This window comes from Streptomyces sp. NRRL F-2580 (genome assembly GCF_000720115.1).
Classification (GTDB): domain Bacteria; phylum Actinomycetota; class Actinomycetes; order Streptomycetales; family Streptomycetaceae; genus Streptomyces.
Genome location: NZ_JOIR01000014.1, coordinates 115,343 through 172,133, shown reverse-complemented (window position 1 = coordinate 172,133; position 56,791 = coordinate 115,343). Strand labels below are relative to the sequence as shown.

Below are 56,791 nucleotides of genomic sequence, written 5' to 3'. Positions count from 1 at the left end.
CGCCTTCGAGGCAGACCTGCGTCGCGTGTTCGGCGGCACGGACGGCCCCCCGCGGCACCCGCTGCTGCTCGCCCTCCAGCCCGTGGTCCGTGCCCACGGCCTCACCCCCGAGCCCTTCCTCGGGCTCATCGAGGCCAACCGCCAGGACCAGCGGGTCACCCGCTACGAGACCTACGGGGACCTGGTCGGCTACTGCGAGCTCTCCGCCAACCCGGTGGGGCGCCTCGTGCTCTCCCTTACCGGCACCAGCACCCCCGAGCGCGTCCGCCGCTCCGACGCCGTCTGCACCGCCCTGCAGATCGTCGAGCACATCCAGGACGTCGCCGAGGACCTCGGCAACGACCGCGTCTACCTGCCCGCCGAGGACATGCGGCGCTTCCACGTGAGCGAGGCCGACCTGGCGGCTCCGTCCGCCGGCGCGTCCGTACGCTCCCTGGTCGCATTCGAAACTGAGCGCGCCCGCGAGCTGCTGAATGAAGGCACCCCGCTCGTGGGTAGCGTGCACGGCAGACTCCGGCTGCTGCTCGCGGGTTTCGTGGGAGGAGGGCGCGCAGCCCTGCGAGCCGTCACGGCCGCCGGCTTCGACGTACTCCCCGGCCCGCCCAAGCCCACCAAGAGCGGCCTGCTCCGCGAGGTTGCCGCCGTCCTGCGCACAGCGCCGAGAAAGGGGTGAGCCCGACCGTGGAGGGCCCCACACACGCGTCCGCACCGGCTGCGATGTCCGCACCGATTTCGGCGGCCTACAGCTACTGCGAGGCCGTCACCGGTTCACAGGCGCGCAATTTCGCGTACGGCATCCGGCTGCTGCCCACCGACAAACGGCAGGCGATGTCGGCGCTGTACGCCTTCTCCCGGCGCGTCGACGACATCGGCGACGGGACGCTGGCGCCCGAGGCCAAGCTGGTCCGGCTGGAGGAGACCCGCGCCCTGCTCGGGCGGATCCTGGCCGAGGAGATCGACGAGGACGACACCGACCCGGTCGCCGTCGCCCTCGCCCACGCCGCCCGCCGCTTCCCGATCCCGCTCGGCGGCCTCGACGAACTCATCGACGGCGTCCTGATGGACGTCCGTGGCGAGACCTACGAGACCTGGGACGACCTCAAGGCCTACTGCCGCTGCGTGGCCGGGGCCATCGGCCGGCTCTCGCTCGGCGTCTTCGGCACCACGGCGGGCGCGGCCGACTCCGGGCGCGCCGCCGAGTACGCCGACACCCTCGGCCTCGCCCTGCAACTCACCAACATCCTCCGCGACGTTCGCGAGGACGCGGGCAACGGACGCACCTACCTGCCCGCCGAGGACCTCGCCAAGTTCGGCTGCTCGGACGGCTTCCACGGCGACCGGGCGCCCGCCGGCTCCGACTTCGCCGGGCTGGTCCACCACGAAGTCCGGCGCGCCCGCGCCCTGTTCGTCGAGGGCTACCGGCTGCTTCCGATGCTCGACCGGCGCAGCGGCGCCTGCGTGGCCGCCATGGCCGGCATCTACCGCCGCCTCCTCGACCGCATCGAGCGGGAGCCGGAGGCGGTGCTGCGGGGCCGCGTCTCGCTGCCGCCCCACGAGAAGGCGTACGTCGCCGTGCGCGGCCTGTCCGGCCTCGACGCACGGACCATCTCCCGCCAGAGCACGCGGAGGCGGCCCTGATGGCTCCCACCACCCGGACCCCGGCGACGGCCCCGGGCGCACTCCCGGCATGCGCGGCCGAGCCGCACGGGGCCGTACGGGCCGACCGCACGCGGGCCTCCGTCACCGCGCGCCGCGCGGGCGCGACCGCGGGCACGTCCGGCGCGCCGGCGACGCTCCCGAGCGCGCACCCGGCAGGCGCCGCCGCGCCGCGCCCGCGCCCGGCGGGCCGTCCCGGCCGAGCCGTCGCCCGGGCAACCACCGCGCCGGCTGGCGCGTCTCTTCCCGCGGGCTCCGGCCGTGCCGGGCGGGCCGCCGCACGCGGGGCGGCCCCGTCCGCTCAGGACCGACCGGCCGGCCCGGAGGGCCGCCGCACCACGGGGGAGGGCGCATGACCGGCACCGAGCACCACGCCGTCGTCGTCGGCGGCGGCCTCGCCGGGGTCACCACCGCCCTCGAACTCGCCGACGCCGGGCTCCGCGTCACCCTGCTCGAAGGCCGCCCCCGGCTCGGCGGGCTCGCCTTCTCCTTCAAGCGCGGCGACCTCAACGTCGACAACGGCCAGCACGTCTACCTGCGGTGCTGCACCGCCTACCGGTGGTTCCTCGACCGCGTCGAAGGCGCCGCCCTCGCCCCCCTCCAGGACCGGCTCGACGTACCCGTCCTCGACGTGGCCCACCCCGGCGGCCCGCGCCTGGGACGGCTGCGGCGCAGCGCCCTGCCCGTGCCCCTGCACCTGGCCGGGTCGCTGGCCCGCTACCCGCACCTGTCCCTCGCCGAGCGTGCGAGCGTCGGCCGCGCCGCCCTCGCGCTGCGCCGCCTCGACCCCGCCGACCCGGCCCTGGACGGCCTGGACTTCGCCACCTGGCTCGGCCGCTACGGCCAGAGCCCGCGCGCCATCGAGGCCCTGTGGGACCTCGTCGGCATCGCCACCCTCAACGCCACCGCCGACCAGTCCTCGCTGGGCCTGGCCGCCATGGTCTTCAAGACCGGCCTGCTCTCCGAGAACGGCGCCGCCGACATCGGCTGGGCCCACGTACCGCTGGGCGACCTGCACGACGGGCTCGCCCGCAAGGCCCTCGACGCGGCCGGCGTCCGCACCGAGCTGCGCACCCGGGTCACCGGCATCTCCCGCACCGCCGAAGGAAACTGGCGGATCGACACCGAGGGCGAGTCCCTCGACGCCGCCGTCGTCGTCCTGGCCGTCCCGCAGCGCGAGGCGCACGGACTGCTGCCGGCCGGCGCCCTCGCCGACCCCGACAAGCTCCTCGACATCGGCACCGCGCCCATCCTCAACGTCCACGTCGTCTACGAGCGGAAGGTGCTCAAGCAGCCCTTCTTCGCCGCACTCGGCTCCCCGGTGCAGTGGGTCTTCGACCGCACCGAGTCCTCCGGACTCCCCGACGGCGGGCAGTACCTGGCGCTCTCCCAGTCCGCGGCCCAGGACGACATCGACGAGCCCGTCTCGGTCCTGCGCGCCAAGTACCTGCCCGAGCTGGAGCGGCTGCTCCCCGCCGCGCGGGGCGCCAAGGTACGGGACTTCTTCGTCACCCGGGAGCGGACGGCCACCTTCGCCCCCGCCCCCGGGGTCGGCCGGCTGCGCCCCGGGGCGCGCACCGACACGCCGGGGCTCTACCTGGCCGGTGCGTGGACTGCCACCGGTTGGCCCGCGACCATGGAGGGCGCCGTCCGGAGCGGAATGAGCGCGGCGCACGCCGCACTCGCCGCGCTAGGCCGCCACCGCGACCACCCTCTGCAGGAGGCGGCATGACGAGCACCACGAGCACGACGAGCACCACCAGCAACACCGGCACAGCAGGTACAGGAACAAGAGGAGAGCCAGTGAACCCGGGGAATCCGGCCGTCGAGAACACGGATGCCAGTGTGGGCACGGCCGGAAGGGGCGCGGAGAAGGCGGACACGATCGCCCTCCTGGAGCGCGGCCGCACACTGTCGACCCCCGTGCTCCGCGCCGCCGTGGACCGGCTCGCCGCGCCCATGGACACCGTCGCCGCCTACCACTTCGGCTGGATCGACGCCCAGGGCAACGCGGCGGACGGCGACGGCGGCAAGGCCGTGCGCCCCGCCCTCGCGCTGCTCTCCGCCGAGGCGGCGGGCGCCGCGGCCGAAGTCGGCATCCCGGGCGCCGTCGCCGTCGAGCTCGTGCACAACTTCTCGCTGCTGCACGACGACCTGATGGACGGCGACGAGCAGCGCCGCCACCGCGACACGGTGTGGAAGGTGCACGGACCCGCCCTCGCGATCCTCGTCGGCGACGCCCTCTTCGCCCTCGCCAACGAGGTGCTGCTGGAGCTCGGCACCGTCGAGGCCGGCCGGGCGACCCGCCGGCTGACCACCGCCAGCCGCAAGCTCATCGACGGCCAGGCACAGGACATCTCCTACGAGCACCGCGAGCGCGTCAGCGTCGAGGAGTGCCTGGAGATGGAGGGCAACAAGACCGGCGCGCTGCTCGCCTGCGCCGTCTCCATCGGCGCGGTGCTCGGCGGCGCGGACGACCGTACGGCCGACAAGCTGGAGGAGTACGGCTACCACCTGGGCCTCGCCTTCCAGGCCGTCGACGACCTGCTCGGCATCTGGGGCGACCCGGAGGCCACCGGCAAGCAGACCTGGAGCGACCTGCGCCAGCGCAAGAAGTCCCTGCCGGTGGTCGCCGCCCTCGCCGCCGGCGGCCCGGCCTCCGAGCAGCTCGCCGAACTGCTCGCCGCGGACGCCAAGGCCAGCGACTTCGAGAACTTCTCGGAGGAGGAGTTCGCGGCCCGGGCGGCGCTCATCGAGGAGGCCGGCGGCCGCCAGTGGACCGCCGACGAGGCACGCCGCCAGCACGCCATCGCGATCCGGGCCCTCGACGACGTCGACATGCCGCAGCGCGTGCGCGAACAGCTCGTGGACCTCGCCGACTTCGTCGTCGTGCGCAAGAGGTGATCGCCACCCGACAGCGGATATGAATCGCGAGTCGCCGGCCGGCGCCGCCACCTGAGCGTGGCGCACCGGCCGACGGCAGACCCCAGCACAGCAGAGGACACTGTTCTAAGGGGAAGCCATGACAGCGACGACCGACGGCAGCGCCCAGGGCGCTGCTGCTGGCAGCGAATCGACCCCGGGCCTTCCGGCGGGCCCCTCCGTGGGGCACGCCCGCGGCCCGGCCGCCGAAGCGGGGCCCCCCGCGCCGCCCCGCGCGGCGGGGCCCGGCCCGCGGGCCGAGTACGGCGCCGCGCCCGGCGCCGCCGGCCCGCGCGCCGACTACGGCCCACCGGGCATGCCCGGAGCGGGCGGCGGCCGGGTCCGCGTGGGCACGGTCGGGGACCGGCCGGGCCCGGCGCGGGCACCGGGCGACGCGGCGCCCGGCTTCCGCCCGGAGGCCGGCCCACCGGACGGCCCCGGGGGCCGCGTGAGCGTGCTCGCGGATGCGCCCGCCGGCCCGGCACCGGACCGCGCGGGCACGGCCCGGACCGCCGCGGACCTGCCCGAGCCGCCGGACGGCGCCCCGCCCGGGGTGTACGAGGCCACCGCGCGGGCGACCCGGCACCTGCTGGACCGCCAGGACCCCGAGGGCTGGTGGAAGGGCGACCTGGAGACCAACGTCACCATGGACGCCGAGGACCTGCTGCTGCGGCAGTTCCTCGGCATCCGGGACGAGGCCACCACCCGGGCCGCCGCCCTCTTCATCCGCGGCGAGCAGCGGGAGGACGGCACCTGGGCCACCTTCCACGACGGCCCGCCCGAACTGTCCGCCACCATCGAGGCCTACGTCGCGCTGCGCCTCGCCGGGGACGCCCCGGACGCCCCGCACATGGCCCGCGCCTCGGCCTGGATCCGCGCCCACGGCGGGATCGCCGCCGCCCGCGTCTTCACCCGGATCTGGCTGGCCCTCTTCGGCTGGTGGAACTGGGACCACCTGCCCGAACTCCCGCCCGAGCTGGTGTTCCTGCCCTCCTGGGTGCCCCTGAACATCTACGACTTCGGCTGCTGGGCGCGCCAGACCATCGTCCCGCTCACCGTGGTCTCCGCGCTGCGCCCCGTCCGCCCGGCCCCCTTCGCCCTCGACGAGCTGCACGCCGACGCACGGGTGCCGAACCCCGCCAAGCGCCCCGCCCCGCTCACCACTTGGGAGGGCGCCTTCCAGCGGATGGACAAGGCCCTGCACGTCTACCGGCGGTTCGCCCCGCGCCGGCTGCGCAAGGCCGCGATGGCCTCCGCCGGCCGCTGGATCGTCGAGCGGCAGGAGAACGACGGCTGCTGGGGCGGGATCCAGCCGCCCGCCGTGTACTCCGTCATCGCCCTGCACCTGCTCGGATACGACCTCCGGCACCCGGTGATGCGCGCCGGACTGGAGTCCCTGGACCGCTTCGCGGTGTGGCGCGAGGACGGCGCCCGGATGATCGAGGCCTGTCAGTCCCCCGTGTGGGACACCTGCCTGGCCGCGATCGCCCTCGCCGACGCGGGCCTGCACCCCGGCCACCCGGCGTTGGTCAAGGCCGCCGACTGGATGCTCGGCGAGGAGATCACCCGCACCGGGGACTGGGCCGTGCGGCGGCCCGGGCTGGCCCCCGGCGGCTGGGCGTTCGAGTTCCACAACGACACCTATCCCGACATCGACGACACGGCCGAGGTCGTCCTCGCCCTGCGCCGGATCCAGCACCCGGACCCGGCCCGCGTCGAGGGGGCCATCGCCCGCGGGGTGTCCTGGAACCTCGGCATGCAGTCGAAGGACGGCGGCTGGGGCGCCTTCGACGCCGACAACACCAGCCCCTTCCCGAACCGGCTGCCCTTCTGCGACTTCGGCGAGGTCATCGACCCGCCCTCGGCCGACGTCACCGCCCACGTCGTGGAGATGCTCGCCTTCGAGGGCCGGTCCGGCGACGCCAGGACCCGGCGCGGCATCGCCTGGCTGCTCGCCGAACAGGAGGCGAACGGCGCCTGGTTCGGCCGCTGGGGCACCAACTACGTCTACGGCACCGGCTCGGTGGTCCCGGCGCTCGTCGCGGCCGGCATCTCGCCGGGGCATCCCGCCGTCCGCAGGGCCGTGCGCTGGCTGGAGACCGTACAGAACGAGGACGGCGGGTGGGGTGAGGACCAGCGCTCCTACAAGGACCCGTCCTGGGCCGGGAAGGGGGCCTCCACCGCCTCGCAGACCGCGTGGGCGCTGATGGCCCTGCTGTCGGCCGGCGAGCGGGACGGCAAGGCCGTCGAACGGGGCATCGGCTACCTGGTGGAGACGCAGCGGGAGGACGGATCCTGGGACGAGCCGCACTTCACCGGCACCGGCTTCCCCTGGGACTTCTCCATCAACTACCACCTGTACCGGCAGGTGTTCCCGCTCACCGCGCTCGGCCGCTACCTGTACGGGGAACCGTTCGCCCCCGGCGGGGCCGTTTGATGTCCGCCGCACCCCAGCGGAGCGGGGGGGAAGGGGCCGGGAACCCCGACCCGCTGCTGGTCGCCTGCGCGCTGCGCATCGAGCAGGCGGCGCTGCGCAGCGCCGGGCCCGGGGCGGCCCGCGCCCCCGCCGGGAGCTACTCCCTGCTGCGCACCGGAATGGGCCCGCGCGCGGCCGAGCGGGCCGTCGCCCGGGCCCTGGACCGGCCCGGGATGGACCGGGCCGCCGTCCTCGCCACCGGGTTCTGCGCCGGGCTGGTCCCCGGCATGCACCCCGGCGACCTGGTCGTCGCCGAGGAGACCCGGGACCGGCAGGGGGCCGTCACCTGCACCGGCACCGCCCTGCTCGCCGAGGCACTGGCCCGGGCCGCACCCGGCCGGACCGTGCACGTCGGCGCACTGACCGGATCCGACCACGTCGTCCGCGGCCAGGAGCGCGCGCAGCTGCGCGCCACCGGCGTCATCGCGGTCGACATGGAGTCCGCGGCCACCCTGTGGACCGCCACCCGCGCCGGGCCTTCCCCGGGCCGCGGCCGCCCGGTTGCGGCCGTCCGGGTGATCGTGGACGCTCCGGAGCATGAGCTCGTCCGTATCGGCACGGTTCGCGGGGGAATATCGGCCTTCCGTGTTCTGCGTGCCGTACTGCCCGCGTTTTACGAATGGCACCGTTCTTTGCTGCTCCCCAGGAGGTGAGCCAGATGGCCATGCCGCTGCGCCAGTCCATCAGGGTCGGGACCTATCTTCTCGAACAGAAGCTCCGCAAGCGTGAGAAGTTCCCGCTGATCGTCGAGCTGGAACCGCTCTACGCCTGCAACCTGGCCTGTGAAGGGTGCGGGAAGATCCAGCATCCGGCCGGGGTGCTCAAGCAGCGCATGCCGGTCGCCCAGGCGGTCGGTGCCGTACTGGAGTCCGGCGCGCCGATGGTGTCCATCGCGGGTGGCGAGCCCTTGATGCACCCGCAGATCCACGAGATCGTCCGGCAGTTGGTGGCGAGGCGGAAGTACGTATTCCTCTGCACCAACGCGATGCTCCTGCGCAAGAAGATCGAGAAGTTCACCCCTTCCCCCTATTTCGCCTTCGCCGTGCACATCGACGGCCTGCGCGAGCGCCACGACGAGTCCGTGGCCAAGGAAGGAGTCTTCGACGAGGCGGTCGCGGCCATCAAGGAGGCGAAGAGGCGCGGGTTCCGGGTGACCACCAACTCCACCTTCTTCAACACGGACACCCCGCAGACGATCATCGAGGTACTCAACTACCTCAATGACGACCTCAAGGTCGACGAGATGATGATCTCCCCTGCCTACGCCTACGAAAAGGCCCCCGACCAGGAACACTTCCTCGGCGTCGAACAGACGAGGGAACTCTTCAGGAAGGCCTTCGCGGGCGGCAACCGGCGGCGCTGGCGGCTCAATCACTCGCCGCTCTTCCTGGACTTCCTGGAAGGGAAAGTCGATTTCCCCTGCACGGCCTGGGCCATTCCCAATTACTCCCTCTTCGGCTGGCAGCGCCCCTGCTATCTGATGAGCGACGGCTACGTGCCGACGTACCGGGAGCTGATCAACGACACCGACTGGAGCAAGTACGGCCGCGGAAAGGACCCGCGCTGCGCGAACTGCATGGCGCACTGCGGCTACGAGCCCACCGCCGTCCTCGCCACCATGGGCTCCCTCAAGGAATCCCTGCGGGCGGCCCGGGAGACGATCGGCGGCAACCGGGACGCGTCGGCGTGAGCCCGGCGGAGGAAGGAGCGGGCGCCGGGGGCAAGGGCTTCGACCTCGGCGCCCTGCTGGCCGCGCGCGGAGGGGAGCGGTACGAGCTGCACGCCCGCCACCTCAACCACCAACTGCCCCGGATGCTCCACACCATCGGCTTCGACAAGGTCTACGAGCGGGCCGAGGGCGCCCACTTCTGGGACGCCGAGGGCAACGACTACCTCGACATGCTGGCCGGCTTCGGGGTGATGGGCCTGGGCCGCCACCACCCGGTGGTTCGCCGGGCCCTGCACGACGTACTGGACGCGCAGCTCGCCGACCTCACCCGCTTCGACTGCCAGCCGCTGCCCGGGCTGCTGGCCGAGAAGCTGCTCTCGTACAGCCCGCACCTGGACCGGGTCTTCTTCGGCAACAGCGGCACCGAGGCGGTGGAGACGGCCCTGAAGTTCGCCCGGTTCGCCACCGGGCGGCCCAGGATCCTCTACTGCGACCACGCCTTCCACGGGCTGACCACCGGCTCCTTGTCGGTGAACGGGGAGGGCGGGTTCCGCGACGGCTTCGCCCCCCTCCTCCCCGACACCAAGATCGCCCTGGGGGACCTGGGCGCCCTGGAGCGGGAGCTCCGCAAGGGCGACGTCGCCGCCTTCGTCGTCGAGCCCATCCAGGGCAAGGGGGTCCTGGAGGCCCCGCCCGGCTTCCTGCTCGGCGCGCAGGAACTGCTGCACCGGCACAAGGCGCTCCTGATCGCGGACGAGGTGCAGACCGGCCTCGGACGTACCGGTGACTTCTACGCGTACCAGCACGAGCCGGGCGTGGAACCGGACCTGGTGTGCGTGGCCAAGGCGCTGTCGGGCGGCTACGTGCCGGTCGGCGCCACCCTGGGCAAGGACTGGATCTTCAAGAAGGTCTACTCGTCCATGGACCGGGTGCTCGTGCACTCCGCGAGCTTCGGGTCCAACGCGCAGGCGATGGCGGCCGGCCTGGCGGTGCTGTCGGTCATGGAGGACGAGGAGCTCGTCGCGCACGCCCGGGCGACGGGGGACCTGCTGCGCGGGCGGCTCGCGGCCATGGTGGACGAGTACGAGCTGCTGCACGAGGTGCGCGGGCGCGGGCTGATGATCGGCATCGAGTTCGGCCGGCCGTCCTCGCTGGGGCTGCGCAGCCGGTGGACGATGCTGCAGGCGGCCCGCAAGGGGCTCTTCGCCCAGATGGTCGTGGTGCCGCTGCTCCAGAAGCACCGGATCCTCACCCAGGTCTCCGGGGACCACCTGGAGGTCATCAAGCTCATTCCGCCGCTGGTCGTGGACGAGCGGGACGTCGACCGGTTCGTCGGCGCCTTCCGCGCGGTCATGGACGAGGCGCACGGCGGGTCCGGGCTGATGTGGGACTTCGGCAGGACGCTGGTGAAGCAGGCCGTCGCCCAGCGCTGACGGCCCGCTCCGGGCGATCTATTCCAGCAGTCGCTCACGCAGCCGGCCGAGGGTCTCGGGCTTCAGCCCGAGGCCCTCCGCCAGGTACGGGTCCACCCCGCCCCAGGTCTCGTCGATGGTCTCGAAGGCGGCGACCAGGTACTCGGCGCGGGCGTCGAAGAGCGGTGCGAGCAGCTCCATCACCTCGGGGGAGCGGGCCTCGTCGGACGCGCTGCTGCGGTGCACCCGGTAGCGGCGGTGCGGGGCGTTCGACTCCAGGTAGTCCGCCACGATCGCCTCGCGCTCGACGCCGAGCGCGAGCAGGGTGACGGCGATCGACAGACCCGCCCGGTCCTTGCCGGCCGCGCAGTGCAGGAGGGCCGGGACGCTGTCCTCGGCGAGCGCGTGCACGACCCGGCTGTGCTCGGCGGTGCGCTGCTCGATGATCCTGCGGTACGAGTTCGTCATCCGGGCCGCGGCCTTGCCGTCGCCCAGGATCGTGCGCAGCTGGTCGAGGTCGCCCTCGCGCACCAGCCGCCAGAACTCCCGGCCGTCGGCCGGATCCGAGAGCGGGATGTTCACGTTCCGTACCCCGGGCAGTTCCACGTCCGGCCCCTCCAGCGCGTGGTCGGCGCCGTTGCGGAAGTCGAAGACGGTGTGGAGGCCGAGCGAGGCGAGGAACTCTGCATCGGTTTCAGTGGCATGTGCGAGATGTCCGCTTCGGAACAGTTGTCCTGTCCTGACCCTTCGACCATCAGAAGTCGGCAATCCGCCTACATCGCGGAAATTGCGTACTCCGGTCAGCTCCGGCTCCTGTATCTGCTGGGTCACGGGAACTCCTCCGCTTCGTGGTGAGAATTCTGTCCGAATTGAGCTGTTTGGCGCCAACTTGCCATATCCGGAGGCGAGATCGGGCGCGTCTCCGTGAGCCAGATCATACGGTGACCGTGAGTGCCTGATCGTGAATGCCGAATGGCCCCGTCGGAGCGGTTGTTGACGGCGGGTAATGGACGCAGGGTGACCAGAATTCCGCCGGTTCCTCATTCCTGTGATTCCGTCAGGAAATTCATGGCTTGTTCCCCGCCGTCGCAAGGGTTTACCTTCGCGATCGATCCGGGTGGATCGCCGAATCCTGCCGCCGCCCGGAAACCGCACCCGACTATTCGCGCGGCAGGAGCGGGGGAACCAGGTAAGCCGCTGTCCCGGAGATCTTTTCGGAGATCCTTTCGCACGGGACGGCTCGGGGTGAAGACGTACATGCCCAGTACATGTACGGCCGGACATCTCCAGTCCGAACCCGACAGCTCACCTCGCAGGCGCCGGAGAGGAATTCGCCATGCCTGCAAAGGGTAAGCACCGCCGTCCCAAGTCCCTCTCGATATCGCGCGGTTTCGCCGTCGCAGGCACCGGTGGCGCGGCCCTCGCGCTGCCGCTGATGGGCGCCGCGGGCGCCCAGGCGGCCGTCGCCCCGGCCGCGGCGACCGCGGCGGCCCCCGCCGTGGCCCCGCAGGTCCCCGCCGCGCTGCAGGCCGCGCCCGTCGCCGCCGTGCAGGCCGCCCCGAGCGCCTACACGGTCGTGCCGGGCGACTGCCTCTCCAAGATCGCCGCCGAGCGCCACCTCTCCGGCGGCTGGGAGCGGCTGTACGCCGACAACCGCGAGGCGGTCGGCAGCAACCCGTCGCTGATCCACCCCGGCCTGAGGCTGCACCTCGGCGGCCCGGGTGAGGCGGACCCGGTGGACGCCGCCCCCGCCCCCGAGGCCGCCCCCGAGGCCGCCCCCGAGGCGGAGGCCGAGGCCGCTCCGGAGTCCGCCCCCGAGGCGGCGCCGAAGGCAGCACCGAAGCCGGCCGCCAAGGCCGCCCCCGCGCAGCAGGACTCCGAGGCCGGGGCGCCCGCCGCGCAGAAGTCGGCCTCCGGCTTCGTCGCCCCGCTCGGCAGCACCGGCGTCTCCACCCAGTACAAGGTCGCGGGCAGCATGTGGTCCTCCGGCTACCACACCGGCGTGGACTTCATCGCGAGCTCCGGCACCACCGTCAGGGCCGTCGGCGCGGGCACCGTCGTCTCCGCGGGCTGGGGCGGCTCGTACGGCAACGAGGTCGTCATCCGGCACGCGGACGGCAAGTACTCCCAGTACGCCCACCTGTCCCAGCTGTCCGTCTCCTCCGGCCAGAGCGTCACCGCCGGGCAGACCCTCGGCCTCTCCGGCTCCACGGGCAACTCCACCGGCCCGCACCTCCACTTCGAGATCCGCACGGGCCCCTCGTACGGCTCCGACATCGACCCGCTGGCCTACCTCCGCTCGAAGGGCGTGAGTATCTGACGGCACCCGCCGTCGGCGCAGGGACACACGTGAGGCCGGGGCCCGAGGGGGGTCCCGGCCTCACGTGTACTTATTCCTTATCCTCCACGTGGTACAGATCACGGTCCGTCAACCCCTCATTACGTTGGCGTAGGTTGGTTACGGGAGTGAAGGATGGGTTCTCGTGGCAGCGACGACGACGAAACTCAAGACCATCGGCTCGTACGCGGCGATCGGGGACAGCTTCACCGAAGGCGTGGGGGACCCGGGACCCGGGGATTCGCATCTCGGCTGGGCGGACCGGCTCGCCGTGCTCCTGGCCGATCAGCGCGACGAGCACGACTTCCGTTATGCGAATCTGGCGGTGCGCGGAAAGCTCCTCGACCAGATCGTGGCCGACCAGCTTCCGAGGGCCAAGGCCCTCGCGCCCGACCTGGTCAGCTTCTGCGCGGGCGGCAACGACATCATCCGGCCCGGCAGCGACCCGGACGACGTGGCGGAGCGGTTCGAGGCGGCCGTGGCCGACCTCGCCGGCGCGGTCGGCCAGGTCATGATCACGACAGGCTTCGACACCCGGGGCGTGCCGGTCCTCAAGCACCTCCGGGGCAAGGTGGCGACGTACAGCGCGCACGTGCGCGCCATCGCGGACCGCTACGACTGCCCGGTGCTCGACCTGTGGTCGCTGAAGTCCGTACAGGACCGGCGGGCGTGGGACACGGACCGGCTGCACCTCTCGCCCGAGGGGCACACACGGGTCGCGCTGCGCGCGGCGCAGGTGCTCGGGCTGGACGTGCCGACCGACCCCGACCAGCCGTGGCCGCCGCAGCGGCCGCGCGGCTCGGTGGACGTGACCCGCGACAACATCCAGTGGGCGCGCGACCACCTCGTGCCGTGGATCGGCCGGCGGCTGCGTGGGGAGTCCTCGGGGGACCATGTGGAGGCGAAGCGGCCCGACCTGCTGCCGCTGTAGCCGTTCGAACGCGGGCGGGACGCGGACGGGGACGGGGGGACAGAAGGGACGGCAGGGGGGCAGGGACGGGACAGGGACGGGACAGGGACGGGACAGGGACGGGACAGGGACGGGGGCGGTCAGCGGAATCCTTCGGGGCCGGTGTGCGTTGGGATGGTCGTAGAGAGACGACCACCCCTTACTCCATCCTCCCTGGAGGCGCTTTGACCGGCTCCCGTCCCCTGCGTCCCCGGCTGCGTGCCCTGCGGCCCGAAGCCTTCGGCGCGGACCCGTCCGGTGCCCGGCTGGAGCGCATCCGTCGCTCGCCGAACTTCGCCGACGGCGTCTTCCAGAATCCGGTCGGTGCCCGGAACAGGCCCGCGGGCTCGATGGCGGAGTTCGCCAAGATCTACTTCCACCGGGAGCAGCGGGTTCGGCGCGGTCCCGCCGCGCCCATCCCCGTGTACCCGACCACCCTCGCGGAGCTGGCGAAGCCGCCGGCGAGCGGTCTGCGGCTGACCTGGATGGGCCACTCCAGCGTGCTCGCGGAGATCGACGGCCGCCGGGTGCTGTTCGACCCGGTGTGGGGCGAGCGGTGTTCCCCCTTCCCCTTCGCCGGTCCCAAGCGGCTGCACCCCGTGCCCGTTCCGCTGGCCTCGCTGGGCGACGTCGACGTCGTGGTCATCTCGCACGACCACTACGACCACCTCGACCTGCCCACCATCAAGGCCCTGGCCGGTACGGACACGGTCTTCGCCGTCCCGCTCGGCGTCGGCGCGCACCTGGAGCGCTGGGGCGTGTCCCCCGACCGGCTGCGTGAGCTGGACTGGAACGAGACCACCAAGATCGCCGGTCTCTCCCTCACGGCCACCCCCGCCCGGCACTTCTGCGGCCGCGGCCTGCGCAACCAGCAGCACACCCTCTGGGCCTCCTGGGTCGTCGCGGGCGACGAGCACCGGATCTACCACAGCGGGGACACCGGCTACTTCTCCGGCTTCGAGGAGATCGGCGCCGAGCACGGGCCCTTCGACGCCACGATGATCCAGATCGGCGCGTATTCGGAGTACTGGCCCGACATCCACATGACCCCCGAGGAGGGCATGCGCGCCCACCTCGACCTCCAGGGCGGCGCCCCGCACGGAACGATGCTGCCGATCCACTGGGGCACCTTCAACCTGGCCCTGCACTCGTGGGACGAGCCAGGCGAGGGCACGCTGGCCGCGGCCGAGGGGGCCGGAGCGGCCATCGCTCTGCCGATCCCGGGCCAGCCGTTCGAGCCGGGCGCCGACGAGGCTCCGGCGCAGCCGTGGTGGCGGCCGTTCGTCGCGGGCGGCGCGGTCACCGCCCCGGCCGCGGTCCCCAGCCCGGTCACCGTGGAGGAGCGGCCGCGGGCCGTGACCCGCGAGGAGACCGAGGCCGTCGGGTCCTGACGTCACCGCCGCCCGTCCCGGCGGCGGCGGGGCGGGCGGCGCATTCGGGCGGTTGTACGAGCGCTCCACCGGGAGCGGGAAGCACCCCCTCGAAGTCCCCAACTGGCGTTCCGGGGCGGGACGGCGGGGTCTAGCGTGGGTATCCGGTGATCAACACCGGGCCCCGGAACGCTGGGGGCCGGGCCCCACGTACCGAACGTACCGAGGACGCCGATGTCCGGACTCCGCGCCGCCCGCCACGCCCCGTCGAGACACGCCGTCACCGGTCCCGGCCGGCAGATACGGCCCCAGCTGGTGCGCGCCGCCGTCCTGCCCACGCTGGCCGCCGGGCTCAGCGGGGCCGCCGCGGTGATCTTCACCCTCCAGCTCGGCGGGGGTGCGGGCGACCGCGACGCCCGGCTCTGGCCGGTGCTCACGGGCTGTGCCCTGCTGGTGGTCGGGGCCCTCGCCGCGGCCCTGCTCGGAGCCCAGCGCGGGGCCAAGGCCGTACGGGACCGCTGCGAGGCGCTGCGCCGCTCCAGCGTGCGCGGCCGCCAGGAGCTGCGTACCGCCGCCGACCTGCTGGAACGGGGCGAGACCCCGCCCCGCCCGGTGCGGGGCGGGCCGACCGGGCCGCTCGTCGGGGGCGATCCGGCCGGCGTGGACGAGTTCTGGCTGCTCTCGCAGGAGCTGCGGGGCGCCCGGGAACAGGCGCACGCGACCCTCGTACGGCTGGCCGGACCGGCCACGCCGTCCGACAGCGAGCGCACGGTCGAGGTCTTCGTCAACCTCGCGCGTCGCCTGCAATCCCTCGTGCACCGGGAGATCGCGCTCCTCGACGAGCTGGAGGACACGGTCGAGGACCCGGACCTGCTCAAGGAGCTCTTCCACGTCGACCACCTCGCCACCCGGATCCGCCGGCACGCCGAGAACCTCGCCGTGCTGGGCGGGGCCGCCTCCCGCCGCCAGTGGACACGGCCGATCGACCTGAGCGAGGTGCTCCGCTCCTCGGTCGCGGAGGTCGAGCAGTACACCCGGGTCAAGGTCGTGCCCCCGGCCGGTGGCAGCGTCCGCGGACACGCCGTCGCGGACGTGGTGCACCTGCTGGCCGAACTGGTCGAGAACGCCACGGTGTTCTCCGCGCCCGACACCGATGTCGTGCTGCGCGCCGAGCGGGTCACCGCGGGGATCGCGGTCGAGGTGGAGGACCGGGGGCTGGGCATGCCGGTGGAGGAACAGCACCGGATGAACGCCCTGCTCGGGGACCCCGACCAGATCAGCGTCCGGCACCTGCTCGCGGACGGGCGGATCGGGCTGTTCGTCGTGTCGGCGCTGGCCCGCCGGCACGGGATCGCCGTCGAGCTCAAGTCCAACATCTACGGCGGCGTGCTCGCCGTGCTGGTGCTGCCGCAGGAGCTGCTGGGCGCGGAGGCGCCGAGCGCCGCCGACGCGGCGGGCGGCTCCCGGCCGACCTCGTGGGGCACGGGCGAGCCCCGGTCGGCCCCCCGCCTGGAACGGGTTCCCGCGCCGCAGCCCTGGCCCGCGACCCCACAACGCGCCCCGGCCGCCCCGGACATCGCACCGGGCCCGCCGCCCCTGGCGGTTCCCGCACCGCGCTCGGGCCCACCCACCCGGGCCGTCCCACCCCCACGCGACCCCGAGCCCGACGCTGCGGCGCCCCCCCGGCCCAAGCCCGCGCCGGCCCCCGAGGCCTGGTCCGAGCCCGCGCCGGATGCCGGGGACCCGGCTCCGGCCGGGGCCGATCCCTGGCCCGAGGCCGCGCCGCTCCCGGCGCGGGGTACGGGGGATCCGGCTTCGGCCACGGCCGTGACCGGCCCGGGTGCCAAGGCCTGGGCCGAGCCCGCGTCGATGCCCGCGCCGGGTGCGGGGGATCAGGCTTCGTCCGAGGCCGTGCCCGACCCGGGTGCCGAGCCTTGGCCCGAGGCCGCGCGGGGTGCGGGGGACCCGGCTTCGGCCGGGGCCGAGGCCGCGTCGATGCCCGCGCCGGAGGCCGGTTCCTGGCCCCGGGCCGTGCCCGGGGACGGGCACTCAGCGTGGCCCGAGGCCGTCGCGGCAACAGGCACGGCGGGCTCCGCCGAGGACTGGGCCGCACCCGCGCCGTTCCCGACTCGGGGAGCGTGGGACCCGGTTTCGGCCGGGGCCGGGACGGGCGCCGAGCCGGTGCCGGAGACCGGCCACTGGTCTGTTGCCAGGGACGAGCCCACGGCCTGGTCCGAGGCCGCTGACGGCTCGGCCGGTGACGGGGCTGGGGCCTCGGCCCCTGCGGCACCTGCTCGGCTCCCCGTTCGGGGAGCGGGGGACCCGGCTTCGGCCACGGCCGTGACCGGACCGGGGTCTCCGGCTTCTGCCGGACCCGGGACAGGGGCCGTGCCCCCCTTGGCGTCTGCGCCGACGTCCGCTGCTGCCGAGTCCTGGGCGGGCGCCTCGGCGATGGCCGTGCCCGCGCCGGGTGCGGAGGACCCGGCTTCCTCCACGGCCGTGACCGGCTCGGTGGCCGAGCCTTGGGCTGACACCCCGGGCGGGCTCCGGCCGGGGCTCGTGCCCTGGGGCGGAGCAGGTCCGGGAGATGCGGATGCGGCTTCAGCCGAGCCTTGGGCCCGGTCCGGGCCCGGGGCCCCGGCCGCGGCCCCGCCCCCGCCCCGGGACGGAGCCGCTCCGGGCGGTGTGGATTCGGCCTCGGCCGAGCCTTGGGGCGGACCCGTGGCCCCCGCCCCCTCGGGGCCGGACGACGGGACCGGGGCTGGCGCCTCGGCGATGGCGGAGGATCCGGCTTCGGCCGGGGCCGTGACGGGCCCGGGGGCCGAAGCCCCGGACGGGCCCGTGCCCCGAGACGGAGCGGCTCCGGGCGCCGGGGGTGAGACCTGGGCCGGGGGTGCTGTGCGGGCGCGGGGTGGGCCGCGCGGCGGGGAGGCGGCCGGGTTGCTGCCCCTGCAGCGGGGCGGCGAGCCCGAGGTCGGGGAGGAGCGGCCCGCTTTGCCCCGGCGGCGGGCGCAGCAGCACCTGGCACCGCAGCTGCGCGAGGCCCCCGTACCGCGGCCGCCTGCGGACGCCGAGCAGCCACTGCACGATCCGGGCCTGATGGCCGCCTTCCAACGGGGCTTCGGCCTCGCCCAGTCGGAGAACCAGCTATGACCCCGACACCTCACCTCAGCAAGGAGCACACCCCCATGGGCGGCGAAGTGGCGACGAAGACCGGCACCCGGCTCTCGGACCTCGACTGGCTGCTCAGCGGCCTGGTGCAGCGCGTGCCGTACACGCGCAGCGCCGTACTCCTCACCGCTGACGGCCTCGTCACCTGCGTGCACGGCCTGGACGCCGACAGCGCCGACCACCTGGCGGCCCTCGCCTCCGGCCTGTACTCGCTGGGCCGCAGCGCGGGCTCCCGGTTCGGCGCCGGCGCGGAGGTACGGCAGGTCGTCGTCGAGCTCGACACCGCGCTCGTCTTCGTCTCCGCGGCCGGATCCGGGACCTGTCTGGCCGTACTCGCCGACCGCGAGGCCGATGCCGGGGTGCTCGGCTACGAGATGGCGATGCTGGTCAAGAGCGTCCGTCCGTACCTGGCGGCCCCGCCGCGGCGGCCCACCGCCGACCCGGAGCGATGAGGGTCCGCGCCACGGGGGCGTACGCGAAGGGGCGGGACACACCGTGGCTCGACGACTCGGCGGGCCGGGTCATGCGCCCGTACACCGCCAGCGGCGGGCGGACCCGGCCCGGCGTCGCGCTCGACCTGCTCTCGCTGGTGACCGCGACCGGCGTGCGCCCGCGCATCCCGCTCGGGGCCGAGCACACCCTCGTGCTACGGCTCTGCGCCGGCGCGGCCGCGGTCACCGTCGCCGAGGTGGCCGGGCAGCTGAGGTTGCCGGCCGCGGTGGTGAAGGTGCTGCTGTCCGATCTGATGGAACACGGGGCCGTCATGGCGCAGGCACCGCGATTCCCCGGCATCGGCGGCGACGGGTTCGCCGCCACCGACCAGTCACTCCTGAGGGCGGTCCTCGATGGCCTGCGAAAACGCCTGTGAAGCCCCCGCTGCGGCCCCCGCGACCCTGAAGATCCTGGTCGCGGGGGGTTTCGGCGCGGGCAAGACCACCTTCGTGGGCGCGGTCAGCGAGATCGAACCGCTGAGCACCGAGGAACTGCTCAGTGACCTCAGCTCGGCCGCCGACCCGACGCACCGCGTCGAGGCGAAGACCACCACGACCGTCGCCCTCGACTTCGGCCGGATCACCCTCGACGAGCGCCACGTGCTCTACCTCTTCGGCACACCGGGCCAGCACCGCTTCTGGTTCCTGTGGGAGGAGCTGTGTGCGGGCGCGCTCGGGGCGGTGGTGCTCGCCGACACGCGCCGCCTCGAGGACTGCTTCCCCGCCGTGGACTTCTTCGAGCGGCGCGGGATCGGCTTCATCGTGGCCGTCAACGAGTTCGACGACGGCCACCGCTACGCGCCCGAGGAGGTCCGCGAAGCGGTGGGGCTCGGGCCGGAGGTGCCCGTCGTACGGTGCGACGCGCGCCTGACCAGTTCGGGTACGGGCGCACTGGCGGCCCTGGTCCGCCACCTCCTCTGCATGTCCACAGCCACAGCCACAGCCACAGCCAGGGCCACAGCCACGGCCACAGTCAGCTCTTCGTCTTCGGAGTCGGGGGAACCGCCATGACGTACTACGAATCGACCGGACACCTGCTGCTCACGCCGGTGGACCGGGAGGCACCCGCGCGCGCCGTCCGGCTGCGCGAGCTGGGTCTGGGGGAGCGGACGGACGCCGAACTGGACGCCTTCGCGCGGCGGGTCGCCGACGTGCTCGAAGCCCCGCACTCCGGGGTCAACTTCATCGGCGAGGAACGGCAGTTCTTCGCCGGGCTGCACCACGCGGCCGAGTCCCCGGCCGGCGGGTACCCGGCGCGGGTCCTGGCCCGCGACCACGGCTACTGCCCCTACGTGGTGGTCCGGCGGCGGGCGCTGGTGCTGGAGGACGTACGGGACTTCGCGCGCTTCGCGGGCAACGCGGTCGTCGACGAGAGCGGGGTGCGCTCGTACCTGGGCGCGCCCCTCACGGACCGGCGCGGGATCGTCCTGGGCACGGTGTGCGCGGTGGACGTGGTGCCGCGGCGGTGGGGGACGGCGGGGCTCGCCACCGTCAAGGCGCTGGCCGCGGAGCTGGTGGCGCTGGTGCACGCACGGGAGGACCGGGCGCAGGCGGACGGAGCGCAGGCGGACCGGGCGCAGGCGGACCGGGCGCAGGCGGACGGGGCGCAGGTGGACGGGGCGCAGGTGGACGGGGCGCAGGCGGGCCGGGCGCAGGACCGCGCGGCGGACCGGCGGGCGTGAGCGCGAGGGTCGGTGGCGGGGGCTACGGTCGTCGGACGAGGGTTCACCGGTGGCTGGAGAGGAGTCTCGGGGATGGCCACGACCGCGCAGGACGTCCGCCTGATCGCGCTGTCGCTCCCGGACAGCAGCGAGAAGCTCGCCTGGGGCATGCCGACCTTCCGGGTCGGCGGGAAGATCTTCGTCGCGCTCGCCGACGACGACACCTCGATCGGGGTGAAGTGCCCCAAGGAGGACCGCGCCGCGCTGATCGCGGCGGAGCCGGAGAAGTTCTTCGTGCGTCCGGGCCACGACGACAACTACGCCTGGATCCGGATCCGCCTGAAGGCCCTGGCGGACGCGAGCGAGCTGCGCTCCATCCTGACCGACTCCTGGCTCCAGGCCGCCCCGAACCGGCTGATCGCGGCCCATCCGGAGCTCACCGGCACGTCGGGCTGAGAAGCGGCCCGCCGCACGGCGCGGGACCGGCGGACGTGGCCGACGCGGTACCGGTGGAAGCGGTAGCGGAAAAGGTGCGCGCGACCACCCGCTGAAATGCGGTATCGTTCTCATGCGCGTTCGGCCAGGGGAAACCCCAGGTCAGCGGGTATCGGGACGTGGCGCAGCTTGGTAGCGCACTTGACTGGGGGTCAAGGGGTCGCAGGTTCAAATCCTGTCGTCCCGACCATGCTTTTAGCAGGTCGGAGGCCGTTCTCTCATCCATGAGAGGGCGGCCTTTTCCATGCCCGGAATGCTGGTGGTCGCAGTGTGGTAGCACGCCCGCTTTGGGGTTGGCTGGCGGTGGGGTGGAAGCCGGTCGGGGTGAGGCTGCGGAGCGGGTGCCCCGTCTTCGCCGCACATGCTTTAGGTTGCGGGTGTGGCCGTCGTCTGTTCGTCGGTCAGGCGGGCCCGCCAGTCGCTGACGTAGTCGTCGGGCATGGACGCCAGGCGGGCGATTTCCCCGTCGCTGCGCCCATCGGACCAGGCCAGGATCCGTGTCACGGTGCGGTTCCGTGCCGCGCGGAAGTCCTTGAGCATGTTCTCGAGGCGTTCGGCTTCCTCGGCTTCGCGGACGAGCTGCTGGTCGACGGCGGAGCGTTCCTCGGCGCGCAACCGGCGCAGATGGGCGTCCAGGCCCGTCAGGACCAGACCCTCCTCGTGCGCGGAGTTCTGGAACCCTTCGGCCAAGGCCGCCAGCACGCAGTCGGGGACGTCGGCGAGGGTGGCCCCGGGGGGCTTGGCCGCCTCCCAGGTGCCCCGACCCGCCTCTGTCGTCTCCAGCCAGACGCGGGCGTCTGTCGGAACACGGTCGCCGCACGCCTGCGCGCGGTAGGCGTACAGGGCGGCACGGTGGCCGTAGAAAGTGAAACCGTCCTCGATCTGCCGGTCGGCGGCGCGGCACATCCGCCCCGGTACACCGCCATAGCCGCTCTCGGGACTGTAGTCGGCGTAGGCATCGAGTTCCGCGTCCGTGGCCAGGCCCCAGGAGGGATCGCACAGACCGGGGTTCATGGCGAGGAACGCGCCGACCTCGACACGCCAGGCAGGGATCGGTGTCGTGCGCAGCCTGGGCCAGCGGAGATCGCCGGAGGGGTCGAAGGTGTGGGTCGCGGCCTGCTCGATGTCGTCCCAGGCGGTGGCGGCCTCGGCCGACCACTCCAGTTCGTCGTCCGGTCCGATGCGGTGGATGGAGTCCACGAGCCGCTGCACGGCGGGGAGTATGCGCAGAGCGAGCGCGTGCAGTTCCTCAGCGGTGAAGAAGCGCCAGGAGCAGCCGCGCTGTTCGTCATGGGTCAGGTGGCCGAGCAGCTGCACCATGCTTCCGGAGGCCGGGACGGCCCCGTCGCCGAGTGCCCTGCGGGGGAGGCCGGGGAGCTGGCTGCCGAGGTCTTCGGACGGGGCCCGCCAGTCGATGTCGCCGAACCATACGGCGCCGTCGCGTGCGTCCACTGCCAGCCACTGGTGGTAGCCCGCACCCGGGCCGTAGCGCTGCTCCTGCTGCTCGGCGTGCTCGTCGTGCCATACGTACTCGCCCGGAGGCGGGTCCAGCTCCACGGCCATGAAGCCGTCCTCGGGGCGGTAGCCGGTGAGGACGCGGGCCGTTCGCGGCGCACTGTCGGCGGCGGTCATGAGGGGTTTCCTCTCGCTGGAACGTCAACCACCGCAAACGTAGGGCGCCCGTCACACAATAGTTTAACTTTCAGCCACCGCGTCCGGTAGTCGGACACGCCGGGAGACCTGGCGTCATCACCCGGTCTACGCGCGTGCGGCCGCCGTCAACTTGGCGCATTTCGCGTGGATTCACGCTCCGTTCACTGCCCGACAGGGTGGGCCATCACGGCCACAACCCCTGCCGGGGCCACTTCTGTGCCCACACCGTCACCACCGCGCCGGGGACCCGGATCGGCGCCCTCCTGCCGGGGACCCGCGAGGTCGCCACGCATCATCATCAGGCCGTGGATCGCCTCGGCTCCGGGTTCATCGTGGCAGCCCGTGCGGCGGACGGCACCGTCGAGGCGATCGAGAGCACCCGGCACCGCTTCGCCGTGGGCGTCCAGTGGCATCCGGAGATGGGTGTCGACACGCCGGTGGTGCACGCCCTGGTGGATGCCGCCGGTTCCGCCGCAGACACCGATCGGGCGGCTTCGGTGGCAGGACGGAAAGTGCGCACGGTACGAAACTCGCCGGGCCGGACTTTCCCGACACAGGTGTCTTGACACCCTCCGGCGCACCCATCAAGATCACACCGTGAACCTGTCAGACAGCCAGACAGGTGGCCAGGCCCCGCGGCGCGTCAGCGCGATGGAAGCGGTCTTCGGCCACCTGCGCAGCGCCATCGAGCGCGGTGAGTACGTCGTGGGCGACAAGCTTCCCTCCGAAGCCGAGTTGTGCCGGGCCCTGGAGGTCAGCCGGCCCGTGCTGCGGGAGGCGCTCCGAGCCCTCCAAGCCATCGGCCTGACGGCCTCCAAGAGCGGCAAGGGCACGTTCGTCCTGGCGAACACGGTCGAGGACCCCACCTTCGGCGACTACGTCGCCAGCGACCTGCTGGAGGTGCGCCGGCACGTCGAGATCCCGGTCGCCGGGTACGCCGCGCTGCGCCGCACCCCGGAGGACCTGGACCATCTGGGCCATCTGCTCGACCGGATGGAGCAGGAGACCGACACCACCGCGTGGGTGGCGATGGACACCGTCTTCCACCTGGCGGTGGCCGAGGCATCCCGCAACCCCGTCTTCCGCCGCGTCATCGAGGAGATCCGCGACGCACTGGCGCGTCAGTCGACCTTCCTCAACGAACTGGGCGGCCGACGCGAGCAGTCCAACTGCGAGCACCGGGCGATCCTCGAGGCGCTGGCCGACGGTTCCGAGCACGACGCGGTGGAGGCCATGTCCCACCACCTCCTGCGGGTCGAGACGACCCTCACAGAAATCGTGCGCCCCCAGCGCGCGGCCACCTCCACGGAAGGCAGACCCGAGGCGTGAGCGAGCAGTTCCTCAAAGACGAGAAGCGCCCCACGACCCGTCACGTGGACGCCGGGGACACCGGCTACAGCAAGTCCTTGACACCCCGGCACGTCAACATGATCGCCATCGGGGGTGCGATCGGCACCGGGCTCTTCCTCGGCGCGGGCGGACGCCTCGCCGACGCCGGCCCCTCACTGTTCGTCGCCTACGCCGTCTGCGGGATCTTCGCGTTCCTCGTCGTACGCGCGCTCGGCGAGCTCGTCATGTACCGGCCGTCCTCCGGCGCCTTCGTCTCGTACGCCCGGGAGTTCCTCGGGGAGAAGGGCGCGTACACCGCGGGCTGGATGTACTTCCTCAACTGGGCGACCACCGGCATCGCCGACATCACCGCCGTCGCCACCTACACCCATTACTGGCGCCTGTTCTCCGACGTCCCGCAGTGGGTGATCGCGCTCATAGCCCTGGCCGTGGTCCTCACCGTGAACCTCATCTCGGTGCGGATCTTCGGCGAACTGGAGTTCTGGTTCGCCATCGTCAAGGTCGGCGCGCTGGTCGTCTTCATGGCCATCGGGATCTTCTTCCTCGTCACCCGGCACCCCATCGACGACGCCGTGCCCGGTCCGTCCCTGATCACCGACAACGGCGGGATCTTCCCCAACGGCCTGCTGCCCATGCTGCTGATCATCCAGGGCGTCGTCTTCGCCTACGCCTCCGTCGAGCTGGTCGGAGTCGCGGCCGGTGAGACCGAGAATCCCGAGGAGATCATGCCGAAGGCGATCAACTCGATCATGTGGCGCGTCGGCCTCTTCTACGTCGGCTCGGTCGTCCTGCTGTCGATGCTGATGCCGTGGAACAGCTACAGCGCCGGCCAGAGCCCGTTCGTGACCGTGCTCTCCCACATCGGCATCCCGGCGGCCGGCGACGTCATGAATCTGGTCGTTCTCACCGCGGCCATGTCCTCGCTCAACTCCGGCCTCTACTCCACGGGCCGCATCCTGCGCTCGATGGCCGTCAATGGCTCCGCCCCGCGCTTCACCGCCCGGCTCAGCCGCACCCAGGTGCCCTACGGCGGCATCCTGCTCACCAGCGGCATGTGCGTCCTCGGCGTCGGGCTCAACTTCGTGGTTCCGGCGGATGCGTTCGAGATCGTGCTCAACCTCGCGGCCATCGGCATCCTCGCCACCTGGGGCATGATCATGGTCTGCCACCTCTTCTTCTGGCGGAAGACCCGTGACGGCGAACTGACCCGTCCCTCCTACCGCCTGCCCGGGTCCCCGTGGACCGAACTCGTGACACTGGCCTTCCTCGCCTCCGTCCTGGTCCTCATGTACGCCGACGGAGGAGCGGCGCGCACCACCGTGCTGTGCGTGCCACTGATCGCCGCGGCGCTGGTCGCCGGCTGGTACGCCGTCCGCGGCCGCGTGGCGCGCGCCGCCGCGAAGAGCGAGGGCTGAGCCGGGCGGCGGGCGCGGCCCGTCCCCCCGGGCCGGGCCTGCCGCCGGCCACCCCGGTCAGCAGCAACCCACCACCAAACGAGGCAGTGATGCGCAGCAGTCTCCTCGCGGACGCGCCCGCGATGCGCGAGCCCCAGCATGCACCCGTCGCCCACGTCACCCGGGGCGGCGTGATCGAGGGAGTCCACTACGGATCCGTCGTCGTCCTCGGCGGTAATGGCGACGTCCGGTTGAGCATCGGAGACATCGAGGTCGCCTGCTACCCGCGCTCAGCCCTCAAGCCGGTCCAGGCCCTCGCCATGGTGCGGGCCGGGCTGCCGCTCGACGGCGCCCTGCTCTCCCTCTCGATGGGCAGCCACTCCGGCGAGGAGCACCACCTCGCAGGTACCCGGCTGATCCTCGAACTGGCCGGCCTCACCGAGGACGACCTGCGCAACGTCCCCGACGTGCCGTACGCCTCGGCGGTCCGGGATGCCTGGGTGCGCGAGGGCCGCGGGCCTTCCCGGCTCGCCCAGAACTGTTCCGGCAAGCACGCGGCGATGCTGTACCTGTGCAAGCTGGCCGGCTGGCCCCTGGAGAGCTACCTCGACCCGGGCCACCCGCTTCAGAGGGCGATCGCCGAGGTCGTCGAGGAACTCACCGGCCAGCACATCGCGAACGTCACCGTCGACGGCTGCGGAGCCCCGCTGTTCGCAGTGTCCCTGCACGGCCTGGCCCGCGCCGCCGCCCGTATCGCCACGGCCGGTCCGGACACCGCCGGGCGCCGGGTGGCGGACGCGCTGCGCGTCCACCCGGAGATGGCCTCCGGCACAGGGCGAGACACGGCCCAGCTGATGCGCGCGGTGCCCGGGCTGCTGGCCAAGGACGGCTTCGAGGGCGTCCAGGTGGCCGCGCTGCCCGACGGCCGGGCCGTTGCAGTGAAGATCGCCGACGGGGCGGACCGGGCGCGCATCCCGGTGACGGCCGCAGCCCTCGCCCGGGCGGGAGTCGAGCCGCGGCTGCTCGCCGGGTTCGAGGGCGAGCCGATGACCGGCGGCGGCCGGCCCGTCGGCGGCATCCGGCCGGTGGCGGCGCTGAACCCGCCCAGCGTCCCCGCCACCGCCTGACTCCATCCCCTTTCACCACCTTGACCCACCCACCTCAGGAAGAGGGCCGCACACCCATGACCGCCGCCACCCGCAGCGAACACGACCTGCTCGGAGACCGCGAAGTCCCCGCCGACGCCTACTGGGGCGTCCACACCCTGCGCGCCACCGAGAACTTCCCCATCACCGGGACGCCCATCTCCGCCTACCCGCACCTGATCGACGCCCTCGCTGCCGTCAAGGAGGCCGCAGCCCTCGCCAACGAGGAACTCGGCCTGCTGGAGCCCGCGAAGGCAGCCGTGATCGTCGCCGCCTGCCAGGAGATACGCGGCGGCAAGCTCCACGACCAGTTCGTCGTCGATGTCATCCAGGGCGGCGCCGGCACCTCGACCAACATGAACGCCAACGAGGTCATCGCCAACCGGGCGCTGGAGCTGCTGGGCCACGCCAGGGGCGAGTACCGGCACCTGCACCCCAACGAGGACGTCAACCTCGGCCAGTCCACCAACGACGTCTACCCGACCGCCGTTCGGATCGCGACCGCCTCGGCGGTGCGCGGCCTGCTCGAAGCCATGGCCGTCCTGCAAGCCGCCTTCGCCCGCCGGGCCGCCGAGTTCCACGACGTGCTGAAGATGGGCCGCACCCAGCTGCAGGACGCCGTACCGATGACCCTCGGGCAGGAGTTCTCCGCCTTCGCGGTCATGCTCGACGAGGACCGCAGCCGGCTCGCGGAGGCCCTCGGACTCATCCACGAGATCAACCTCGGCGCCACCGCCATCGGCACCGGCCTCAACGCCCCTGCCGGGTACGCCGAGTCGGCCCGTCGCCACCTCGCCGACATCACCGGGCTGCCCCTGGTCACCGCGGCCGACCTGGTCGAAGCCACCCAGGACTGCGGCGCCTTCGTCCAGATGTCCGGCGTCCTCAAGCGCGTCGCCGTCAAGCTGTCCAAGACCTGCAACGATCTGCGCCTGCTGTCCTCCGGGCCGCGCGCCGGACTCGGCGAGATCAACCTGCCGCCGGTGCAGGCGGGCTCGAGCATCATGCCCGGCAAGGTCAACCCGGTGATCCCGGAGGTCGTCAACCAGGTCGCCTTCGAGGTGATCGGCAACGACATCACCATCACCATGGCCGCCGAAGCCGGACAGCTCCAGCTCAACGCCTTCGAGCCGGTCATCCTGCACTCGCTGTCGAAGTCCGTCATCCACCTGCGCGCGGCCTGCCTCACCCTCGCCGAGCGCTGCGTGGCCGGCATCACCGCCAACACCGAGAAGCTGCGGGCCACCGTTGAGAACTCCATCGGCCTGGTGACCGCCCTGAACCCGCACATCGGGTACACGGCCGCCACCGACATCGCCAAGGAAGCCCTCGCCAGTGGCCGGGGTGTGGCCGAGCTGGTCCTGGAGAGGGGCCTGCTGCCGGCCGAGAGGCTCGCCGCCCTGCTGCGGCCCGAGGTGATCGCGGGAGCCAGAGCGGCCGGGGCCTGACGCGGGGCTGCGCCGCGGCTCACCGGCCGCGCACCTGGACCGTCCCGCGCCGCGGACGGCACGCTGTTGCACCGTTCGCTGTGCCGAGCGCCTCACCTGTGGCGACCTATGGGAGCCGGTGGGGGTCAAGGGGTCGCAGGTTCAAATCCTGTCGTCCCGACCATGCTTCATGCAGGTCGGAGGCCGTTCTCTCATCCGTGAGAGGGCGGCCTTTTCCATGCCCGGAGTCCTGGTGGTCGCAGTGTGGTCGCACGCCCGGTTCGGGGCTTGTCCGCCATAGTGCTGAACGCGGGCGGGGCGGGGGAGCGGAGCCGGTGGAGGGCTTCGTGGAGGCGCTGGATGTGGTCGCGTGGTGGTTGCAGCCACGCCGGCCGGTCCGTCCGGCGGCCGGTCTTCTCGGCTCCGGTGAGTGTGTGGTCGATGGTGTCGACGGCTTCGCGGGCGGCTTGTTGGGTGAGGTGGCTGTAGATGTTCGCGGTGGTCGAGGGTGGAGTGCCGCAGCGTCTTGGAGACCACGGTGAGCGGGACGCCGGCGGTGATGGTGATGGTGGCGCCGAGGTGTCGCAGGTCGTGGACGGTGATGCGGGGAACGCCGGCTTCGCAGCGGACGTAGAGAACCCGTTCGGGCAGGTGGACGTCGTACCGGTGCAGACCGAGGGCCTCTCCCTTGCGCATGCCGGTGCTGATGAGGAACTCGAACAGGTCGGCCATGTCTGGGTCTGCCTGATGGCAGTGCTGGAGGAAGCGGACGGCCTCGTCCGCGGTCCAGCTCCGCCGCTCTGGCGACGGTGGACGGTGAAGGGCCGAGGGGCTGGCGGGGTTGTGGGCGAGGCGGTGTTGGCGGAAGGCGGCGCCGAGGGCGCTGGAGAGGGTGGCCAGGCAGCGGTAGAGGGTGGTCTGGCCGCGGCCGGCGGCGAGCTCGCTGGTGACGAACGCGGCGATGTGCCGGTGTCCGAGCTCGTCCAGTTTCAGGGTCCCGAAGGCCGGGACGAGATCGTTGTGGACGTAGTCCCGGTAACGGGCGATGGCGGTCGGCTTGAGCACGAGGGCCTTGGCGGCGAGCCAGACGGTCAGGTAGTCGGCGACGCTCTGGTTCGAGTCGGCGTTGAACCCGCCGGCCTCGCCCTCCAGGAACCTCCGCAGCGCCCCCTCGGCCGCGTCGTGACTGCCGCGCGGCCGCGATCGGCGGTGGTACGCAGCCCGTCGTTGGTCCGGGAATGGTCCGGAGCTTGGTCCGCCGGGCAGCAGCAGGGCGCCGTCGTGACCGACCATGGAGAAAGAGAGCCCACCCAGAACCAGACGTACCCACCGCGTGCCCTGCCGTGCTGCCTCTCACCAGGGTTGAATCCGGTTTCAGGGACAAGTAGCAATCGGAACCGCCGACGGCGACCGCGGCACCGCCGAGTGCGTTCGATCGGACGGGCTGCGGTCAATGGGTGTGGCCGTGTGCGCCTGCGGCCGGCGTCCTCCAGTCGATGCCGTGTCGACGGGCCGCCGCGAGAGCTGTGGGCACGCCTTCCGTGTAGGGCTCGCCGTGGCCGGGGAGCAGCGTCGTGGCTGTGATTCCGGCCAGAGCGGTCAGGCTGTCCAATGCCTGTTCGGGGTCGTCGTTGAGGGTGCCGGGCATGATTCCCAGGCCACGTCGGCCGGTGACGACGTCGAGGGTCACCAGGGCGTCTCCCGTGATCAGGACGTCTCGGTCGGCGAGCAGCAGGCAGCTGCTCCCTGGACTGTGGCCGGGAGTGTGGATCGCCCGAGGCGATCCCGGTACGTCGAGACGCTGCCCATCGGTGTAGCACTCGGCGTGCAGGATCGGCGGGACGGTAAACAGGCCCGCGCGTGCCCAGTTCAGGTTGAGTGCAAAGACGTGAGGCTTCCACAGGTTTCGCCGAATACGGCGGGGTGGGGTGTGGAGTCGGGCGCCTTTGGCCAGCGCCTCGTCGTCCGGGTGTATGTGCACCGGCCGGCCGGTGGCGTCGGAGAGCCGGCGGACGATGCCCAGGTGATCGGCGTGTCCGTGGGTGAGCACGATGGCCCGAACGGCGTCCAGACCTTGCCCCCGCTTCGTCAGCCAGTCCATCAGTGCGGGCCAGTGGCTGGGCATACCGCCGTCCACGACGGTCAGGGCGCCCTCCTGCTCGATGACGTACCAGTTGACGTGACCGTCTCCGAAACGGAACACCCCATGGGCAACCTCGATACCGGCCTGACGAAGTCTCTGCATCTGGAAGCACCTTTCCCCAGTCGCTTCCACCATGGAAGTAACGGGAGGCTACCAGTTCACTTCCAACATGGAAGCCGCTAAGCTGAGGACATGCGCTCGACCCTCGCCCTCGACAACTGTCCCGCCGCCCGAGCACTGGACGTGGTCGGCGAACGATGGGCGCTCCTGGTGGTGCGTGAAGCCCTCGCCGGAGCCCGCCGGTTCGACGAATTCCGCGATCGGTTGCGGATGAGCGAGAACACGCTCGCCCGACGGCTGACGGAGCTGACTGCCGCAGGCGTCCTCAGGCGCACGCAGTACAGCCTCAAACCCGCCCGCTTCGAGTACCTCCTCACTGAACAGGGATGCGCCTTGGTGCCGGTGCTCGCAGCCTTGGCCGCCTGGGGAAACGAGTGGACCGATCCCGATCCCGATCTGCCGAGGCCGCCCGAGCGACCGAGCTGGCTCGACGAAGGCGCCGCAGGCGCCGCCGGGCGGAGGGCGTGATCGCCTCGCAAGCGTCCGATGACATCGGTTGTGACAGCCGTGACCCGGCCGGGACCCTGCATCCGAAGTGGCAGCGCGTGCCTGACGTCGTCGGCAGGATGCACGACGAAGGCGAAGCTGATGAGTTGACGACGGAGGAGACGGTCACCACTGAGCCGGCTGTTCCTGCCCGAGACGCGCGCCCGGGTCGGTGAAGGCGGACCAGAGCAAGGTCGCCCGCCGCCCTGCGGTATTCCCAGCGACATCGGGCATGTGGAGAATGGCAGCTCGCACTCGACATGCTCGAGTGGCGGCAAGCAACCGGCCGCGGCCTCGACGCTCGTGCAGTCGGCCCTCCTCCGGCGGCCATCCACGCCTCGGCCAACTCCGCGATCAGCGAACCGAGTCGACGGCGCTGGAGGCCGGTGAAGAGACGATGGGGACAAGGCCGTGCGGTCAGAGTGTTGCGTCAGAACAACACCCAACCCGCACGGCCCTGTTCAGGCCGTGACAGAAGTGTGATTGTTACAGCGCGCCACGTTGTCGTGCTCTGCCGCCAGGTCAGTCCGGGCTCGGGAGGGTGGAGAGGAGGGCCGCGGCGGCTCTGTCGAAAGGGGCGATGCTGCCCGCTGCGCGACAGAGGATGTGGGCGCCTTCGAGTGTGACGATCATCAGGGTGGCCAGATCGGAGGCCTGGGACGGGCTTATTCCGGCGTGGGTGAGTTTTCCGGCGAGCTCGTCGGTCCAGCCGGTGAACCCTTCGGCCGCGACAGTGCGCAGGCTGCTCTGGTCGGCAATGGCCGCACCGCCGTCGATGGTGACCGCCGCGACCGCGCATCCGCCCCCCGCGGCGGACGCCTGCACCACGGGACGGACGTTGCCGAGGAACGCCTCCACAACGTCGCGGGGCGTGCGGGCCGGCAGTGCGTGCAGGTGGCCGCGGACGTCCTCCGCGTTGCGGCGAGCGGCTTCGAGCGCGAGTTGGTGTTTGCCGCCCGGGAAGTGGTGGTAGATCGCCCCGCGCGCGGCACCGCTCTCGGCCAGGACGTCGGTGAAGGACATCGCGGCCAGGCCGCGGCGTTGCAGCAGTCCGATCGCTGCGCTGATCATGCGGGACTTCGTGTCTGCGGCCATCGCACCCCCTTGACTAGTACGGCCATCCTATTCCATGCTCACCTCACTAGGACGCACGTACTAGTAGCGTGGGCTGGACAGGCCCCGACACCGGAGGTCCCTGATGGGCAAGACGTTTCTCTACACCGAGATCCAGGCGGCAGTGCCGTTCGAGCAGTTCGACTGGCAGCAGGTCAATGCGGCCCTGAAGACCGCACCGGGCCTGATCCGCAAGACGTGGCTGTCCGGGATCGGCACCCACACCATCGGTGGTTTCTACGAGTTCGACAGCGCCGAGAACGCCCTGGCCTTCGCTCAGGGCCCCTTCGCCGAAGAAGCGCGCCGGGCCGGAGCCCCAGCAACGACACGACTGTTCGACGGTGACATCGTCAAGGACGCCAGCATCGACCTGAACTCGCCCTACTACACCTGACACCGCAGGTCGCCGCGGAGTCAGCCCTGGACGCCGCCTCGCTCCACTGTCGGGGCGAGGCGGCCTCAACGGAAAGTCATCTCGATGAACGTCACGCGGCACTCCGAGAACAGCGTGAGCTGGATCGACCTCGGCACCCCCGACATGGATACGACGGCGGCGTTCTACACCGCGCTGTTCGGTTGGACCGTCGCCCGACCGGACCCCAACGGCTACAGGCTCTGCACGCTGCGCGGACATCTCGTCGCCGCCCTGGGGCCGGCCGAGGACGCCGGCGCCCCCTACTGGACGATCAACGTCACCGTGTCGGACATCCAAGCCACCGCCACCCGCTTCACGGATCTGGGCGCCCAGATCATCGTGCCACCCACCCGGGTCGGGACGCTCGGCCACGCCGCCGTCACCCTCGACCCCGTCGGCGCACCACTGTCACTCTGGCAACCCGGCACCCATACCGGCATGCAGCTGGCCCGCGAACCGGGCACCTTCGCCGGCATCAGCCTGCTCACCGACCACCCCGCGCAGGCCGCCGCCTTCTACCGACCGGCCCTGCAGTGGAACGTCAACCCCCAGCACACCGAGTTCCGGTTGCCGGGCAACTCCACCGCCGCCACCAGCCCGCCGCCAGGGAAACCAACGGCACAACGATCACTCTGGCTGGTCAGTTTCGCCAGCAACAGACCCGATACCGACGCCAAGCAGGCCCGACAGCTCGGTGCGACCGAAGTTCGCCAGGACTCCAACGGAGACGTGGTCCTACGCGATCCCACCGGCGCTCTGTTCGCCCTCACCCAGCACACCCGATAGTGCCACTCCGCCGAACGCATCGCCCCCGGCAATCGCGCGGGAGTGTCAGTTTCTTTCCGGACAGTCCCCTCCCCGCCCAGCCGTCTGAGACGGCTGGGCGGGTCGAGGGCCAGGTGGCTTACCTTGGGGACCAGTTGGGGATCAGCGCCCACGCCGCCGGGCGCACGGCAGGTACGTATGTACACGCTGTACGCCATGAGATTAAGGCCTATGTCGTGATTTTTCCTCCGACCCAGCCATCTGGGGGTCAAGGGGTCGCAGGTTCAAATCCTGTCGTCCCGACTGTGCGGAAACGCAGGTCGGAGGCCGTTCTCTCATGAATGAGAGGGCGGCCTTTTCCGTGCCCGGAGTGCTGGTGGTCGCCGTGTGGTCGCGCGCCCGCTTCGGGGTTGGGCGGCGGTGGGGTGGAAGCCGGTCGGGGGCGGGGGCGCCGAGCCGGTTGAGGGCTTCGCGGAGGTGCTGGATGTGGTCGGGTGGCGGTGGGTATCCCGGCAGCCACACCTCCGGTAGATGCGGCCGCGGTCGGCGGTGGTGCGCATGGGGATCGCCTTCAGATCGAGAGACGGCCGACCGAGCACTTTCTGCGTGCAGGGTGCCGGATGGGGTTGCGTTCCAAGGCCTGTGTCAGTGCCGATGCTCCGGGGGTGGCCGGCCATGCCGGGGCACGGTTGCTGCGGATCTCGCCGCGATGCCACCTGGCTGACCGCCGAGTACTCAACCGCTCTCAGGCCGCGGCGGCTCGTGGGCCCGGACGTGATCCGGGACGGATCGCCACTCCGATCTGGCCGTGATGCTCGCTGACAGCGGAGGACCACCGCCGCCCGGGTCGCGGTACGCATGCTGCCCGGCCTTGTCCTGGAGCTCGACGCCACGCTGGTGCCACTCCGAGAAGGAGGCGGCCGCGCCCACCTGGACCTGACGAGCAGGATTCATCTGGCCTGCGACGCCTTCGGTCGCCCGTCACGCTGCTACGCCGTTGGAACGAATCCACAAGCCGACGGGATTCCGGGCCCGGCCCGGAGGGCAAGACCCAGCATGGTGACAGGCCGTGTAGCAGGACACGTCATTCCGTATGAGGTACAGGGCAACGGCCCGGAGCGGGTCCTCGCACTCCACCACTGGCTCAGCGACAGGTCGAGTTTCGGCCCTCTGCGGCGGTACCTGGACGAGAGCGCGTTCAGTTACGCGTTTGTGGACTGCCGTGGGTACGGCGAGGCGATGGACACCCCCGGCACGTACACGATGGAGGAGGTCGCGGCGGACGCCCTCGCCGTGGCCGACGACCTCGGCTGGAACACCTTCTCGGTCATCGGTCACTCCATGGGCGGCAAGGCCGCCCAGCTGATGTTGCTGGACGCCCCCTCGCGGGTCCGCTCGATCGTCGGCATCTCACCGGTACCCGCGTCCGGGTTCCCGCTCGAAGGGGAGATGTGGGAGCTGTTCGTCGGGGCCGTGAAGAATTCCGGCAACCGAAGGACGATCTTTGACGTCCTCACAGGCGGTCGGCACAGCGATCCATGGCTGGACGCCAGGGTGAGCGGCTCGGAACGCTCCTCGCCGGCTGCCCTGCGCTCCTACCTCGAATCCTGGACTCGCGGCTCCGACATCCACGAGCGGCTCGAGAAAAATCCGACCCCGGTGCTTGTCGTGGCTGGTGCGAACGACCCGGCGATGGGCCCCGACACCATGCGGTCCACCTGGCTGCAGTGGTATCCGAACGCCGAACTCGAGGTTTTCAACGACGCCGGCCACTTCGCCCCGGATGAGAGCCCGGAGACACTGGCGACAGTGGTCGAAAGATTCCTCGGCCGCTAGCCACCGGCCCACCCCCGGCCGGATCGCGGTCGATGGCAGCCTTGCGGAGCGAGGGCTCGGTCGGCGCGGCAGGGAGGAGTCGCGAAACGATTGGCTCTCGTCTTGCCTGGTGCTCCGGCCGAGCTGCGAGCGGGTGGGGGGTCCCGTGCATGCCGGGCCTTGAGGCGGTAGGTGTCGGGCCCGCCCGGCCGGCCGTTCGGGATGAGGGTGAACGCCGGTGTGGGGCGAAGGAGAAGCGTACGAGCCGTACATCGGGCGGTGGAGCCGGCAGGTGGCGGTGGAGTGCGTCCGCCGCCTGGACGCTGCGGAGGGCAGTGACTGGCGGGACATCGGCTGCGGGACGGGTGCCGTCACACGGGCGGTCCTGGACGTGGCCGGCCCCCGGCGGGTGGTGGAAGTCGAGCTGTCGGACGGCTACGTCCGGTACGCCCGGCAGCACGTCACGGATTCCCGGGCCCAGTTACTCATCCGCTACTTCTGGAAAGCCGCCGTCTCCCTGGACGAGGGCAGTCGGAGCTGGACGAGGCCCTCCGGTTCCCCCTGTGCGCGCCCGGTCCGTTGGACGAACCGCTGCGAGCGGCCGGCCTGGCGGACGTGGAGGTCGACGAGGTCAACATCCCCACACGCTTCAGGGATTTCGACGACTACTGGGCCCCGTTCCTGGGCGGGCAAGGGCCTGCCCCGTCGTACCTCGCTTCACTGCCGCGGAAGGGGCAGGACGCGTTGCGTGAACGTCTGCGAGCCGGCGTCCCCACCGAGGCCGACGGCTCGATCGCCCTCACCGCACGCGCCTGGAACGGCCGGGGAAGACGTCCGACCGCTGAAGTCAGGCCGTAGCCCCCTCGCTGGCCGCACGCAGGCAGTGGCGGGTGACGCCCGGGAGGGGAGGCTGCCGTATCCGTGGCGCAAGCCGGGGGGAGTTTCATGCGTTGACCACGGCATGGCGGCCGAGGGCTCCGTCGGCGGTGGACGCGCCGGATTCTGGTTGGGCACCGGCCGGACTGCCGCCCCCTCTCCGGCGTGGCCGCAGGCTGGGCGCCCGGGTGGCTGCGTCAGCGCGTGCGGTGAGGTCGCGGTGACGTACGCGCCGTGCCAGCCGGCCGCGACGGGGTACCAACCGACGTTCCCGCTCGTGCGCGGGCCTGGACGTACGGGGCCGGTGCGGACCATGAGCGGGTCGGGGTCAGCCCTGTGCCTTGATGTGGTCGATGACGGTGGTGAAGGCTTCGGTGGGTGAGAAGTCCACGTATTCGCAGTCCTCGAGTGCCACGGGGGCGTGCCCGGGCGGCCAGTAGAAGGCCTGGCCCGCTTCGTAGATGTCCTCCCCGTCCTTCGTTACCATCTTCAGCCGCCCTTTGAGCATGTAGCCCCAGTGGGGGCAGGCGCAGAGGCCGTCGGGCAGGCCGGTCAGGGCCGGCCTCATATCGGTGCCCTGCGGAAACCGGACGAAGGCCACGGACAGGTCTTCTCCGATCGCTTGCGTACGGAGTTCGACGCCTCCGCCTTCGATCACGACCGGTGTGTCATCCCGCGTCGTCGCCGTCATGGCCGTCTCCATTCCCTGGGCTACGGGGAGCGTCCTTCCTCCAGGCTGGCCCCGGCGGCCGGATCGTGCCACGTCGGAGTGGTGGGTCGGTCCGGGCGGCGGTCGGCCCAGGGACGGGCTTGTTCGAGCGGGCCCCGCGAGGCGGAGGAGGGCTGCCCTCGTCGCCGACGCGGCCGAGGAAGTGGACGCCGACGGGCAGGCCGCTGCCGGACCAGAACAGGGGTACGGACATGGCCGGGGGGCCGGTGATGTGGGCGACGACGGCGGGGAAGGCGACGAAGGGTGCGCTCCGCTCGGCGGCGCGCAGTGGTTCGTCCTCGGTGGAGGCCATGATCACCGACGTGTGGGCCTCCGTCGGCTCCGACAAGGTCACCTCCGCTCGTGGACCCACGACTCCGAACTCGGCTGCGCCGTGTACGACGAGACCCCGGACCCGCGGCTCCCGCGCGACCCCGCCGGCCTCGGCGACGGCGCGCGTGCCTTCGCCCGCGAACTGCGCCTGGGGCTCATGCGCGAGCACCTGGACGCGCCGGCCCCGGCAGCCGAGGCGGGAACCCCGGACGCGGCGGACCCGCTGTGCGATTCCGCGGCCGCGTTCGAGGCCTTCGCCGCGTCGGCCGCCGCGCTGGACGCCTGGCACGCGGGCGGCCGCCGCGGTCCCCGGCCGCCGGGCCGGCTGCGCCGCTACGTCCCGCCGGACCTCGCACCGCGCAGCGGCTGCTCGCGGCTCCGCTGAACCGCCTCCTGGTCGGCCCGGACGGCCGCCCGATGGGGATGCGCCGCCGCAATACCTTCTGAGGTCAAACCACCGCAAACAGGGACACCTTTACGCCACATAACGCACGTTCCCGGCCCCGGCGGGTACCGCCTGAGGGGCCGGAGCGGCGTCGGGTTAGCATATGAGCACCGCCTAGCTCGAAAGATAATCCTGTGACTGTCAATGAGGACTCGTTCACCAGCTGGAAGAACCGCGAGGAGATCGCGGAGTCGATGATCCCGATCATCGGGAAGCTGCACCGGGAGCGGGACGTCACGGTCCTGGTCCACAGCCGCTCCCTGGTGAACAAGTCGGTGGTCAGCATTCTGAAGACCCACCGGTTCGCCCGCCAGATCGCCGGTGAGGAGCTCTCGGTCACCGAGACGCTGCCGTTCCTGCAGGCGCTCACCACCCTCGACCTCGGCCCGTCGCAGATCGACATCGCCCTGCTCGCCGAGGCGTACAAGACCGACGACCGCGGCCTGTCGGTGCAGGAGTTCACCGCCTCGGCCGTCGTCGGCGCCACCGGTGAGAACAAGATCGAGCGCGGCGACGGCCGCGACGTCGTCCTCTACGGCTTCGGCCGCATCGGCCGCCTCGTCGCCCGTCTGCTCATCGAGAAGGCCGGCTCCGGCAACGGCCTGCGCCTGCGCGCCATCGTCGTCCGCGGCGGCGGCGAGCAGGACCTGGTCAAGCGCGCCTCCCTGCTGCGCCGCGACTCCATCCACGGCCAGTTCCAGGGCACCATCACCGTGGACGAGGCGACGAGCACGATCATCGCCAACGGCAACAGCATCAAGGTGATCTACGCCAACGACCCCTCCGAGGTCGATTACACGGCGTACGGCATCAAGGACGCCATCCTCATCGACAACACGGGCAAGTGGCGGGACCGCGAGGGCCTGTCGAACCACCTGCGCCCCGGCATCGACAAGGTCGTCCTGACCGCCCCGGGCAAGGGCGACGTCCCGAACATCGTCCACGGCGTCAACCACGACACCATCAAGCCGGACGAGCGGATCCTGTCCTGCGCCTCCTGCACCACCAACGCGATCGTCCCGCCGCTGAAGGCCATGGACGACGAGTACGGTGTTCTGCGCGGTCACGTGGAGACCGTCCACTCGTTCACGAACGACCAGAACCTGCTGGACAACTACCACAAGGCCGACCGCCGTGGCCGCAGCGCGCCGCTGAACATGGTGATCACCGAGACCGGTGCCGCCTCCGCCGTCGCCAAGGCGCTGCCCAACCTCAAGGCGCCGATCACCGGCAGCTCGATCCGGGTCCCCGTCCCGGACGTCTCGATCGCCATCCTCAGCCTGCGCCTGGGCCGCGAGACCACCCGCGAGGAAGTCCTCGACTACCTCCGCGACGTCTCGCTGCACTCGCCGCTCAAGCGCCAGATCGACTTCACCACGGCCCCCGACGCGGTGTCCATGGACTTCGTCGGCTCGCGCCACGCGTCGATCGTGGACGCCGGTGCCACCAAGGTCGACGGCGACAACGCCATCCTCTACCTGTGGTACGACAACGAGTTCGGCTACTCCTGCCAGGTCATCCGCGTGGTCCAGCACGTGTCCGGCGTGGAGTACCCGACCTACCCGGTCCCGGCGGTCTGATCCCGGCACACCGTTCCACCCGCTTTCCCCGTCAGGCCCGGCCGTCAGGCCGGGCCTGTCGTGCTCCCCACCCGTACCGGCCGGCGCAGCAGATAGGCGGCCGCGCCCGAGACGAGCACGGCCATGCAGGCGATGAAGACCAGCCCGGCGCCCTCCAGGCCGAGCGGGTCGGCCAGCAGCCCCACGCCGATCACCGGCACCGAGATGCCCGCGTACGCCACCACGAACAGCGTCGAGATCACCGCCGCGCGCCGGTCCGGCGGCGAGGCCGCGGCCACCGCGGACAGCGCCCCGCGGAACGCCAGGCCCTGTCCGGCGCCGCCGACGAGCGCGCTCGCCACCACCAGCGCCAGCAGGTCCCACACCAGGGCGCCCGCGAGCAGGGCCAGCCCGGCGAGGAGCCCGGCGCAGCCCAGCGGGAGCGAGCGCCCCACCCCGACCCGGCCGACCGCCAGCTGTCCGGCGGTCGAGGCGAAGAAGGCCAGGGCGACGACCGCCCCGCTCACGGCGCGGTTGTGCACGTCCAGGGACTGGGCGAGGAACGCCGGGCTGACCGAGGTGAACACCCCGAACAGGGCGAAGCCCACGAACGCGGCGGTCGCCGCGGGCGCGAACACCGCCCGCACCTGCGGCGGCAGGCCGGGCCGCTGCGGTCGTACGGTGCGCAGCGGCCGCAGCTCCGTCACGGTCTCCGGAAGCCCCAGCAGGACGCCGGCCGAGGCCACCACCAGGACGAGATGTACGGCGAACGTCAGATAGAGGGGCCGGGGGGCGTACTGCGAGAGCACCCCGGCAAGCAGCGGACCGCAGCCCAGCCCGCCCATGTTGGCTGCCGTCGCGACGAGGGTGGCCCGCGAGGCGCCGCCGCGGGGGGCCAGCTCCATCACGTACGCCGTCGCCGCGCCGGTGAACAGCCCGGCGGACAGCCCCGACAGCAGCCGTCCGGCGTACAGCCAGCCCATGCCGGTGGCGCACAGGAAGCAGACGGCGCTGGCCGCCGCGAAGCCCAGGCCGGCCAGCAGCACCGGGCGCCGGCCGACGGCGTCCGAGGCGTTGCCCGCCAGCAGCAGTACACCGATCACCCCGAAGGCGTACACGGCGTACACCACGGTCACCATCAGCTCGGAGAACCCGAACTTCTCCTGGTAGAGGCCGTAGAGGGGGGTCGGCAGGGTGGTGCCGGCCATGCACACGGCGAAGACCGCCCCGCCGAGCAGGCACTGGCGCCACGTGCGGCGATCACCGTCCATGGCGCCGACGGTAACCCGGCGGCCGCTGCCCGGCGCGCTGGGCGGGACCCGCCCGTCAGGGCCGGCCGGCGTGCAGCTCCAGGGGGCCGGTGCCCGTCTCGCGGGCGGTCAGGCAGGCGGTGATCTGGCGCCGCAGGGCCGGTTTGACCAGGCCCGACAGCTCAGTGGGCGCGACGGCGCGCCACTGGAGGAGTTCGGTGTGGTCGAGGCGGATCCGGGCGAGGACGGCGGCGTCGAGGACGCCGCCGTCGTAGAGGAAGCGGATGCGTGCCGGACGGCCGGGCTTGTGCGACCAGTTCACGGCGAGCAGCCGGCCCGGAGCGAGGTCGAGGCCCAGTTCCTCGTGGACCTCCCGCCGGGCGGCGGCGCGCGGGGTCTCGCCGAGGTCGCTGTCGATGCCGCCGCCGGGCAGGTTCCAGCGGTCGCTGCGGCCGTACGCGGGCTGGACCAGCAGGACCCGGCCGTCGGCGGCGGTGAACACCACGCTCGCGGCGGTCACGGCCTTGGGCCGGCTGGCCCGGTGGCTGGCCGCGTCGAGGGCGCCGGAGTGTTCCAGGGCTAGGCGCCGGGCCGGGTCCAGGCCGGCCGGGGAACCCGGCTGCGGCACGCCGTCGACGAGGTGGGCGAAGGAGCCGGTGTGCAGGGCGGCCAGGCCGGCGCGCAGCCGGGGCGCGACGCGGGCCGGCAGGACCTCGCAGGCCTCGTCCGGCCGGAGCCAGCGCGCCTCGGTGACCCCGCCGTCCCGGAAGGAGAGCGCCGCGGCCTCCTCCGGGATCAGCGGCCCGACGAGGTGGACGTGGACGACCAGGGCGCGGCCGAGGGCCCCGGGCGGCCGGGAGTCGACCGCCAGCAGCCGGCCGACGGGCAGGTGGAGGTCGAGGTCCTCCCGCAGCTCGCGGGCCAGCCCGGCCTCCGGGGTCTCGGCGGCCGCGACCGTGCCGCCCGGGAGCTCCGGATCCGCCTCGTCCGAGGGGGACAGGACGAGGACCCGCCCGCGGGTGTCGAGCACGATCCCGGTGGCGGCCACGAGCGGGGCCGGCCGGGCGGCGTGGTACGCGCGCACCGCGTCGGGGGAGGGGCGGTCGGGCACGGAGGGCTCCTGGGCGTCGGGTGGTCGGGCTGTCGCGCCGTCGGTGGTCGGTGGTCGGTGGTGGGTCGTCGGCCGTCGGGGCGCCGGGGCGTCGGCAGCAGCACTATGCCGGGCTCCCGCCGACGACCCGGCGCCGACATGCGGCTCAGGCGCGGGCCAGCAGCAGGCCGCCCATGGTGACCATGGTCGCCGCGACGAGCCCGTCCATGATCCGCCAGGCCGAGGGCCGGGCGAGCAGGCCGCTCAGCAGCCGGGCCCCGTACCCCAGGCTGGTGAACCAGGTCAGGCTGGCGAGGACGGCCCCGATGCCGAAGGCCCAGCGCAGGTCGCCGCGGTCGGCGGCGAGGGAGCCGACGAGCAGGACGGTGTCGAGGTACACGTGCGGGTTGAGCCAGGTCATGGCCAGACAGGTCAGCACGGCCCCGCGGGCGGATCCCGCGGCGGCCCCCTCCGCGGTGAGGGCGGCGCCCGGGGCGGGACGCAGCACCCGGCGGGCGGCCAGGACCCCGTAACAGACCAGGAAGGCGCCCCCGGCCAGGCCGACCGCGGTCAGGGCGGCCGGCCAGGCGGTGACGAAGGCACCGACACCGGCGACGCCGAGGGTGATGAGGGCCGCGTCGGAGAGGGCGCAGATGGCGACCACGGCGAGGACGGCGTGGCGGCGCGCGCCCTGGCGCAGGACGAAGGCGTTCTGGGCGCCGATGGCGACGATGAGGGAGAAGCCGGTTCCGAAGCCGGCGAGGGCCGCGGTGAGGGTGCCGTGTGTCATGTCGTCGACCGTAGGCAGCGCAGGCGGTTCAGTACAGCTAATGATTTTTACGTACCATTAGCACTCGTGATGGATGAGCTTCCTCTGGACCAGGTACGCACGCTGCTCGCGGTGGTGGACGAGGGCACCTTCGACGCGGCGGCCGCCGCCCTGCACGTGACCCCCTCCGCGGTCAGCCAGCGTGTCAAGGCTCTGGAGCAGCGGACCGGGCGGGTCCTGCTCATGCGGACGAAACCGGTGCGGGCGACGGAATCGGGGGAGGTGGTGGTCCGCTTCGCGCGGCAGCTGGCCCGGCTGGAGCGGGACGCGCGCTCCGAGCTGGGCATGGCCGACGGGACGGGCCCGGTGCGGCTGCCGATCGCGGTGAACGCGGACTCCCTCGCCACCTGGTTCCTGCCGGCGCTGACCCGGGTCCCGCAGGACCCGCCGGTCTGCATCGAACTGCAGCGCGAGGACGAGTCGCACACGACGGCGCTGCTGCGGGAGGGGCAGGTGATGGCGGCGGTGACCTCCTCGCCGGACCCGGTGGCGGGGTGCAGCGTACGGCTGCTGGGCCTGGCGCGGTACCTGCCGACGGCCAGCCCCGGGTTCGCCGCCCGGTACCTGACCGGGGCGCCGGAGCGGGACCTGCGGGAGGCGCCGACCATCGTGTTCGACCGGAAGGACGACCTCCAGGACGCCTTCGTCCGGTCGCTGACGGGGGACGCGGCGGCCGGGGCGGGAACGGTGCGGCACTACATTCCGACCTCCGAGGGGTTCCGGGACGCCGTGGTCGCGGGACTGGGGTGGGGGCTGGTGCCGGAGCAGCAGGCGGGCCCGCTGGTGCGGACGGGGGAGCTGGTGCTGCTGGAGCCCCTGCGGCCGATGGACGTACCGCTGTACTGGCAGCAGTGGAAGCTCGACTCACCGGCCCTGTCCACGGTGGCGCAGGTGATCGCGGCGGCGGCCGGGGAGGCGCTGCGCAGCCCCGCACACCGAGGGTTCTAAGCTGCGGGCCATGGAGTCCTACACGATCGGACAGGCGGCCCGGCTGCTCGGCGTCAGCGTCGACACGGCCCGTCGCTGGGCGGACGCGGACCGGTTCCCCACCCGCCGGGAGGGCACGCGGCGGATGGTGGACGGGCCGGACCTGGCCGCGTTCTGCGTCGAGGCCGCGCAGGAGGCCGGCGAGGGCGAGGACGCCCCGTACACCTCGGCGCGCAACGCCTTCCCGGGGATCGTGACCGGGGTGAAGCTGGGCACGGTCGACGCGCAGGTGGAGATCCAGGCCGGGCCGCACCGCGTCGTCTCGCTGCTGACGCGCGAGGCGGTGGAGGAGCTCGGGCTGGAGGTGGGCGCCCGGGCCACGGCGCGGGTGAAGTCGACGAGCGTGTTCATCGACCGCCTCTGAGCCCTGGTGGGGGACGTCCCGGAGGCGATGGCAGACTGGCCGGTGATCCGCCGAAGGGGAGTACGTCCTTGTCCATGTTCAGCAACCTGCGCCGGGCCGTGCGCCGCAGCTACCGGCGCGCCGTCGACCTCAGCCACCCGGCCCGCTCCCCGCTCGGCAGCGCGGTGGTCAACTGCATCGTCTACCGCGACGGCGTGCGCCAGGAGGACTGCGGCGAGGTGGAGGAGGCGCTGCGCCGGGTCCGCAAGGCGGGCGACGGCTTCGTCTGGATCGGCCTGCACGAGCCGTCTCAGTCCGAACTCGCCGGGCTCGCCGAGCTCTTCGGCCTGCACCCCCTCGCGGTCGAGGACGCCGTGAACGCGCACCAGCGCCCGAAGGTGGAGCGGTACGACCACACGCTGTTCTCCGTCTTCAAGACCGTGCGGTACGTGGAGCACGAGGAGCTGACCGCGACCAGCGAGGTGGTCGACACCGGCGAGCTGATGGCCTTCACCGGCGAGGACTTCGTCATCACCATCCGGCACGGCGGCCGCGGCACCCTCGGCCCGGTCCGCGAGGAGCTGGAGGCCTCCCCGGAGCAGCTGGCCAAGGGGCCCGCGGCGGTCCTGCACGCCATGGCCGACCACGTGGTCGACGACTACGTGGCCGTGACGGACGCCGTGCAGAACGACATCGACGCCGTCGAGACGGCGGTGTTCAGCGAGAACGGGGGCCGCGGCGACGCCGGTCGGATCTACCAGCTCAAGCGCGAACTCCTGGAGCTGCGGCGGGCGGTGGCGCCGCTGGGCCGTCCCCTGGAGCAGCTGGCCACGCAGCCGATACCGGTCATCCCGCCGGAGATCCGGGCGTACTTCCGGGACGTGGCCGACCACCTGACCCGGGCCACCGAGCAGATCGGCGCCTACGACAACCTGCTCGACTCCATCCTCCAGGCGCACCTCGCGCAGGTGACCGTCGCCCAGAACGAGGACATGCGCAAGATCACGGCGTGGGCGGCCATCGTCGCCGTCCCGACCATGGTCTGCGGGGTCTACGGCATGAACTTCGACCACATGCCCGAACTGCACTGGACCTACGGCTATCCGCTCGTCCTCGGCGTCATGGCCGTGGCCTGCTACGTCATTCACCGCGGCTTCCGGCGCAACGGCTGGCTCTGACCCGGGAGCGTACGCGACGGTGGACCTCGCGACGGGCCGGATCGCCGGCTCGACCCGGCTCACGGCCATCAACACGGCACGCAACAGCAGGTCGCGGGCGGCGATATCCGGGCTCGGTGCGACGCTCGAGGGAGCCCTGCGCCACCACATGGTGATGCGCGACGGGTGGATCCGCGACAGCGCGGTCCACAGCATCACCCGTCCCGAACGGCCGGACGTCAAGCGGCAACTGACGGAGCGTCTCGCCCGCCGGGGCTGACACAGCGGGGCGGTCGCCGTGTGGCGCACGGGTCTTGAGCTGTCATCAGCTCTGGTAGTAAAGTTTCCTAACGAAGTCGGGACGCCTCAACTACCCCACGGAGGCCTTGTGTTCACCCCCCACCGCAAGATGCTCGCGATCGGCGCCCTGCTCGGCAGCGCCCTGCTCGCCGTCCCCGTCACCGCCCACGCCACCGCAACCCCTGCGGCCCCCGCCCTCACGGCGGAGACCGCGGCGGCAGCGGCCGCGGGACTCGACGATCCGGCGAAGAAGGAGATCGCCATGAAGATCGTCTCCAGTGCGGAGAACTCCTCGCTGGACTGGAAGGCGCAGTACAAGTACATAGAGGACATAGACGATGGTCGTGGCTACACGGCCGGCATCATCGGCTTCTGTTCCGGCACCGGCGACATGCTCGACCTCGTCGAGTACTACACGCAGGTCAAGCCGGGCAACGTCCTCGCCAAGTACCTGCCCGCCCTGCGCAGGGTCGACGGCACGGACTCGCACGCCGGCCTCGACCCCAACTTCACCAAGGACTGGGCGAAGGCCGCCCAGGACGCCGAGTTCAAGAAGGCCCAGGACCACGAGCGCGACCGGGTCTACTTCAACCCGTCCGTGCAGCAGGGCAAGTCCGACGGGATCGGCGTGCTCGGCCAGTTCATCTACTACGACGCCATCGTCATGCACGGTGACGGCACCGACCCCACCAGCTTCCGCAACATCCGCAAGCGCGCCCTGTCCAAGGCCAAGCCCCCGTCCCAGGGCGGCAACGAGACCGCCTACCTCAACGCCTTCCTCGACGCCCGGGTCTGGGCCATGAAGCAGGAGGAGGCGCACAGCGACACCAGTCGGGTCGACACCGCCCAGCGGGTCTTCCTCAAGAAGGGCAACCTGAACCTCAACACCCCGCTCGACTGGAAGGTCTACGGGGACTCGTTCCACATCGGCTGATGCCTGCCGGGGCCCGGTCCGGGCTCTCCTCCCGGGGCCCGGGCCTCGGTGTCGCGGTGCGGTAACGATGTGGGTAACGATCGAGGTGGCTGTCGGGGTGTCAAGTAGGCGCGCGGCGAGGATTTTTCGGACTATCGAGGACATGAGGTCACTCCTGTGCTCCGCAGTCGCATCATCGGTGCCGGAAATCGTCCGGTCCAGCCGATTTGGCTTCGCGCCAACTGGCTTGACCGTGACGTAAGGGGGGCATAAGTTCTGCCCCGGCTTGCTCCAGCAGGACGGGCCGACCAACCGTCCTCTGGGGGGACCCATGAACTACTACGTCGACGTTCTCAAGAAGTACACCGTCTTCTCCGGCCGCGCCCGCCGCCAGGAGTACTGGATGTTCTTCCTCTTCAACGTGGCCGCGCTGATCGTCGTCTCGATCCTGGACGCCGTCATCGGCACCTCCCCGTGGCTGTACGCGCTCTACGCGCTGGGCACCTTCCTCCCGAACCTCGCCGTGACCGTGCGCCGCCTGCACGACACCGACAAGTCCGGCTGGTGGGTCCTCATCAGCTTCGTGCCGCTCGTCGGCTTCATCTGGCTCATCGTCCTGCTGGCCACCGCCGGCAACGACCAGCCGAACCAGTACGGCCCGAACCCGAAGGCCGTCACGGTCTGACCTGGCCCGTAGGCCTTCACGGCTGAGCGCCGCCCCGGCTGGGAACAGCCGGGACGGCGCTTTCGCCGTTCCGGGGGGACGGGCGTGACACGCGTCTCCCGGACTGGCGGCAGGGGGCTGTCCAGTCCGGCCCGATCACGAGATATCTTGATGTCGAGCAATGTTGCAGACGAGAGACGCAGACTGTGGAGCGGAGCATCCGGTGACTGACTCGACCATCATCTACACGCACACTGACGAGGCCCCGGCCCTCGCGACGTATTCCTTCCTGCCTGTGATCCAGGCGTACGCGTCGACGGCCGGTGTGAATGTCGAGACCCGTGACATCTCCCTGGCCGGTCGGATCATCGCCAGCTTCCCCGAGTACCTGGAGGAGAGCCAGCGGATCGCCGACGCCCTCCACGAGCTCGGTGAGCTGGCGAAGACCCCCGAGGCCAACATCATCAAGCTGCCCAACATCTCGGCGTCGATCCCGCAGCTCAAGGCCGCGGTCGCCGAGCTCCAGGGCCAGGGCTACGCCCTCCCGGACTACCCGGACGACCCGAAGACCGACGAGGAGCGCGAGATCCGCGCCCGCTACGACAAGGTCAAGGGCAGCGCCGTCAACCCGGTCCTGCGCGAGGGCAACTCCGACCGCCGCGCCCCCGGCTCGGTGAAGAACTACGCCAAGGCGCACCCGCACCGCATGGGCGCCTGGACCCCCGAGTCGAAGACGAACGTCGCCACCATGGGCGCGAACGACTTCCGCTCCACCGAGAAGTCCGCCGTGATCGCCGAGGCCGGCACGCTCCGCATCGAGCACGTCGCCGCCGACGGCGCCACCACCGTGCTGCGCGACTCCGTACCGGTCCTCGCCGGCGAGGTCGTGGACGCGTCCGTGCTGCACGTCGACGCCCTGCGCACCTTCCTGAACGAGCAGATCGAGCGTGCCAAGGCCGAGGGCGTGCTGTTCTCCGTGCACCTCAAGGCCACGATGATGAAGGTCTCCGACCCGATCATCTTCGGCCACGTGGTCCGCGCCTTCCTCCCGAAGACCTTCGCCCGCTACGGCGAGACCCTCGCCGCCGCCGGCCTGTCGCCCAACGACGGCCTCGGCGCCATCCTCAACGGCCTGGGCGCGCTGCCCGACGGCGACGCGATCAAGGCGTCCGTCGACGCCGAGATCGCCGAGGGCCCGGCCCTGGCGATGGTCGACTCCGACAAGGGCATCACCAACCTGCACGTGCCGTCCGACGTCATCGTCGACGCCTCCATGCCGGCCATGATCCGCACCTCCGGCCACATGTGGGGCCCGGACGGCGCCGAGGCCGACACCCTCGCCGTCCTCCCGGACAGCAGCTACGCCGGCGTCTACCAGGTCGTCGTCGACGACTGCCGCGCCCACGGCGCCTTCGACCCGGCCACGATGGGCTCGGTGCCGAACGTCGGCCTCATGGCCCAGAAGGCCGAGGAGTACGGCAGCCACGACAAGACCTTCGAGATCGCCACCGCGGGCACCGTCCGCGTCGTCGACGCCGCGGGCAACACGGTCCTGGAGCAGGAGGTCGCCGCCGGCGACATCTTCCGCGCCTGCCAGACCAAGGACCTGCCGATCCAGGACTGGGTCAAGCTCGCCGTCACCCGCGCCCGCGCCACCGGCGTCCCGGCCGTCTTCTGGCTGGACGAGGACCGCGCGCACGACGCGCAGCTGATCGCCAAGGTCAAGACGTACCTCGCCGAGCACGACACCGAGGGTCTGACCATCGAGATCCTCTCCCCGGTCAAGGCGACCGCGTACTCCCTGGAGCGCATCCGCCGCGGCGAGGACACCATCTCGGTGACCGGCAACGTGCTGCGCGACTACCTGACCGACCTGTTCCCGATCCTGGAGCTGGGCACCAGCGCCAAGATGCTGTCGGTCGTCCCGCTGATGAACGGCGGCGGCCTCTTCGAGACGGGCGCCGGCGGCTCCGCCCCGAAGCACGTCCAGCAGCTGGTCAAGGAGAACTACCTGCGCTGGGACTCCCTCGGTGAGTTCCTCGCGCTGGCCGTCTCCTTCGAGCACCTCGCCACCACCACCGGCAACGCCCGCGCCCAGGTGCTGGCCGACACCCTGGACCGGGCGACCGGCACCTTCCTCAACGAGGACAAGTCGCCGAGCCGCAAGCTGGGCGGCATCGACAACCGCGGCAGCCACTTCTACCTCGCCCTGTACTGGGCGCAGGAGCTGGCGCGCCAGACCGACGACCCGAAGCTGGCGGCGGCCTTCGACCCGCTGGCCAAGACGCTGGCCGAGTCCGAGGAGAAGATCGTCGGCGAGCTGATCGCGGTGCAGGGCTCCCCGGCCGACATCGGCGGGTACTACCAGCCCGACGCCACGAAGGCCGCGGCGATCATGCGCCCGTCCGCGACCTTCAACCAGGCGATCGCGACCCTGGGCTGATCCCGGCCCCAGGCAGTCGTACGTGTTCCGCCCCGGCCGGCCTCGCGCCCGGCCGGGGCGGACCCGTGTCCGGGCCCGGTGATCGCGCCGGGGCCCGCGGAGCGGGTCAGAGCTGGTGGATGCGTTCCTGGTCGAACGCGAGCGGGGAGCGGCCGGCGGCCAGGATCCGCAGCCCCGGGGCCACGGACAGCAGGTTCCGCAGCCAGGCCAGGGCGTCCGGGCCGAGCTGTTCCGCGCCGTCCAGGACGAGCAGCATGTCCCGTTCGGCCAGCCACGAGGCGGTGTTCGCCGTTCCGCAGGGGAGGGCGCGCGTGCCGGGTAAGCAGCCCGGCTCGGCCCTCGGCCCGGCCGTCAGCTCCGCCGTGAGTTCGCGGAGGCCGTAGCCGCCGTGGAGCGGGTCCATGGCGACGACGGCCACTCCGTCGTAGAAGTTGGACGCGAGGCGGCGCGCGATCTCCCGCACCAGCAGGCTCCGCGGCTCGCGCAGGCCTCCCGCCACGGTGAGCACCCGTCCCCGTCGGACGGCGGTGAGCAGGCGGGACATTTCGGCGGAGGTCGCCGGAAGCGTTCCGGTGGACCTGGATTCCCTCATCGGCACGATGCCCCCCATTGCATGCGTGACCAAGTGCGGCAAGAGGGTTCATTCGAGCCGCGTGACGACGATTATGCGCCACTTGCGCCGTAAGACCAGGGGAATGTCGCATTCCGGCGAGAGGGTCTTCAACCCCGCAGGTCAGGCCCACGCAGGGTGGTGCGGTGCCGGCGGCAGCAGCCGGCCCCGGCCCGGCGGGTTCGGCGTCACGGCGCCCGCCGCCACGGCCGGGCGGTGCGCGTGGTGGCGCTTCAGGTCCTCCTCTCGGTAGCGCCGTGTCTCCGCGTGCCAGACCGCGATCCCCGCGATCCACCGCTTCAGCTCGTCCACGTGGCGGTCGAGGGCCGCGCGGGCCGCCGCGTCCAGCCCGTGGTCCGCGTACATGACGGGCAGTTCGTTGGCCACCACGTGCTCGAACTGCTTCATCCGCGCGGTCATGAGGTCGTTCACGACCCGCAGCGCGGTCGGGTAGTCGCAGTCGAAGAAGTTCTCCACGACGATCAGCAGGTTGTGCAGCTCCCCCTCGTACTCCGCCTCCTTCTGGTACGAGTACACGTCGTTCATGACGGCCGAGTAGTCGAAGGCCGCCGCCTGCAGCGACTGCATGGCCGAACTCCCGTACACCTCCTCCGGAACCACGTCCACGTGCGCCATCCGCGCGAGCGAGATCGTCATCGGCGACCCGAAGGTGACCCGGCGCATCTCCAGGTAGTCCACCGGGTCCGGGACCCGGTTGGCCGCCTGGTTGTCCAGCTCCCACAGCCAGCTGTCCAGCACCTGGTCCATGGCCGAGCGGAACATCTCCCGGCCGCGCGTCCCCATCGGCGCCGCCGTGCGCCGCCACAGGTCGGCCAGCCCCCGTTCCATCGCGTTGGCCGGGTCCGGCGGCGCGGACAGGTCGAGCGGCATGCAGGCGCGCAGCCGCCGCGTCTGCGCCCGGGCGGCGGCCGGGGCCCGGGTGGCGCCGAAGAGCAGCGGAAAACTGTCGTCGGCGTACGTGCCCCAGCTCAGCCAGCCCGCGCTGATGTCCAGCGTCTCCGCCGAGCACGTCGGGTCGATGCCCGCCGAGCACAGCGCGAAGTCGTACCCGCGCGCCTTCTCCTCCCACCAGACGCCCTCGTCCAGGATGCCCATCGCCCGGTTCCACTCGATGAGCCGCTCCCGGGCGCCCGCCAGGTGCGGGTTGAGCACGTTCCGGTACGGCAGGTAGAACTCCGGGATCACCGAAGGCCCCACCGGGTGCGGGACGTTGGAGTGCCGGCGCACCCGCCGCGCGCCGCCGGTCAGCCCCAGCAGCGCCTTCACGTTGGCGCCGGTGGTGCCCAGCCCGGAGGGGCCGGGCAGCCACCCGGGCAGCCTCGCGTCCGCGCGGTCCGGCCGGCTCTTCGTGTACCGGCTGGAGCGCATGTGCCACTCGTGGCCGCCGGACTGCCAGTCCTGGAGTCCGCGTGCGTAGGTGAGGACCGCGAGGATCCCGTCCGGGCCGAGGCCCTTCTCGGCGAAGAGCACGGGCAGTTCGGTGAAGAAGGTGCTCTCGAACTGCTGGAGCCGCGAGGTGATCATGTTGTTCAGCTGGTCGGCGGCCTCCTGGGTGGTACAGCCGAAGAACCGCTCCAGGACCAGCACCCCGTTGCTCAGCTCCCCCTCCTTCCCGATCTCCCGCTCGTACGAGAACAGGTCGTTGCGGAAGTGGACCGAGTCGGCGAAGCAGTCGCGCAGCACGCGCAGCGCCCGCTCCCCGGAGACCGACGCGGGCAGCTCCACGCCCACCGCGTGCTCGACGATCCCCGCCGACCAGGGCGCGCCGCCCACCTTGCGGCGCTGCTCGACGTACTCCATCGGGTTCGACACCCTGCCGATGTTGATGTTGTCGAGCTCCCAGAGCGACTCGTCGAGCAGATCGCGGGTGCTGAGGGTGAAGCGTGCGATCCAGTCCGCCGAGTGGCCCGGTACCGTACGCCGCCACAGGTCGGCGAGGCCCGCCTCGACCGGATTGGCGGGCTCGGGCATCGCGGCGCGCGGATCGGCGGGCATGAACGGCGTGAGCCGCTCCAGGGCGGCCCGTCCCGCCGCCCGGTCACCGGTGCGCTTGAACCGCTCCAGGAACCAGTCGTCGAAGAAGAACACCCACACGTACCAGTCGGTGACGAGCGAGAGCATCGGGCCGTCGCACTCGGGGTGGGTGTAGGCGCACAGCAGTGCGTAGTCGTGTGCCTCCAGGTCGGCCGGGCCCCACACGCCCGAGCCGTCCAGCATCCCCAGCTCCGCGGCCCACGCGCGGGTGTGCGTCCGGGCCTCCTCCAGATGGGGGTTGAGGCGGGCGGGGTGCGGGAGGTAGAACTCGGGCAGCTCGAAGGGCGGCCCCGAAGCACTCTCCTGCGGGTCGATCTCCTGGCGAGCGGTCATGACGAGGCCCCCTCAGTCGTCGAATCGGGAGATCTCCACGTTCTCCAGCACCCCGACGGCATCGGGCACCAGGATCGCCGCGGAGTAGTAGGCGGTGACCAGGTAGGAGATGATCGCCTGCTCGTTGATGTTCATGAACCGCACGGACAGGCCCGGCTGGTACTCGTCCGGCAGCGCCACCGGGTGCAGCCCGATGACGCCCTCGTTGTCCTCCCCGGTGCGCAGGACGAGGATCGAGCTGGTCCGCTCCGGCGTCACCGGGATCTTGTTGCAGGGCAGCAGCGGCACTCCCCGCCAGGACGGGACCCGGTGGCCCTGGAAGTCCACGCTGTCCGGGTACAGGCCGCGCCGGCTGCACTCGCGGCCGAAGGCGGCGATCGTGCGCGGGTGAGCGAGGAAGTACTGCGACCCGCGGCGCCGGCTGAGGAGCTCGTCCATGTCGTCCGGGGTGGGCGGGCCGGTACGGGCGTAGACGCGCTGCTCGTAGTCGGCGTTGTGCAGCAGCCCGAACTCCGCGTTGTTGATCAGCTCGCTCTCCTGACGCTCCCTCAATGCCTCTACTGTCAGCCGGAGTTGCTGCTCCGACTGGTTCATCGGCTTGTTGTAGAGGTCGGCGACCCTGGAGTGCACCCGCAGCACGGTCTGCGCGACGCTCAGCTCGTACTCGCGCGGGTCCAGGTCGTAGTCCACGTACGTGCCGGGCAGCATCACCTCGCCCGTGTGACCGGCGGACAGGTCCACCGCGTCGCTGCCCCGGCGGCCGACCCGCTCGGCCTCCAGGTAGGCCTCGGCGTGCCGGCGCAGCGCGGCGGAACCGTTCAGCGCCGCGTCCCAGTCGCCCCGGTTGAAGGTCATCGTCACCACGTCCGTCTGCGCCCGGGCGGTGAACTCCCAGCGGGCGTCGGGCAGCGGGTGGTGGCCGAAGTGGTCGCCGTCGCTCAGCACGTCCAGGCTCGCCTCGTCCCCGTAGGCACCGGTCCCGAGCCGTTCGATCCGCCCGTGGGCGATGAGGAAGATCTTGTCGACGGGCTCGCCGCGCCGCACGATGACGTCGCCCTTGCGGAACTCCTCCTTCACGAACCGGTCGGCGATGGCCTTGACCACCTGGTCGTCGGGGAAGTTCCGGAGCATGCCGAGCTCGCGCAGCATCGGCGGGATGACACGGAGTTCGGTCCCGGTCTTCACGAAGGTGATCCGCCCGTCGCCGAGGGTGTAGCTCACGGTGCGGTTAACCCGGTACGTACCGCCGCCGGTCTGCACCCAGGGCAGGATCCTCAGCAGCCAGCGCGAGCTGATCCCCTGCATCTGGGGCGCGGACTTGGTCGTGGTGGCCAGATTCCGGGCGGCCTCGGTGCTCAGGCTCTGCCGGGCGGCGGCGGTCAGGTGCTCGGCGTTCGCTTCGGTGCTGGGGTCGACGGACATGGCGGGCCTTCCTCTCGGTCGGTCTTCCTGGGAGTGGCGCGGGTGCCGTGCGCGACGGTGGGGTGTCCTGCCGGTCCGTGCTCCCTCCGGGGCCGAGCGGGGGGTGGTGTACGGGAGTGACCGGAAGGGGCGGTCCCGCTCCGTGCGATCTGCTGTGCTCCCGCACGCCAGGGCCACGCGGTGTGACCGTGAGCCACCCGGCGCACACGTCTAGTTAGGGGCAGGACGGCGTCACCCGGTACATCCGTCCCGGCTCCACCGTGTTGAATGTCCGACCGCGTTGAATGGATGGACACGTGTACGAGCTGGGCGGTTCTGATGGCCATGCGTGAACCCAACGGACGACTCCGCACCCTCCTCACCGACGCGCGCTGGAGCGGGCAGGACTTCGCACGCGCCGTCAACGGCGTCGCCGCCGAGGCCGGCCTCACCCTGCGTTACGACCGCACCTCCATCTCCCACTGGCTGGCCGGCACCCGGCCTCCCGCGCACGTCGTCGCCCTCGCCGCCGAGGCCCTCAGCCGGCGCACCGGACGGCGCGTCAGCCCGGCCGACACCGGACTCGCACGGCCGGCCGGCGCCGCCCGGGCGCGCGAGCACACCCGCCCCGGCCCGCACGGCGCGCAGGCCCTCGCGCCCGACCTCTCGGCGGTGGCCGCCGGGGTCTGCGAGGGCGCCGCGGATGCCGCCGGCGCCGGCATCGAGGCGGCGGCGCTGCTGGGCGAGATCCCGGTCTACTCCTCCGCCTGGCGGCCCCCCGGCCGGCCGCGGCCGGACACGCCCGCTCCGCCCGCTCCGCCCGCCCGGCCGGCCGGGCGGATCGGGCAGCACCACGTGGAGGCCGCCGAGGCCGTGCTGCCGGTCTTCCGCAACGCCGACATGATGTTCGGCAGCGGCCTGGCCCGGCCGGCCCTGACCCGCTACCTCGCCACCACCGTGGCGCCCTGGCTGCGCGCCGACGCCGCGCCCGCGGTGCGGCACCGGCTGCTGGGCTGCGCCGCACGGCTCGCGTACACCGCCGGCTTCCTGTGCTTCGACGGCAACCAGCACGGCGTGGCCCAGGCGTACTACCGGGCGGGGCTGCGGCTCGGCCAGGAGGCGGGGGACCCGCGGTGCTGGGCGCCCGTCCTGCGGGCCATGAGCGTCCAGGCCCACCACCTGGGCCACCGCAAACAGGCGTGGGAGCTGGCGGAGGCGGCCGCCCGCGAGGTCGGACGGCTGCCCACCCTCCAGGCCGCCTTCGTCACCGGGCAGTTGGCGGTCGCCGAGGCCGGCTGCGGCGACCGGCGGGCGGCGGTGGCCCGGCTGGGCGAGGCGGAACGGCTGCTGGAACGCTCGGCCGGGCAGCGGGCCGCCATCGGCGACTACCATCACGCGGCGCTCGCCCACCAGCAGGCCGAGGCGCTGGCGGCCCTCGGCGACGCGCGCGGTGCGATCATCGCGCTCGGCACCTCCCTGCGGCACCGGCCCCCCGGCGAGCGCCGCGCCCGGGCCATCACCCTGGCGCGGCTCGCCGAACTCCACCTGAACCAGGGCCATCTGGAACGGGCCTGCGCCACCTGGCACGAGATGCTGGACGCGGTGCCCCAGCTGGACTCGGCGCGGGTGGACGACGCCGTGGGCCGGCTGCGCGGCCGCCTCCAGCCCGTCGGCGGCAACCGCACCGCGCGGGCGCTGCTGACCCGCCTCCGCGGGCTCGGCTGAGGAGGCTCCAGCCCGCCCCGGTGGGACCGCCTTCGCACCCGTAGGGTCGGATCTGCCGCACCGAGCGAAGGGGGAGGAGCCCATGGGGACCTACCGGCAGACCGTGGTGGACCTGGACGCCTCGGCGGAGGAGGCGGCCGCCCGCGGCGAGCACGGCAAGGGGTGGCTGGAGGCGGAGGGGTTCATCCGCCCGGTGCCGTGGCGGGGCGAGGTGGTGTACCTGGCCGGTCCACGCTGGCGGGAGGCCGTCGACCTGGTGCACTGGGACCGGCGCGCCCGGATCGAGGGGCTGGAGGAGGAGCCCGGCGACGAACTGCGCGTCGTCGTGGGTCGTACGGTCCTCTGCGCCGGCCAGGGCGACGCCCCTTCCGCGCTCTGCCCCCACTGCCGAAGCGCCGCCCCCGACTGGCCCGGCGAGGCCCTCGACGCCTGGTACACCACGGGCGCCGCCGACCTCGACTGCCCGGCCTGCGCCCACCGCGCTCCGCTCGCGGACTGGAACTGGACCGACGACTACTTCGCCTTCGGCCCCCTCGGCTTCCAGTTCGACGACTGGCCGCCCCTGCACCCGCGCTTCACCGCCGCCCTCGGACGGCAGCTGGGCCACCGGATCCGGGTGGTCAGCGGAAAGATCTGAGGGGCGGTTCGGCGGTTCGCGAGTCGTCCGGCGTGTCAGGTGGTTCAGGAGAGGACGGTGGGCTTGAGCGTCCGAGCGCACCACTGCTCGAAGCCGGTGGGGGAGGCGGTGTCCGGGGTGCGGGCGACGCCGCCGCCCAGCACGTCGCGGTCAGCCGCCGCAGCCGGTTCACGGGCCCCCTCGACACCGCCCTGGCCGAGCAGGACCTCCACCGGCGGGTCGGCGTCGTCCTCCCCGGCCACCTGGCCGCCATGACCCTCGCCGCGCGCAGCGACATCGTCTGCCTCGTACCCGCCGCACTCCCCGGCGCCGCCCCCGCACCCCTCACCGGCGACGCCATCGCCCTCGGACTGCACCTCCTCGACATCCCCCTGGCGCTGCCGCCCGTGACCGTCGGCATGGCCTGGCACCCCCGACACGCGGCCGACCGAGGCCACCACTGGCTCCGGGGCGCCGTGCGCCGAACCCTGCGCGCACCCGGCAGTCCGACCGCGTGACCGACCGGGGCGCCGGGTCCTGGGGCGGGGCGGGCGCTAGGGCGTGCCGCCGCTCGGGGGGCCGTGGTAGCGGGGGCTCGTGGCGTGCCACTCCTTCGCCCCGCCCATCCAGTTCCAGATCCCCTCCAGGAAACGGCCGAGCGCGGGCGAGCCGAGAGCGGCCAGCGCGGCCGACTCCGCCTCGACGGCGTGCATCACCTCGTCGTGGACCGCGGCCGTCCGGTTCACCGCCTCCTGGAGCGAGCAGTGCTCCTCGGCCGCGATCAGCCGGGGCAGACTGGTGTCGTCCGGATCCTCCCGGGCCATCGAGTACAGGTCGTTGAGCAGGCAGGTGGCGACCCCCGCGTACATGTACGTGCGCCGTACCCGCGCGTCCGCGAACTCGTGCGCGGGGACCTCGTACCCGCCGACCGGATCGGTGAGGCCCATGCAGGGGAAGAAGCCGTTCTCGTACCGGTGCAGCAGGTACTCCCACACCGGCGGCCGGCGCGCGGACGTCCGCCACTCGGCCTCGTGGTTGTACCCGACGAACATCACCGCCAACTGGTAGCGCAGCCGGGTCACCTGGGTGGGGGAGGCGAACTCGGCGAGGTGGTTCAGGGCGGAGCGGAAGGCGCGCAGCACGGGTTCGGCGGCCACCCGGTCCTCGAACTGCCGCTCGTGGCGCGGCGGCAGCCGCACCGGGTCGACCACGGCGTGCGCGAGGGCGGTGCGCAGGCCGATCAGCCGCGGGTCGGCGTCCTCCCCGTCATCGGCCCAGTGGTCGTCGACGGCCCACTCGGAGAGCCCGCACCGGGCGGCCGCGAGCAGCCGGCCGGGGTCGTCGCAGTCCGGGTGCGCGAGCATCATCAGCCGGCCGAAGTGGCACGAGCGCAGCATGTCCAGGCGCCCGGCGTAGATCCCGACGTCGTCGGCCCACCGGACGAGTTCCTCGTTCACCGCGTCGGCCAGCGCCGGGTCGTCCCGCACGGCGTCGGGGCAGTACAGCGGCGGGATGACGATCCCCGAGCCGGTCCGGGTCCCCTCGGTGCGGGTCCCGCCGGTCCGGGTCCTGCTGGTATGGGTCCTGCTGGTATGGGTCCTGCTGGTATGGGCGCCCGTACGGGCGCCCATACCGGCGGGGCCGGGATCGGCGCGCGGGGGAGCGGCCCCCAGTCCGCTCCGGCCGCCGAGCAGCCGGCTCAGGACCTCCGCCGGAT

The 56,791-nt window shown here is 72.3% G+C and carries 50 protein-coding genes, 1 tRNA gene, 2 pseudogenes and 1 riboswitch (2 of these 54 cut by a window edge); of the genes and pseudogenes, 39 read left to right on the top strand and 14 right to left on the bottom strand.

From position 1 onward, the window contains the following. The 8 genes from hpnC to IF88_RS0118185 all read left to right on the top strand — a co-directional run. Positions 1 to 673 carry the 3' portion of a squalene synthase HpnC gene (gene hpnC, locus IF88_RS0118220; RefSeq protein ID WP_199808093.1) on the top strand. Its footprint begins 257 nt before the window's first position, so only the last 673 of its 930 coding nucleotides appear in the window; its start codon lies off the left edge, out of view; its stop codon occupies positions 671 to 673. Positions 674 to 717: 44 nt separating this feature from the next. Continuing rightward, positions 718 to 1,638 carry a presqualene diphosphate synthase HpnD gene (hpnD, locus tag IF88_RS0118215; RefSeq protein WP_030712855.1) on the top strand — a complete coding sequence of 307 codons (921 nt, stop codon included), beginning with the start codon at positions 718 to 720 and terminating at the stop codon, positions 1,636 to 1,638. 370 nt (positions 1,639 to 2,008) lie between these two features. After that, positions 2,009 to 3,388, top strand: coding sequence for a hydroxysqualene dehydroxylase HpnE (hpnE, locus tag IF88_RS0118210; protein ID WP_030712852.1), 1,380 nt, complete (start codon positions 2,009 to 2,011; stop codon positions 3,386 to 3,388). Further along, positions 3,385 to 4,560, top strand: coding sequence for a polyprenyl synthetase family protein (locus IF88_RS0118205; protein ID WP_199808092.1), 1,176 nt, complete (start codon positions 3,385 to 3,387; stop codon positions 4,558 to 4,560). Before hpnE ends, IF88_RS0118205 begins: the two co-directional genes overlap by 4 nt. Positions 4,561 to 4,678: 118 nt before the next feature. Next, positions 4,679 to 7,015 carry a squalene--hopene cyclase gene (shc, locus tag IF88_RS0118200; RefSeq protein ID WP_234323581.1) on the top strand — a complete coding sequence of 779 codons (2,337 nt, stop codon included), beginning with the start codon at positions 4,679 to 4,681 and terminating at the stop codon, positions 7,013 to 7,015. Continuing rightward, positions 7,015 to 7,707, top strand: a complete 693-nt coding sequence (locus IF88_RS0118195; RefSeq protein ID WP_030712843.1) for a hypothetical protein — start codon at positions 7,015 to 7,017, stop codon at positions 7,705 to 7,707. Before shc ends, IF88_RS0118195 begins: the two co-directional genes overlap by 1 nt. Before the next feature lie 5 nt (positions 7,708 to 7,712). Beyond that, on the top strand, positions 7,713 to 8,744 hold the full coding sequence (gene hpnH, locus IF88_RS0118190) for an adenosyl-hopene transferase HpnH (RefSeq protein ID WP_030712841.1): 1,032 nt from the start codon (positions 7,713 to 7,715) through the stop codon (positions 8,742 to 8,744). Continuing rightward, complete coding sequence (locus IF88_RS0118185) at positions 8,741 to 10,156, top strand: aspartate aminotransferase family protein (RefSeq protein ID WP_030712838.1); 1,416 nt, start codon at positions 8,741 to 8,743, stop codon at positions 10,154 to 10,156. Before hpnH ends, IF88_RS0118185 begins: the two co-directional genes overlap by 4 nt. 18 nt (positions 10,157 to 10,174) lie before the next feature. Here the strand turns inward: IF88_RS0118185 and IF88_RS0118180 are convergent, their stop codons facing one another. Continuing rightward, positions 10,175 to 10,966, bottom strand: coding sequence for a tyrosine-protein phosphatase (locus IF88_RS0118180; RefSeq protein ID WP_030712836.1), 792 nt, complete (start codon positions 10,964 to 10,966; stop codon positions 10,175 to 10,177). Between the two features lie 282 nt (positions 10,967 to 11,248). Continuing rightward, positions 11,249 to 11,467, top strand: a riboswitch (cyclic di-AMP (ydaO/yuaA leader). 4 nt (positions 11,468 to 11,471) lie between these two features. On the opposite strand from IF88_RS0118180, the gene IF88_RS0118175 reads away from it, so the two are divergent. The 10 genes and pseudogenes from IF88_RS0118175 to IF88_RS0118130 all read left to right on the top strand — a co-directional run bounded on the left by IF88_RS0118175 (position 11,472) and on the right by IF88_RS0118130 (position 20,800). Next, on the top strand, positions 11,472 to 12,455 hold the full coding sequence (locus tag IF88_RS0118175) for a M23 family metallopeptidase (RefSeq protein WP_030712832.1): 984 nt from the start codon (positions 11,472 to 11,474) through the stop codon (positions 12,453 to 12,455). A 163-nt stretch (positions 12,456 to 12,618) separates the two neighbouring features. After that, entirely contained in the window at positions 12,619 to 13,404 is a 786-nt protein-coding gene (locus IF88_RS0118170) for an SGNH/GDSL hydrolase family protein (protein WP_030712829.1), read from the top strand. Positions 13,405 to 13,607: 203 nt separating this feature from the next. Continuing rightward, positions 13,608 to 14,813, top strand: a complete 1,206-nt coding sequence (locus IF88_RS0118165) for an MBL fold metallo-hydrolase (RefSeq protein ID WP_030712826.1) — start codon at positions 13,608 to 13,610, stop codon at positions 14,811 to 14,813. 213 nt (positions 14,814 to 15,026) lie between these two features. Next, a complete protein-coding gene (locus IF88_RS47875) occupies positions 15,027 to 17,945 on the top strand; it encodes a sensor histidine kinase (protein WP_051837096.1) in 2,919 nt (972 codons plus the stop codon). Positions 17,946 to 17,980: 35 nt separating this feature from the next. After that, positions 17,981 to 18,415, top strand: a complete 435-nt coding sequence (locus IF88_RS0118155; RefSeq protein ID WP_030712821.1) for a roadblock/LC7 domain-containing protein — start codon at positions 17,981 to 17,983, stop codon at positions 18,413 to 18,415. Further along, the gene (locus tag IF88_RS0118150) at positions 18,412 to 18,831 is read left to right on the top strand and encodes a DUF742 domain-containing protein (RefSeq protein ID WP_051837095.1); all 420 of its coding nucleotides are present in this window, start codon (positions 18,412 to 18,414) and stop codon (positions 18,829 to 18,831) included. The genes IF88_RS0118155 and IF88_RS0118150 overlap by 4 nt, the downstream gene beginning before the upstream one ends. Further along, entirely contained in the window at positions 18,809 to 19,465 is a 657-nt protein-coding gene (locus IF88_RS0118145) for a GTP-binding protein (protein WP_078892964.1), read from the top strand. Before IF88_RS0118150 ends, IF88_RS0118145 begins: the two co-directional genes overlap by 23 nt. Continuing rightward, positions 19,462 to 19,995, top strand: a pseudogene (locus IF88_RS0118140) (GAF domain-containing protein); the annotation flags it as partial. The gene IF88_RS0118145 and the pseudogene IF88_RS0118140, both read left to right, overlap by 4 nt. 213 nt (positions 19,996 to 20,208) lie before the next feature. Continuing rightward, a complete protein-coding gene (locus IF88_RS0118135) occupies positions 20,209 to 20,571 on the top strand; it encodes an MmcQ/YjbR family DNA-binding protein (protein WP_030712811.1) in 363 nt (120 codons plus the stop codon). Positions 20,572 to 20,723: 152 nt separating this feature from the next. Then, positions 20,724 to 20,800, top strand: a tRNA-Pro gene (locus IF88_RS0118130). 176 nt (positions 20,801 to 20,976) lie between these two features. On the opposite strand, the gene IF88_RS0118125 is transcribed toward IF88_RS0118130, so the two are convergent. After that, positions 20,977 to 22,242, bottom strand: a complete 1,266-nt coding sequence (locus IF88_RS0118125) for a hypothetical protein (RefSeq protein ID WP_030712809.1) — start codon at positions 22,240 to 22,242, stop codon at positions 20,977 to 20,979. A gap of 134 nt (positions 22,243 to 22,376) precedes the next feature. On the opposite strand from IF88_RS0118125, the gene IF88_RS42135 reads away from it, so the two are divergent. From IF88_RS42135 to aspA, 5 genes are all read left to right on the top strand, one after another. Then, on the top strand, positions 22,377 to 22,829 hold the full coding sequence (locus IF88_RS42135; protein ID WP_324617201.1) for a gamma-glutamyl-gamma-aminobutyrate hydrolase family protein: 453 nt from the start codon (positions 22,377 to 22,379) through the stop codon (positions 22,827 to 22,829). A 31-nt stretch (positions 22,830 to 22,860) separates the two neighbouring features. Next, positions 22,861 to 23,592 carry a FadR/GntR family transcriptional regulator gene (locus IF88_RS0118115; RefSeq protein ID WP_078892961.1) on the top strand — a complete coding sequence of 244 codons (732 nt, stop codon included), beginning with the start codon at positions 22,861 to 22,863 and terminating at the stop codon, positions 23,590 to 23,592. Then, complete coding sequence (locus tag IF88_RS0118110; RefSeq protein ID WP_030712802.1) at positions 23,589 to 25,028, top strand: amino acid permease; 1,440 nt, start codon at positions 23,589 to 23,591, stop codon at positions 25,026 to 25,028. The genes IF88_RS0118115 and IF88_RS0118110 overlap by 4 nt, the downstream gene beginning before the upstream one ends. 89 nt (positions 25,029 to 25,117) lie before the next feature. After that, complete coding sequence (locus IF88_RS0118105) at positions 25,118 to 26,134, top strand: asparaginase (protein ID WP_030712801.1); 1,017 nt, start codon at positions 25,118 to 25,120, stop codon at positions 26,132 to 26,134. A gap of 56 nt (positions 26,135 to 26,190) precedes the next feature. Continuing rightward, entirely contained in the window at positions 26,191 to 27,600 is a 1,410-nt protein-coding gene (gene aspA, locus IF88_RS0118100; RefSeq protein WP_030712798.1) for an aspartate ammonia-lyase, read from the top strand. 141 nt (positions 27,601 to 27,741) lie between these two features. On the opposite strand, the gene IF88_RS0118095 is transcribed toward aspA, so the two are convergent. Next, a complete protein-coding gene (locus IF88_RS0118095; RefSeq protein ID WP_030712795.1) occupies positions 27,742 to 28,872 on the bottom strand; it encodes a tyrosine-type recombinase/integrase in 1,131 nt (376 codons plus the stop codon). 157 nt (positions 28,873 to 29,029) lie between these two features. Beyond that, positions 29,030 to 29,824, bottom strand: a complete 795-nt coding sequence (locus tag IF88_RS0118090; protein WP_063754810.1) for an MBL fold metallo-hydrolase — start codon at positions 29,822 to 29,824, stop codon at positions 29,030 to 29,032. Between the two features lie 90 nt (positions 29,825 to 29,914). Here IF88_RS0118090 and IF88_RS40480 point away from each other — a divergent pair, with 90 nt between their 5' ends. Then, positions 29,915 to 30,310 (top strand): winged helix-turn-helix transcriptional regulator, encoded by a 396-nt coding sequence (locus tag IF88_RS40480; protein ID WP_030712788.1) that lies wholly within the window; start codon positions 29,915 to 29,917, stop codon positions 30,308 to 30,310. A gap of 540 nt (positions 30,311 to 30,850) precedes the next feature. Here the strand turns inward: IF88_RS40480 and IF88_RS0118075 are convergent. After that, complete coding sequence (locus tag IF88_RS0118075) at positions 30,851 to 31,423, bottom strand: TetR/AcrR family transcriptional regulator (protein ID WP_030712775.1); 573 nt, start codon at positions 31,421 to 31,423, stop codon at positions 30,851 to 30,853. 103 nt (positions 31,424 to 31,526) lie between these two features. Here IF88_RS0118075 and IF88_RS0118070 point away from each other — a divergent pair, with 103 nt between their 5' ends. From IF88_RS0118070 to IF88_RS0118060, 3 genes are all read left to right on the top strand, one after another. Further along, complete coding sequence (locus IF88_RS0118070; protein WP_030712773.1) at positions 31,527 to 31,835, top strand: hypothetical protein; 309 nt, start codon at positions 31,527 to 31,529, stop codon at positions 31,833 to 31,835. A gap of 84 nt (positions 31,836 to 31,919) precedes the next feature. After that, positions 31,920 to 32,642, top strand: a complete 723-nt coding sequence (locus tag IF88_RS0118065; protein WP_030712771.1) for a VOC family protein — start codon at positions 31,920 to 31,922, stop codon at positions 32,640 to 32,642. 1,035 nt (positions 32,643 to 33,677) lie between these two features. After that, entirely contained in the window at positions 33,678 to 34,457 is a 780-nt protein-coding gene (locus tag IF88_RS0118060; RefSeq protein WP_030712770.1) for an alpha/beta fold hydrolase, read from the top strand. A 1,183-nt stretch (positions 34,458 to 35,640) separates the two neighbouring features. Here IF88_RS0118060 and IF88_RS0118050 read toward each other — a convergent pair. After that, on the bottom strand, positions 35,641 to 36,003 hold the full coding sequence (locus IF88_RS0118050; RefSeq protein ID WP_030712769.1) for a hypothetical protein: 363 nt from the start codon (positions 36,001 to 36,003) through the stop codon (positions 35,641 to 35,643). Continuing rightward, positions 35,981 to 36,370, bottom strand: coding sequence for a hypothetical protein (locus IF88_RS47285; RefSeq protein WP_030712768.1), 390 nt, complete (start codon positions 36,368 to 36,370; stop codon positions 35,981 to 35,983). The genes IF88_RS0118050 and IF88_RS47285 overlap by 23 nt, the downstream gene beginning before the upstream one ends. A gap of 45 nt (positions 36,371 to 36,415) precedes the next feature. Between IF88_RS47285 and IF88_RS0118040 the strand changes: the two genes are divergently transcribed. Together IF88_RS0118040 and IF88_RS0118035 are read left to right on the top strand one after the other, a co-directional pair. Next, a complete protein-coding gene (locus tag IF88_RS0118040; protein WP_199808091.1) occupies positions 36,416 to 36,739 on the top strand; it encodes a hypothetical protein in 324 nt (107 codons plus the stop codon). A 194-nt stretch (positions 36,740 to 36,933) separates the two neighbouring features. Continuing rightward, positions 36,934 to 38,379, top strand: coding sequence for a glyceraldehyde-3-phosphate dehydrogenase (locus IF88_RS0118035; protein WP_030712762.1), 1,446 nt, complete (start codon positions 36,934 to 36,936; stop codon positions 38,377 to 38,379). A 44-nt stretch (positions 38,380 to 38,423) separates the two neighbouring features. Here the strand turns inward: IF88_RS0118035 and IF88_RS0118030 are convergent, their stop codons facing one another. From IF88_RS0118030 to IF88_RS0118020, 3 genes are all read right to left on the bottom strand, one after another. Further along, positions 38,424 to 39,629: an MFS transporter gene (locus tag IF88_RS0118030; protein WP_030712758.1), complete on the bottom strand. Its 1,206-nt coding sequence runs from the start codon at positions 39,627 to 39,629 to the stop codon at positions 38,424 to 38,426. A gap of 55 nt (positions 39,630 to 39,684) precedes the next feature. Continuing rightward, positions 39,685 to 40,719, bottom strand: a complete 1,035-nt coding sequence (locus IF88_RS43645; RefSeq protein ID WP_078892959.1) for an NUDIX hydrolase — start codon at positions 40,717 to 40,719, stop codon at positions 39,685 to 39,687. A 145-nt stretch (positions 40,720 to 40,864) separates the two neighbouring features. Further along, positions 40,865 to 41,488, bottom strand: coding sequence for a LysE/ArgO family amino acid transporter (locus IF88_RS0118020; RefSeq protein ID WP_030712753.1), 624 nt, complete (start codon positions 41,486 to 41,488; stop codon positions 40,865 to 40,867). A gap of 69 nt (positions 41,489 to 41,557) precedes the next feature. Between IF88_RS0118020 and IF88_RS0118015 the strand changes: the two genes are divergently transcribed. The 7 genes from IF88_RS0118015 to IF88_RS0117985 all read left to right on the top strand — a co-directional run bounded on the left by IF88_RS0118015 (position 41,558) and on the right by IF88_RS0117985 (position 48,334). After that, entirely contained in the window at positions 41,558 to 42,475 is a 918-nt protein-coding gene (locus IF88_RS0118015) for a LysR family transcriptional regulator ArgP (RefSeq protein WP_030712750.1), read from the top strand. Between the two features lie 10 nt (positions 42,476 to 42,485). Further along, entirely contained in the window at positions 42,486 to 42,878 is a 393-nt protein-coding gene (locus IF88_RS0118010; protein ID WP_030712746.1) for a TOBE domain-containing protein, read from the top strand. A gap of 74 nt (positions 42,879 to 42,952) precedes the next feature. Beyond that, the gene (corA, locus tag IF88_RS0118005; protein WP_051837092.1) at positions 42,953 to 44,035 is read left to right on the top strand and encodes a magnesium/cobalt transporter CorA; all 1,083 of its coding nucleotides are present in this window, start codon (positions 42,953 to 42,955) and stop codon (positions 44,033 to 44,035) included. Positions 44,036 to 44,054: 19 nt separating this feature from the next. Then, positions 44,055 to 44,294 carry a GNAT family N-acetyltransferase gene (locus IF88_RS0118000; RefSeq protein WP_030712741.1) on the top strand — a complete coding sequence of 80 codons (240 nt, stop codon included), beginning with the start codon at positions 44,055 to 44,057 and terminating at the stop codon, positions 44,292 to 44,294. 129 nt (positions 44,295 to 44,423) lie between these two features. Beyond that, a complete protein-coding gene (locus IF88_RS0117995; RefSeq protein ID WP_030712738.1) occupies positions 44,424 to 45,248 on the top strand; it encodes a chitosanase in 825 nt (274 codons plus the stop codon). Between the two features lie 310 nt (positions 45,249 to 45,558). Beyond that, a complete protein-coding gene (locus IF88_RS0117990; protein ID WP_030712736.1) occupies positions 45,559 to 45,912 on the top strand; it encodes a DUF805 domain-containing protein in 354 nt (117 codons plus the stop codon). A 202-nt stretch (positions 45,913 to 46,114) separates the two neighbouring features. Next, entirely contained in the window at positions 46,115 to 48,334 is a 2,220-nt protein-coding gene (locus IF88_RS0117985; RefSeq protein ID WP_030712734.1) for an NADP-dependent isocitrate dehydrogenase, read from the top strand. A gap of 106 nt (positions 48,335 to 48,440) precedes the next feature. On the opposite strand, the gene IF88_RS0117980 is transcribed toward IF88_RS0117985, so the two are convergent. The 3 genes from IF88_RS0117980 to IF88_RS0117970 form a co-directional block, all read right to left on the bottom strand. Beyond that, entirely contained in the window at positions 48,441 to 48,926 is a 486-nt protein-coding gene (locus IF88_RS0117980; protein ID WP_158754443.1) for a hypothetical protein, read from the bottom strand. 141 nt (positions 48,927 to 49,067) lie between these two features. After that, a complete protein-coding gene (locus tag IF88_RS0117975) occupies positions 49,068 to 51,332 on the bottom strand; it encodes a terpene synthase family protein (RefSeq protein ID WP_063754809.1) in 2,265 nt (754 codons plus the stop codon). Positions 51,333 to 51,344: 12 nt separating this feature from the next. Then, positions 51,345 to 52,754: a family 2B encapsulin nanocompartment shell protein gene (locus IF88_RS0117970; protein WP_030712726.1), complete on the bottom strand. Its 1,410-nt coding sequence runs from the start codon at positions 52,752 to 52,754 to the stop codon at positions 51,345 to 51,347. Positions 52,755 to 53,078: 324 nt separating this feature from the next. Here IF88_RS0117970 and IF88_RS0117965 point away from each other — a divergent pair, with 324 nt between their 5' ends. From IF88_RS0117965 to IF88_RS40470, 3 genes and pseudogenes are all read left to right on the top strand, one after another. Continuing rightward, the gene (locus IF88_RS0117965) at positions 53,079 to 54,458 is read left to right on the top strand and encodes a hypothetical protein (RefSeq protein WP_030712724.1); all 1,380 of its coding nucleotides are present in this window, start codon (positions 53,079 to 53,081) and stop codon (positions 54,456 to 54,458) included. 82 nt (positions 54,459 to 54,540) lie between these two features. After that, a complete protein-coding gene (locus tag IF88_RS0117960) occupies positions 54,541 to 55,095 on the top strand; it encodes a hypothetical protein (RefSeq protein WP_030712721.1) in 555 nt (184 codons plus the stop codon). 68 nt (positions 55,096 to 55,163) lie between these two features. After that, positions 55,164 to 55,592 (top strand): annotated as a pseudogene (locus IF88_RS40470) (LysR family transcriptional regulator); the annotation flags it as partial. Positions 55,593 to 55,628: 36 nt separating this feature from the next. Here the strand turns inward: IF88_RS40470 and IF88_RS0117945 are convergent. Further along, a protein-coding gene (locus tag IF88_RS0117945) for a family 2 encapsulin nanocompartment cargo protein terpene cyclase (RefSeq protein ID WP_234323579.1) crosses the window boundary here: on the bottom strand, positions 55,629 to 56,791 show its 3' portion. It continues 67 nt past the right edge of the window; 1,163 of the gene's 1,230 nt are visible here — the last part of the coding sequence; its start codon lies beyond the right edge, outside the window; it ends in the stop codon at positions 55,629 to 55,631.

Bases quoted from the DNA above. Each gene is read 5' to 3' on its own strand.
- IF88_RS47875 (WP_051837096.1), top strand. From the start codon at position 15,027: ATGTCCGGACTCCGCGCCGCCCGCCACGCCCCGTCGAGACACGCCGTC.
- corA (WP_051837092.1), top strand. From the start codon at position 42,953: ATGTTCAGCAACCTGCGCCGGGCCGTGCGCCGCAGCTACCGGCGCGCC.
- hpnD (WP_030712855.1), top strand. From the start codon at position 718: ATGTCCGCACCGATTTCGGCGGCCTACAGCTACTGCGAGGCCGTCACC.
- IF88_RS0118105 (WP_030712801.1), top strand. From the start codon at position 25,118: ATGCGCAGCAGTCTCCTCGCGGACGCGCCCGCGATGCGCGAGCCCCAG.
- IF88_RS0118020 (WP_030712753.1), bottom strand. From the start codon at position 41,488: ATGACACACGGCACCCTCACCGCGGCCCTCGCCGGCTTCGGAACCGGC.
- IF88_RS0117980 (WP_158754443.1), bottom strand. From the start codon at position 48,926: ATGAGGGAATCCAGGTCCACCGGAACGCTTCCGGCGACCTCCGCCGAA.
- IF88_RS0117960 (WP_030712721.1), top strand. From the start codon at position 54,541: ATGGGGACCTACCGGCAGACCGTGGTGGACCTGGACGCCTCGGCGGAG.
- IF88_RS0118125 (WP_030712809.1), bottom strand. From the start codon at position 22,242: ATGACCGCCGCCGACAGTGCGCCGCGAACGGCCCGCGTCCTCACCGGC.
- IF88_RS0118075 (WP_030712775.1), bottom strand. From the start codon at position 31,423: ATGGCCGCAGACACGAAGTCCCGCATGATCAGCGCAGCGATCGGACTG.
- IF88_RS0118060 (WP_030712770.1), top strand. From the start codon at position 33,678: ATGGTGACAGGCCGTGTAGCAGGACACGTCATTCCGTATGAGGTACAG.
- IF88_RS0118155 (WP_030712821.1), top strand. From the start codon at position 17,981: ATGGGCGGCGAAGTGGCGACGAAGACCGGCACCCGGCTCTCGGACCTC.
- hpnH (WP_030712841.1), top strand. From the start codon at position 7,713: ATGGCCATGCCGCTGCGCCAGTCCATCAGGGTCGGGACCTATCTTCTC.
- IF88_RS0117965 (WP_030712724.1), top strand. From the start codon at position 53,079: ATGCGTGAACCCAACGGACGACTCCGCACCCTCCTCACCGACGCGCGC.
- IF88_RS0118175 (WP_030712832.1), top strand. From the start codon at position 11,472: ATGCCTGCAAAGGGTAAGCACCGCCGTCCCAAGTCCCTCTCGATATCG.
- IF88_RS0118135 (WP_030712811.1), top strand. From the start codon at position 20,209: ATGGCCACGACCGCGCAGGACGTCCGCCTGATCGCGCTGTCGCTCCCG.
- IF88_RS0118150 (WP_051837095.1), top strand. From the start codon at position 18,412: ATGAGGGTCCGCGCCACGGGGGCGTACGCGAAGGGGCGGGACACACCG.
- shc (WP_234323581.1), top strand. From the start codon at position 4,679: ATGACAGCGACGACCGACGGCAGCGCCCAGGGCGCTGCTGCTGGCAGC.
- IF88_RS0118145 (WP_078892964.1), top strand. From the start codon at position 18,809: ATGGCCTGCGAAAACGCCTGTGAAGCCCCCGCTGCGGCCCCCGCGACC.
- IF88_RS0118030 (WP_030712758.1), bottom strand. From the start codon at position 39,629: ATGGACGGTGATCGCCGCACGTGGCGCCAGTGCCTGCTCGGCGGGGCG.
- IF88_RS0118015 (WP_030712750.1), top strand. From the start codon at position 41,558: ATGGATGAGCTTCCTCTGGACCAGGTACGCACGCTGCTCGCGGTGGTG.
- IF88_RS40480 (WP_030712788.1), top strand. From the start codon at position 29,915: ATGCGCTCGACCCTCGCCCTCGACAACTGTCCCGCCGCCCGAGCACTG.
- IF88_RS0118205 (WP_199808092.1), top strand. From the start codon at position 3,385: ATGACGAGCACCACGAGCACGACGAGCACCACCAGCAACACCGGCACA.
- IF88_RS0118090 (WP_063754810.1), bottom strand. From the start codon at position 29,824: ATGCAGAGACTTCGTCAGGCCGGTATCGAGGTTGCCCATGGGGTGTTC.
- IF88_RS0117975 (WP_063754809.1), bottom strand. From the start codon at position 51,332: ATGACCGCTCGCCAGGAGATCGACCCGCAGGAGAGTGCTTCGGGGCCG.
- IF88_RS0118050 (WP_030712769.1), bottom strand. From the start codon at position 36,003: ATGACGGCGACGACGCGGGATGACACACCGGTCGTGATCGAAGGCGGA.
- IF88_RS0118065 (WP_030712771.1), top strand. From the start codon at position 31,920: ATGAACGTCACGCGGCACTCCGAGAACAGCGTGAGCTGGATCGACCTC.
- aspA (WP_030712798.1), top strand. From the start codon at position 26,191: ATGACCGCCGCCACCCGCAGCGAACACGACCTGCTCGGAGACCGCGAA.
- IF88_RS0117990 (WP_030712736.1), top strand. From the start codon at position 45,559: ATGAACTACTACGTCGACGTTCTCAAGAAGTACACCGTCTTCTCCGGC.
- hpnE (WP_030712852.1), top strand. From the start codon at position 2,009: ATGACCGGCACCGAGCACCACGCCGTCGTCGTCGGCGGCGGCCTCGCC.
- IF88_RS0118095 (WP_030712795.1), bottom strand. From the start codon at position 28,872: ATGGTCGGTCACGACGGCGCCCTGCTGCTGCCCGGCGGACCAAGCTCC.
- IF88_RS0117970 (WP_030712726.1), bottom strand. From the start codon at position 52,754: ATGTCCGTCGACCCCAGCACCGAAGCGAACGCCGAGCACCTGACCGCC.
- IF88_RS0117995 (WP_030712738.1), top strand. From the start codon at position 44,424: ATGCTCGCGATCGGCGCCCTGCTCGGCAGCGCCCTGCTCGCCGTCCCC.
- IF88_RS0118010 (WP_030712746.1), top strand. From the start codon at position 42,486: ATGGAGTCCTACACGATCGGACAGGCGGCCCGGCTGCTCGGCGTCAGC.
- IF88_RS0118195 (WP_030712843.1), top strand. From the start codon at position 7,015: ATGTCCGCCGCACCCCAGCGGAGCGGGGGGGAAGGGGCCGGGAACCCC.
- IF88_RS0118070 (WP_030712773.1), top strand. From the start codon at position 31,527: ATGGGCAAGACGTTTCTCTACACCGAGATCCAGGCGGCAGTGCCGTTC.